This is a genomic window from Brachybacterium sp. ACRRE, from assembly GCF_022346485.1.
GTDB lineage: Bacteria > Actinomycetota > Actinomycetes > Actinomycetales > Dermabacteraceae > Brachybacterium > Brachybacterium halotolerans.
This window is the reverse complement of sequence record NZ_JAKRMO010000006.1, coordinates 1-57,671: the sequence shown is the minus strand read 5'-3', so window position 1 is coordinate 57,671 and position 57,671 is coordinate 1. Positions and strand designations below refer to the sequence as shown.

Annotated in this window: 41 protein-coding genes and 1 pseudogene (1 of these 42 running past the window's edge); 19 read left to right on the top strand and 23 right to left on the bottom strand. The window is 72.8% G+C overall.

Going from position 1 to position 57,671, the window contains the following annotated elements; all coding sequences use genetic code 11:
- The 4 genes from MHY49_RS02970 to MHY49_RS02955 form a co-directional block, all read right to left on the bottom strand.
- Positions 1-402 carry the beginning of an NAD(P)-dependent oxidoreductase gene (locus MHY49_RS02970; protein ID WP_239202474.1) on the bottom strand. 588 nt of this gene lie to the left of the window's left edge, so the window shows 402 of its 990 coding nt (coding positions 1-402); its start codon is at positions 400-402; the stop codon falls past the left edge of the window.
- A gap of 10 nt (positions 403-412) precedes the next feature.
- Complete coding sequence (locus MHY49_RS02965; protein ID WP_239202472.1) at positions 413-2,311, bottom strand: DEAD/DEAH box helicase; 1,899 nt, start codon at positions 2,309-2,311, stop codon at positions 413-415.
- A 210-nt stretch (positions 2,312-2,521) separates the two neighbouring features.
- Positions 2,522-2,743, bottom strand: a complete 222-nt coding sequence (locus MHY49_RS02960) for a DUF3107 domain-containing protein (protein ID WP_152353481.1) — start codon at positions 2,741-2,743, stop codon at positions 2,522-2,524.
- 153 nt (positions 2,744-2,896) lie between these two features.
- Entirely contained in the window at positions 2,897-3,616 is a 720-nt protein-coding gene (locus MHY49_RS02955; protein ID WP_239202470.1) for a TetR/AcrR family transcriptional regulator, read from the bottom strand.
- Between the two features lie 196 nt (positions 3,617-3,812).
- Between MHY49_RS02955 and MHY49_RS02950 the strand changes: the two genes are divergently transcribed.
- Both MHY49_RS02950 and MHY49_RS02945 read left to right on the top strand, forming a co-directional pair.
- Positions 3,813-7,415 (top strand): PD-(D/E)XK nuclease family protein, encoded by a 3,603-nt coding sequence (locus tag MHY49_RS02950; RefSeq protein ID WP_239202469.1) that lies wholly within the window; start codon positions 3,813-3,815, stop codon positions 7,413-7,415.
- On the top strand, positions 7,412-10,831 hold the full coding sequence (locus tag MHY49_RS02945) for an ATP-dependent DNA helicase (RefSeq protein ID WP_239202467.1): 3,420 nt from the start codon (positions 7,412-7,414) through the stop codon (positions 10,829-10,831). The genes MHY49_RS02950 and MHY49_RS02945 overlap by 4 nt, the downstream gene beginning before the upstream one ends.
- 9 nt (positions 10,832-10,840) lie before the next feature.
- On the opposite strand, the gene MHY49_RS02940 is transcribed toward MHY49_RS02945, so the two are convergent.
- Together MHY49_RS02940 and MHY49_RS02935 are read right to left on the bottom strand one after the other, a co-directional pair.
- Positions 10,841-12,298 (bottom strand): FAD-binding oxidoreductase, encoded by a 1,458-nt coding sequence (locus MHY49_RS02940; protein ID WP_239202465.1) that lies wholly within the window; start codon positions 12,296-12,298, stop codon positions 10,841-10,843.
- A gap of 343 nt (positions 12,299-12,641) precedes the next feature.
- Complete coding sequence (locus MHY49_RS02935; RefSeq protein ID WP_239202463.1) at positions 12,642-13,853, bottom strand: phosphotransferase; 1,212 nt, start codon at positions 13,851-13,853, stop codon at positions 12,642-12,644.
- A 122-nt stretch (positions 13,854-13,975) separates the two neighbouring features.
- On the opposite strand from MHY49_RS02935, the gene nudC reads away from it, so the two are divergent.
- The 3 genes from nudC to MHY49_RS02920 all read left to right on the top strand — a co-directional run bounded on the left by nudC (position 13,976) and on the right by MHY49_RS02920 (position 17,808).
- Positions 13,976-14,896 (top strand): NAD(+) diphosphatase, encoded by a 921-nt coding sequence (nudC, locus tag MHY49_RS02930; protein ID WP_239202461.1) that lies wholly within the window; start codon positions 13,976-13,978, stop codon positions 14,894-14,896.
- 131 nt (positions 14,897-15,027) lie between these two features.
- The gene (locus tag MHY49_RS02925; protein WP_239202451.1) at positions 15,028-17,157 is read left to right on the top strand and encodes an ATP-dependent DNA helicase UvrD2; all 2,130 of its coding nucleotides are present in this window, start codon (positions 15,028-15,030) and stop codon (positions 17,155-17,157) included.
- A gap of 348 nt (positions 17,158-17,505) precedes the next feature.
- Complete coding sequence (locus MHY49_RS02920) at positions 17,506-17,808, top strand: WhiB family transcriptional regulator (RefSeq protein WP_255719208.1); 303 nt, start codon at positions 17,506-17,508, stop codon at positions 17,806-17,808.
- A 171-nt stretch (positions 17,809-17,979) separates the two neighbouring features.
- Here the strand turns inward: MHY49_RS02920 and MHY49_RS02915 are convergent, their stop codons facing one another.
- Complete coding sequence (locus tag MHY49_RS02915) at positions 17,980-18,138, bottom strand: DUF5679 domain-containing protein (protein WP_193636287.1); 159 nt, start codon at positions 18,136-18,138, stop codon at positions 17,980-17,982.
- 542 nt (positions 18,139-18,680) lie between these two features.
- Here MHY49_RS02915 and MHY49_RS02910 point away from each other — a divergent pair.
- Positions 18,681-19,331: a M48 family metallopeptidase gene (locus MHY49_RS02910; protein WP_239202449.1), complete on the top strand. Its 651-nt coding sequence runs from the start codon at positions 18,681-18,683 to the stop codon at positions 19,329-19,331.
- Between the two features lie 42 nt (positions 19,332-19,373).
- On the opposite strand, the gene MHY49_RS02905 is transcribed toward MHY49_RS02910, so the two are convergent.
- Both MHY49_RS02905 and MHY49_RS02900 read right to left on the bottom strand, forming a co-directional pair.
- Positions 19,374-20,087 (bottom strand): NUDIX domain-containing protein, encoded by a 714-nt coding sequence (locus MHY49_RS02905; protein WP_239202447.1) that lies wholly within the window; start codon positions 20,085-20,087, stop codon positions 19,374-19,376.
- The gene (locus MHY49_RS02900) at positions 20,071-21,630 is read right to left on the bottom strand and encodes a zinc-dependent metalloprotease (RefSeq protein ID WP_239202445.1); all 1,560 of its coding nucleotides are present in this window, start codon (positions 21,628-21,630) and stop codon (positions 20,071-20,073) included. Before MHY49_RS02900 ends, MHY49_RS02905 begins: the two co-directional genes overlap by 17 nt.
- A 194-nt stretch (positions 21,631-21,824) precedes the next feature.
- On the opposite strand from MHY49_RS02900, the gene MHY49_RS19170 reads away from it, so the two are divergent.
- A complete protein-coding gene (locus tag MHY49_RS19170) occupies positions 21,825-23,045 on the top strand; it encodes a PDZ domain-containing protein (protein ID WP_370645957.1) in 1,221 nt (406 codons plus the stop codon).
- 50 nt (positions 23,046-23,095) lie between these two features.
- A complete protein-coding gene (locus MHY49_RS02880; RefSeq protein ID WP_239202443.1) occupies positions 23,096-23,791 on the top strand; it encodes an HAD family phosphatase in 696 nt (231 codons plus the stop codon).
- A 122-nt stretch (positions 23,792-23,913) separates the two neighbouring features.
- Here MHY49_RS02880 and MHY49_RS02875 read toward each other — a convergent pair whose 3' ends face one another.
- A complete protein-coding gene (locus tag MHY49_RS02875) occupies positions 23,914-24,102 on the bottom strand; it encodes a hypothetical protein (RefSeq protein ID WP_239202441.1) in 189 nt (62 codons plus the stop codon).
- Between the two features lie 379 nt (positions 24,103-24,481).
- Here MHY49_RS02875 and ettA point away from each other — a divergent pair, with 379 nt between their 5' ends.
- Complete coding sequence (gene ettA / locus MHY49_RS02870; protein ID WP_239202439.1) at positions 24,482-26,161, top strand: energy-dependent translational throttle protein EttA; 1,680 nt, start codon at positions 24,482-24,484, stop codon at positions 26,159-26,161.
- 119 nt (positions 26,162-26,280) lie between these two features.
- On the opposite strand, the gene MHY49_RS02865 is transcribed toward ettA, so the two are convergent.
- Positions 26,281-26,886, bottom strand: a complete 606-nt coding sequence (locus MHY49_RS02865; RefSeq protein WP_239202437.1) for a GNAT family N-acetyltransferase — start codon at positions 26,884-26,886, stop codon at positions 26,281-26,283.
- A gap of 184 nt (positions 26,887-27,070) precedes the next feature.
- On the opposite strand from MHY49_RS02865, the gene glgP reads away from it, so the two are divergent.
- The 4 genes from glgP to MHY49_RS02845 all read left to right on the top strand — a co-directional run bounded on the left by glgP (position 27,071) and on the right by MHY49_RS02845 (position 33,301).
- Positions 27,071-29,713: an alpha-glucan family phosphorylase gene (gene glgP / locus MHY49_RS02860; protein ID WP_239202435.1), complete on the top strand. Its 2,643-nt coding sequence runs from the start codon at positions 27,071-27,073 to the stop codon at positions 29,711-29,713.
- Positions 29,714-30,086: 373 nt separating this feature from the next.
- Entirely contained in the window at positions 30,087-30,950 is an 864-nt protein-coding gene (locus tag MHY49_RS02855) for a carbohydrate ABC transporter permease (protein ID WP_228358779.1), read from the top strand.
- 12 nt (positions 30,951-30,962) lie between these two features.
- Positions 30,963-31,796, top strand: a complete 834-nt coding sequence (locus tag MHY49_RS02850; RefSeq protein ID WP_239202429.1) for a carbohydrate ABC transporter permease — start codon at positions 30,963-30,965, stop codon at positions 31,794-31,796.
- Positions 31,797-31,957: 161 nt separating this feature from the next.
- Complete coding sequence (locus MHY49_RS02845; RefSeq protein WP_239202427.1) at positions 31,958-33,301, top strand: sugar ABC transporter substrate-binding protein; 1,344 nt, start codon at positions 31,958-31,960, stop codon at positions 33,299-33,301.
- A 24-nt stretch (positions 33,302-33,325) separates the two neighbouring features.
- On the opposite strand, the gene MHY49_RS02840 is transcribed toward MHY49_RS02845, so the two are convergent.
- Complete coding sequence (locus MHY49_RS02840; protein WP_239202425.1) at positions 33,326-34,282, bottom strand: acyl-CoA thioesterase II; 957 nt, start codon at positions 34,280-34,282, stop codon at positions 33,326-33,328.
- A 45-nt stretch (positions 34,283-34,327) separates the two neighbouring features.
- Between MHY49_RS02840 and MHY49_RS02835 the strand changes: the two genes are divergently transcribed.
- Entirely contained in the window at positions 34,328-34,810 is a 483-nt protein-coding gene (locus MHY49_RS02835) for a thioesterase family protein (RefSeq protein WP_200501054.1), read from the top strand.
- Here MHY49_RS02835 and MHY49_RS02830 read toward each other — a convergent pair whose 3' ends face one another.
- On the bottom strand, positions 34,811-36,202 hold the full coding sequence (locus MHY49_RS02830) for an MFS transporter (protein WP_239202539.1): 1,392 nt from the start codon (positions 36,200-36,202) through the stop codon (positions 34,811-34,813).
- A 447-nt stretch (positions 36,203-36,649) separates the two neighbouring features.
- Between MHY49_RS02830 and MHY49_RS02825 the strand changes: the two genes are divergently transcribed.
- Positions 36,650-37,303, top strand: coding sequence for a TetR/AcrR family transcriptional regulator (locus MHY49_RS02825; RefSeq protein WP_239202423.1), 654 nt, complete (start codon positions 36,650-36,652; stop codon positions 37,301-37,303).
- Positions 37,304-37,357: 54 nt separating this feature from the next.
- Here MHY49_RS02825 and MHY49_RS02820 read toward each other — a convergent pair.
- The 4 genes and pseudogenes from MHY49_RS02820 to MHY49_RS02805 all read right to left on the bottom strand — a co-directional run.
- Positions 37,358-37,774: pseudogene (locus tag MHY49_RS02820) on the bottom strand (globin); the annotation flags it as partial.
- 200 nt (positions 37,775-37,974) lie between these two features.
- The gene (locus tag MHY49_RS02815) at positions 37,975-38,919 is read right to left on the bottom strand and encodes a mechanosensitive ion channel family protein (protein ID WP_239202420.1); all 945 of its coding nucleotides are present in this window, start codon (positions 38,917-38,919) and stop codon (positions 37,975-37,977) included.
- 58 nt (positions 38,920-38,977) lie between these two features.
- Positions 38,978-40,114 carry an iron chelate uptake ABC transporter family permease subunit gene (locus MHY49_RS02810; protein ID WP_239202418.1) on the bottom strand — a complete coding sequence of 379 codons (1,137 nt, stop codon included), beginning with the start codon at positions 40,112-40,114 and terminating at the stop codon, positions 38,978-38,980.
- Positions 40,111-41,322 carry an iron ABC transporter permease gene (locus tag MHY49_RS02805; RefSeq protein WP_239202416.1) on the bottom strand — a complete coding sequence of 404 codons (1,212 nt, stop codon included), beginning with the start codon at positions 41,320-41,322 and terminating at the stop codon, positions 40,111-40,113. The genes MHY49_RS02810 and MHY49_RS02805 overlap by 4 nt, the downstream gene beginning before the upstream one ends.
- Positions 41,323-41,564: 242 nt before the next feature.
- On the opposite strand from MHY49_RS02805, the gene MHY49_RS02800 reads away from it, so the two are divergent.
- On the top strand, positions 41,565-42,569 hold the full coding sequence (locus MHY49_RS02800; RefSeq protein ID WP_239202414.1) for an iron-siderophore ABC transporter substrate-binding protein: 1,005 nt from the start codon (positions 41,565-41,567) through the stop codon (positions 42,567-42,569).
- A 189-nt stretch (positions 42,570-42,758) separates the two neighbouring features.
- Here MHY49_RS02800 and pepN read toward each other — a convergent pair whose 3' ends face one another.
- Together pepN and MHY49_RS02790 are read right to left on the bottom strand one after the other, a co-directional pair.
- Complete coding sequence (gene pepN / locus MHY49_RS02795; RefSeq protein ID WP_239202412.1) at positions 42,759-45,320, bottom strand: aminopeptidase N; 2,562 nt, start codon at positions 45,318-45,320, stop codon at positions 42,759-42,761.
- A 103-nt stretch (positions 45,321-45,423) separates the two neighbouring features.
- On the bottom strand, positions 45,424-46,083 hold the full coding sequence (locus MHY49_RS02790; RefSeq protein WP_200503934.1) for a DUF402 domain-containing protein: 660 nt from the start codon (positions 46,081-46,083) through the stop codon (positions 45,424-45,426).
- Between the two features lie 413 nt (positions 46,084-46,496).
- Between MHY49_RS02790 and MHY49_RS02785 the strand changes: the two genes are divergently transcribed.
- Positions 46,497-48,602, top strand: coding sequence for a VWA domain-containing protein (locus tag MHY49_RS02785; RefSeq protein WP_239202410.1), 2,106 nt, complete (start codon positions 46,497-46,499; stop codon positions 48,600-48,602).
- 114 nt (positions 48,603-48,716) lie between these two features.
- Here the strand turns inward: MHY49_RS02785 and MHY49_RS02780 are convergent, their stop codons facing one another.
- Positions 48,717-49,220, bottom strand: a complete 504-nt coding sequence (locus MHY49_RS02780) for a DNA-binding protein (protein ID WP_239202408.1) — start codon at positions 49,218-49,220, stop codon at positions 48,717-48,719.
- Positions 49,217-50,797 (bottom strand): serine/threonine-protein kinase, encoded by a 1,581-nt coding sequence (locus MHY49_RS02775; RefSeq protein WP_239202406.1) that lies wholly within the window; start codon positions 50,795-50,797, stop codon positions 49,217-49,219. Before MHY49_RS02775 ends, MHY49_RS02780 begins: the two co-directional genes overlap by 4 nt.
- A gap of 136 nt (positions 50,798-50,933) precedes the next feature.
- Here MHY49_RS02775 and MHY49_RS02770 point away from each other — a divergent pair, with 136 nt between their 5' ends.
- Positions 50,934-52,991: a VWA domain-containing protein gene (locus MHY49_RS02770; RefSeq protein ID WP_239202405.1), complete on the top strand. Its 2,058-nt coding sequence runs from the start codon at positions 50,934-50,936 to the stop codon at positions 52,989-52,991.
- Between the two features lie 13 nt (positions 52,992-53,004).
- Here the strand turns inward: MHY49_RS02770 and MHY49_RS02765 are convergent, their stop codons facing one another.
- Positions 53,005-54,843 carry an ABC transporter ATP-binding protein gene (locus MHY49_RS02765; RefSeq protein WP_239202404.1) on the bottom strand — a complete coding sequence of 613 codons (1,839 nt, stop codon included), beginning with the start codon at positions 54,841-54,843 and terminating at the stop codon, positions 53,005-53,007.
- 8 nt (positions 54,844-54,851) lie between these two features.
- Positions 54,852-56,675: an ABC transporter ATP-binding protein gene (locus MHY49_RS02760; RefSeq protein ID WP_239202403.1), complete on the bottom strand. Its 1,824-nt coding sequence runs from the start codon at positions 56,673-56,675 to the stop codon at positions 54,852-54,854.
- 263 nt (positions 56,676-56,938) lie between these two features.
- Here MHY49_RS02760 and MHY49_RS02755 point away from each other — a divergent pair, with 263 nt between their 5' ends.
- A complete protein-coding gene (locus MHY49_RS02755) occupies positions 56,939-57,547 on the top strand; it encodes a DsbA family protein (protein ID WP_228358766.1) in 609 nt (202 codons plus the stop codon).
- The last annotated feature ends 124 nt before the right edge of the window (positions 57,548-57,671 follow it).

The following is a 57,671-nucleotide window of genomic DNA, read 5'->3' as shown; positions in this document are numbered from 1 at the left end:
GTGCTCCATCGTCGCGGTGGTCTCCGGCGTGGGTCCGGGCCACTGAGGCGCCTCCTCGGAGTTCGCGTGGCGGCCGGCGGCATCGACGTAGACGGCGCGGGCGGACAGCATGATCGTGCTTCCGCTCGCACGCGACCAGCGGGCGAGGTCGGCCGCATGGCCCGGGGTATAGCACTGGCCGTCGACGATCCCGTCGACGCCGTCCCCGACGAGCGCGTCGATCCCGGGTGCGTCGTCCCGGTCGAGGGCGAGCACGCGGATGCCGAGCGCGGACCAGTGCCGCGGGGCGAGCTCGGGACGACGGCAGGTGACGGTGACATCGACCCCTGAACGTGCGAGATCCTCGGCGGCAGCGGCGAGAGTGCCGGTGCCGCCGAGGATCAGGCAGGCGGGGGAGGTCATCGGAGCCGGGTCAGGACTCCGGGCCGCCCTGGGAGGCCTGGCCGGACTCGGAGCGCCCGCCCGTGCTGCTCTGCTCGCCCTGGTCGCCCTGGCGACGACCGCGGCCTCCGCGGGAGCGCCGACGACGCGGGCGCGAGGACTCCTCGCCGTCGCGACCGCCCTTGTCCGGACCGCTGGTCGCGGAGCCGCCGGAGGCGCCGCCGTTCTCGGAGCCGGAGACGACCTCGCCGTTCACACGACGGGTGCGGGTGCGGCTGCGCGAGCGGCGCGGCCGGTCCTGCGCCGGCTTCTCGGCGTCCGAGCCCTCGCCGGAGCCCTCGGCACGGGCCGGACGCTCGGAGTCGCCGCGGGAGCGACCGCCGCGTCCACCGCGACCGCCCTCTCCGCGACCGCCCTCGCCACGACCACCGCGTCGGCCCTCATCGCGACCGCCGCGACCGCCGCCCTCGCGCCCCCGGCCGCCGCGCGAAGAGTCCTCGCGACGCGACTCGGGACCGCCCAGGTCCTCGATCTCCTCGGCATCCAGGCCCTCGCGGGTGCGCCGCTCCTTGGGGAGGGTGCCCTTCGCGTCGGTCGGGATGTCGAGGTCGGTGAACAGGTGCTCGGAGGTCGAGTAGGTCTCGACGGCCTCGGTGGACTCCAGGCCCAGCTGCCGGGCGATGAGCGCCCAGCGTGCGAGGTCCTCCCAGTCCACGAAGGTCACGGCGGTGCCCTTCTTGCCCGCGCGCCCGGTGCGGCCGGTGCGGTGCAGGTAGGTCTTGTCGTCGTCCGGGGAGTTCCAGTTGATGACGTGCGTGACGTCCTCGACGTCGATGCCGCGGGCGGCGACGTCGGTCGCCACGAGCACGTCGATCTTGCCGGTGCGGAAGGCGCGCAGGGCCTGCTCGCGGGCGCCCTGGCCCAGGTCGCCGTGCAGCGGGGCGGCCGCGAAGCCGCGGTCCATGAGGTCGTGGGCGACCTTGTCCGCCTGGCGCTTGGTGCGCATGAACACGATCGTCAGGCCGCGTCCGCGGGCCTGCAGGATGCGCGCGAGCACCTCGATCTTGTCGAGCTGGTGGGCGCGGTAGATGACCTGCTTGATGTCGGCCTTGGTGCGCGAGGCGTCACCCGGGTCGTGGGCGCGGATGTGCGTGGGCCGGCTCATGAAGCGGCGGGCCAGGGCCATGATCGGGCCGGGCATCGTCGCGGAGAACAGCATCGTCTGGCGCGTCGTGGGGACGGCCTTGAGGATCTTCTCGATGTCCTCGAGGAAGCCCAGGTCCAGCATCTCGTCGGCCTCGTCGAGGACCGCGGTGCGGACCTGCGAGAGGTCCAGGTGGCCCTGTCGCATGAGGTCGATGAGGCGACCGGGGGTGCCGACGACGATCTCGATGCCCTTGTCCAGAGCCTCGATCTGCGGCTCGTACGCGCGGCCGCCGTAGATGGTGAGCACGCGCACGGGGCGCTTGGCGGAGGCCGCCTGCAGGTCGGAGGCGACCTGCACGGCGAGCTCGCGCGTGGGCAGCACGACGAGGCCCTGCGGCTTGCCGACCGGCCTGCTCTGCGGGTTGTCCTCGCCGGGGGCGACGACGCTCTGGAGCATCGGGATGCCGAAGCCCAGGGTCTTGCCGGTGCCGGTCTTCGCCTGGCCGATGATGTCGCGCCCCTTGAGGGCGATCGGCAGGGTCATGGCCTGGATCGGGAACGGGTGGGTGATCCCCTTCGCGGCCAGCGCCTCGACGATGTCCTCGCGGACGTCGAAATCGGCGAAGGTCTGCGTGGGAGCGGTGTCCTCTGCGGGCGCGGCCGCAGCGGCCGTCGCCTCGGGATCGGGGGTGCCGGAGCTCTGCTCGACGGCGATGGAGGAGGCCGGGGTGTCGGGCGCGATCGCGCCGGTGGCCTCAGGGGTGTGCGGGGTGGATTCGGGCACAGTTCATCTCTCTGATCAAAGTGGTGCACTGCCATCGTAGCGTTGTGCGCCCCGTCACCCGATGGAGGGGGGCGACGTTGGGGTGGGCCGACGGCGGGGTCGGACGACGGCGGAGACGGGCTGGGCGGGCCAGGACGCACGACGGCCGACGACAGGGGCTCTCCGCCCTGCTGCCGTCGGCCGTGCTGCTCGACGCGGTCGCTGCGGGACTCAGCCCAGGAAGCCGACCCGCTTCTGCGTGGGGCTGGAGATCTCGGCGTAGGCGATCTTCGCGCCCGGCACCAGGACGGTGCCGCCCTTGGAGTCCTTGAGGGTCGCGATCGAGCCGTCGCCCAGGGCGGTCTCGAGAGCGGCCTGCACCGACTCGGCGCTCTCCTCGGTCTCGATCACGAGCTCGCGAGGCGCGTGCTGGATGCCGATGCGGATGTCCATGTGAGGTCCTTCCCTCGTGCGTGCGGTCGATCCGGGAGTCTATCGCCGGATACCCCGCCACGGGCGGGTCCCGGGGCCCTGTGCGGTGCGCTCTGGGGTGAATCCGCCGTCGGCGGAATCACGGACAGAGCGGGCGGCGTCCGCCACGTGGTCTCAGACCAGTTCGTGCGCCCCGTCGGCCGCCGGAGAGTCCTCCTCGAGACCGGCGATGCCCGAGGCCACGAACCGCGAGAGCAGGTCGAGCTCCGCGGACGACGGGCCCGCCGGACCGGGCGGTCCGGCTCCTGCCGCGGCAGTCCCGTCCGCGGCAGTCGCCTCCGGGCCGGTCCCCTCCGGGTCGGTCCACTCCGGGCCGTCGGTCCCCGTCCCTTCGGGGCGCAGCACGTCGCCCGCCGCGAGGGCGATCAGGCAGCGGCCCAGCAGGACGGCCGTGCGGTCGGGCAGGACGGGGCGGTGCACGAGGGCCTGGGCGAGGGTGCGCGCGAGCTGGGTGCGGAAGACCGAGACCAGGGCGCTCACCGGCCGGGACACGGACTCCTCGCTCAGCAGCAGGCGCACGCCCAGATGGTCGTCGGCCAGACGCTGCACGCGACGGATCGCTCCTCGCGCGCGCTCCTGGGTGTCCCCGGTCAGCGGCGGCAGCGAGCGGGCGGCGGCGAGCACGCGGGCGCCCACGCCCTCGACGACCATGAGATACAGCGCTTCCTTCGAGTCGAAGTGCTGGTACAGGACGGGCTTGGTGACGCCCACGGCGCGCGCGATGTCCTCCATGGAGGTGCTGCGGAAGCCGTGCGCGACGAAGGCGTCGGTGGCTGTGGCGAGGACCAGCGCACGGCGCTCCGACTTCGGCATCCGCTGCGTGGACCGTGCCATCTGTGGCTCCTCCCGGCAGAGGGCGACCCTCGGCCCTCATGTCGATGCGCGGTCGCGACCCCTCGCGCACGACCTGCACGGGCCATTCTAGGGCATTTGTCCGGTAAGCCGGGGTTGCCGGGATCGCGCGTCGTCCCGCGCCCGCGGGCCTCGTCCGTGGTCTCGGATGTCCGCCCGCTGTGGTCCACTGGACGACGTGCAGAAGACGGAGGCGGGACCAGGGATCGGCGAGCTGCGGGTGCTGCCGCCGGACCCCCGGCGCCTGCCCGCCCTGCTGCGTCCCCAGGACCTGGATCCCACGCAGCGCGAGGCGCTGGACGCGTTCCTCGGCGGGAGCGATGTGATCGTCCACGGCGCACCGGGCACGGGACGCACGGCCCTCGCGCTCGCCGCCGCCCTCGCGCGCACGGGCGCCGAGGCGCACGGGGGAGCGCGCGAGGAGGATCGCGAGAAGGACGAGGAAGAACGGGACGCGCCGGGCCACGAGGACGCCCGCGGCACGGCCGACGGGCGCGACCGGGACCAGCACCGGGAGATCCTCCTGCTCTCACCCCGTCGTGCGGCGGCCGATCCGCTGCGCGACGCGGTCGCCCTGGCGGGCGGCGCCTCGGATGCGCGCGGCCCCGCGGTGCGCGTCGCGACCCCTCCCGCCTTCGGGTTCGCCCTGGTGCGCGCCGCAGCTCTCGAGGACGGCCGGGGGGAGCCGACGCTGGTCACCGGCGCGGAGCAGGACGCGCTGCTGGGCGACCTCGTCCTCGACCGCGCCGACTGGTCGCTCGACGTGGACGCCGCCACCCGCACCCTCGCGGGCTTCCGCACGGAGCTGCGCGACCTCATCACCCGCGCCCAGGAGCTCGGCATCGGCCCCGCGGCGCTGCGCCGGCTGGGCCACCGTCGGGGCCGCGCCGCCTGGCTCGACGCCGCCGACATCCTCCGCGAGTACCTCGACGTGCTCGACCTGCAGTCCCAGGCCGCGCTCGACGCCGGGCCCCGCCTGGACTCCGGGGCGCTCGTGCGCCGCGCCGCCGGTCTCGTCGAGCGGCTCGACCCGCGCCTGCTGCCCTCCGCCGTGATCGTCGACGACGCCCAGGACCTCACCGTCGCCGGCGTCTCCCTCGTGCTCGCGCTGGCCCGGGCCGGCTCCCGGGTGCTCGTGACCACTTGCCCCGACGTGATGGTCGACTCCTTCCGCGGAGCGGTGGCCGACGCCGCGGCGCGCATCGAGGCAGGCCTCCCGCGTGCCGCCCGCACCGTCCTGCTCACCTCCGCCCACCGCTCGGCGGCTCCCCGCGCCGCCCTCGACGCCCTGCGCGGACGGCTCCCGCTGGCCGGCGCACCCGCCGAGGTGCGACGGCCCGCTGGGGAGCCGCCCTCGGGCCCGGCGGAGCACGTCGTCCCCGCAGGGCTGTCCGTGCTCACCGCCTCGGACCCCGAGGAGGAGGGACGCGCGATCGCGGGCGCCCTGCGCGATCTGCACCATCGCGGGGACGTCCCCTACGACGAGATGGCCGTGATCTGCCGCTCAGGCGGGATCGTGCGCGAGGTCGCCGACATGCTCGCCCGCCACGGGCTCGCCGTCACCACCCCGCAGCGCCTGCCCGCCCTGCGGGAGGAGCCCGTGGTCACCGACCTGCTGCGCATCGTCGAGCTCGCGGTGAGCGGCCCGGCGCTCGGTCCTGCGACCGCATCCGGTGCCCGTCCCGCGACGGACCCCGCAGGGGAGAGCCTCGCTCCCGCGCTGACGGCGGCCGAGGCCGCGCAGCTGCTGCGCGGACCCTACGGAGACGCCGATGACCTGCGCCTGCGCAGGATCCGCCGCGCGCTGCTCGACGCCCGCCGCACCGCGCCGACCGAGACCGCCGCGCCGACCGAAACTGCCGCGCCGACCGAGTCCGCCGTGTCGGCCGAGTCCTCAGCACCTGCCCCCGAAGCGCGTGAGGACCCCACGGCGCCCGTCGGCTCGAGCGACCTGCTCGCCCGAGCGCTCGTGGCGGAGCAGGCCCCCGCGGGCCTCGAGGACGGCGGCCGCACCGCGACCCCCGTGCTGCGCATGCGCCGCATGATCCGCGCCGTGCGCGAGCTCGGACCCGCTCCCGCCGCGGCCGACGCCCTCTGGGCCGCCTGGGATGCCGCGCACCTGGCCGAGGGCTGGCAGCGCGCGGCGCTCGGCGAGGACGCGGAGGACGTCGACGGCGCCCGCGCCCGTCTCACCTCCCACCGTCTCGACGCGGTCGGGGCCCTGTTCGCCGCCGTCGACCGCTTCACCGAGCGTCGCGGCCAGGCCGACGCGCTCGTCTTCATCGACCAGATCCGCACCCAGGCCGTCGCCGAGGACACCCTCGCGCCGCGCGCCGAGGCCGCCGGGCGCGTCGCCGTGCTCACCCCCGCGCAGCTCGCGGGCGCCGAGCGCGACACGGTCGTGCTCGCGCGCGTCCAGGAGGGCACCTGGCCCAACGTCCGCCTGCGCTCGACCTTGTTCGGCGCCGCTGAGCTGAGCCTGCTCGGCTCGCGGCCCGACGGCGAGGAGCTGCCGCTCGAACCTGCGGCCCTGCGCGCCGTCCAGCGCGAGAGCGTCGTGGCCGACGAGGTCCGCCTCGCCCTCAGCGCCCTCACCCGGGGGAGAGAGCGCGTCCTGGTCACCGCGGTGGACGGCGGGGAGCTCGCGCCGTCGGCCCTGGTCCCGCTGCTGCAGTCCCGCGCCGGCGAGGGCTGGCTCGACCCCGCCGTCCTCACCGAGGACCCGGGACCGGCGCCCGACGCGCGCCGCCTGGTCGCCGCCCTGCGCCGTCGCCTGCTGGACGCGGAGGAGATCCAGGGGAACGGGACGAGCGCGCAGGCCGCTGTGCTCCTGGAGAGCCTGCGGGCGGAGGGCGTGCCGGGCACCGACCCGACGACCTGGTACCACCAGGATCCCAGCGTCGACGAGCCCGTGCGGCAGAGCGGCGCGCAGGTGCGGCTCAGCCCGTCGGCCCTCGAGCGCGCCCACGCGTGCCCGCTGGCCTGGCTCCTCGAGCGCTCGGGCGGATCCAAGCCCTCCGGGCCCGCACAGCTCGTGGGCACCGCCGTGCATCGCCTCGCCCAGGAGAGCCCCGCCGGCGTGGCCCCCGACCGCGTCGAGGACGTGGTGGTGCGCCTGCACACGCTGCTGCGACCCCTGCAGCTCGAGGACACGTGGTCCGGCAGGCGCACCCTGCGCCGCGCCGAGGACTCCGTGCGCCTGCTCGAGGACTACCTGCGCACCGCGCCGCCCGCGGCCGCGATCGAGGCGCCCTTCGAGGTCACCCTCGGCGACGTCGTGCTGCGCGGCGCGATCGACCGCATCGAGGGCGAGACGCGGGCGAGCGCTGAGGCGGGCGCCCAGGAGAGCGCCGAGGAGGGGACCGAACCGGCCGGCGCCGGGCAGGGCCCCGCCCGGAAGGACATCGGCTCGCTGAGGATCGTCGACCTCAAGACAGGCCGCGCGGCGAAGAAGGCGGCCGACGTCGAGGAGGACCTGCAGCTGGGCGCCTACCAGAGCGCCGTCGCCTCCGGCGCCCTCGCCGAGGCCCTCGGGTCGGACGCCCCGGAGCGCCTGGCCGGGGCCCAGCTCGTCTACGTCGGCACCGGGACCGCGAAACCCGTGCTGCGCACCCAGAGCGCGCTCGGCGCGAGCGAGGACCCGCACTGGTTCGAGGCCGTCGTCGAGGACACCGCCCGCGAGGTCTCGGGCGCGCGCGTCACCGCCCGCCGCAACGCCCACTGCGACACCTGCGCGGTGCGCCGCATCTGCCCGCTGTGGGCCGAGGGGGCCGAGCTGTGAACACCACCCGCCTGAGCGCGGCCCGCCTCGCCGCGCTCATGGACCGCCCCGCGCCCACCGACGAGCAGATCGCCGTCATCGAAGCGCCCCTCGCGCCGATGCTCGTCGTCGCCGGGGCGGGGAGCGGCAAGACCGAGACGATGGCCTCGCGGGTGGTCTGGCTGATCGCGAACGGCCTGGTCGAACCCCGGCAGGTGCTGGGGCTGACCTTCACGCGCAAGGCCGCCCACGAGCTAGCCGAGCGCATCACCGGGCGCCTCGGCACCCTCGCGACCGCGCTGCGCGCCGAAGGACTGCCCGTCCCGCGCGGCCTCGAGCGGGCGGGGGACGACCTGCTGGGCCAGGAGGTCCAGGTCCACACCTACAACGGCTTCGCCCTCGACCTCGTGAGCGAGCACGCGCTGCGCGTGGGGCTGGACCCCGAGTTCTCCATGATGTCGCCCTCGGCCGCCTGGCAGCTCGCCCACGAGCTCGTCGAGGCGGCGGACGACTCCCTGGACCTCGATGCCTCGCCCGCCTCGCTCACCGCGGCCCTCGTCTCGCTCACGTCCTCGCTCGCGGACCACCTCGTCGGACCCGAGGAGCTCGCCGCCGAGCTGCGCGCGATCCGCGACCACCTCGGCCAGATCCCCCTCCAGGTCAGCGGGCGCCGACGCACGACCCCCAAGGACGTCGCCGCCGTCATCTCCGCGTGCGAGCAGCGTCTCGAGCTCATCCCGCTGCTCGAGCGCTTCGCCGCGATCCGCACCGAGCGCAGCGCCCTGGAGTTCTCCGACCAGGTGCACCTGGCCGCACGCATCGCCCGCGAGGTGCCCGAGGCCGGTCGCCTGGCCCGCGAGCTGCACCCCGTGGTGCTGCTCGACGAGTTCCAGGACACCTCGGTCGCCCAGCTGCGAATGCTCGCGGACCTCTTCGGCCCCGGCCACGCCGCGTGCGCCGTCGGCGACCCCCAGCAGGCGATCTACGGATGGCGCGGCGCGTCGGCCGCCTCCCTCGACGGCTTCGCGAGGGCCTTCGCGACCCCTGACTCACCGGACGCCCCCGCCGCACCGGTGCTGCAGCGCACCCTGTCGACCTCCTGGCGGAACGACCGCGCCGTCCTCGACGTCGCCAACCGCATCGCCGCCCCGCTGCGCGGCGCCTCGACGGCCATCACCATCCCCGAGCTGCAGGTGCGCCCGGGCGCCGGCGAGGGGACGGTGCACGTCCACGAGGCCGCCGACGAGCGCTCGGAGGCGCGCGCGATCGCCCGCTGGATCCTCGAGCGGCGCGGACGGGCCGGCGGCGCCGCGGATGCGACGTCTCACCCGTCCGGGACGGCGGGCGAGGCAGGATCGGAGCCGCTGCCGAGCGCCGCCGTGCTCGTGCGCGCGCGCAAGCAGATCGCTCCGATCGTCGAGGCGCTCGAGGAAGCCGGACTCCCCGTGCAGGTCATGGGCCTGGGCGGACTCCTGGATCGGCCCGAGGTGGCCGACGTGCGCGCCCTCCTCGAATGCGTCCACGACCCCGGCCGCGGCGACTGGCTCATGCGTCTGCTCGCGGGGCCCCGTTTCCGCCTCGGCGCGCGCGACATGTCGGTGCTCGGCCGCTGGCGCGAGCAGCTCGCGGCACGGCGTCGTCGCGCCGCGGCGGGCGCCGGCGGGACGGGCATCGGCGCGGCCGACGGAGCCGACGAGATGACCCTCATCGACGCGGTCGACGATCTCCCCGCCCCGGACTGGACCGACCCCGACGGACGCTCCCTCAGCCTCACCGCCCGCGAGCGCCTGCGCGACCTGCAGGGGATCCTGCGCGCCCTGCGGCGGCGTCTGGCGCTGCCTCTGCCCGACCTCATCCAGGAGGCCGTGCGCGCGCTGGACCTCGACCTCACCCTGCTCTCCCAGTCGCCCGCCGACCCGCCCCTCGGCGGGCTCCCGGCGCTGCGCGAGCACGCGGCGGCCTTCGAGCGCACCGCCCAGCGTCCGGGCCTGGGCCCTTTCCTCGCCCTGCTCGAGATCAGCGAGGATCAGGAGGCGGGGCTCGCCATGGGAGCGGGCCAGGCGGACCCCGACCCCGATGCGGTCACGGTGGTCACCATGCACTCCGCCAAGGGCCTCGAATGGGACCTGGTCGCGGTCGCCGGGCTCAGCGAGGGCTCCGTCCCGTCCTACGACCTGCGCCGCGCGAAGACCACGGAGGACGGCACCGTGCGCGTGGCGGACTCCGGATGGATCGGGAAGCTCGCCGATGCGTCGATCCCCAGCTCCCTGCGCGGGGACGCCGACATTCTGCCGCAGCTCGACTGGGCGAGCGCCGACACCCAGGTCGACGCCGAGTCCCTGGTCCAGGAGTTCCGCTTCGCCCAGGGCGAGGAGTCCCTGCGCGAGGACCGGCGGCTGATGTACGTCGCGGTCACCCGGGCGCGGGAGGACCTGCTGCTCAGTTCGTGCGCGTGGCGCACCGGCGCGGCCAGGCCCCGGCCGCGCTCGCGCTACCTGCGCGAGGCGCTGCCCCTGGTGCCCGAGCGCTTCCAGGAGATCGAGGAGGTCCCCGAGACGAACCCGCTGGACGCGCGGCTGTTCGAGGCCTCCTGGCCGCCGGTGCCGGGGGAGGCGGAGCACCGGCGCGCCGATGCCGAGGCGCTCGTGCGCGCCGCGGCCGAGGGTCGACTGCCGGATCTCCCCGAGGACGCCGCGCTGGCCGAGCAGACCCGCCGGGTCCTCGCGGATCTCGCGGAGCGCCGCGCCCAGCTCACGGTGCGCTCGCCCGCACGGCTCTCGGCCTCCCAGATCGTCGCCCGCGCCCAGGACCCGCAGGCGGCGGCCCGGGCGATGCTGCGGCCGCTGCCGCGTCGGCCCTCGCGCTCGGCCCGCCGCGGCACCGCCTTCCATGCATGGCTCGAGCAGCGCCTCGAGGGCGGTGCGCTCCTGGACCTCGAGGACCTCACCGAGCTCGCCGACCTCGAGGACGGTCCGCTCACGGATGTGTCCGACGGCGACCTCGCGGACACGGCCGACGGGGACCTCTCGGACGCCGAGGCGCTGGCCCGCATGCGCGAGGCCTTCGAGCGCTCGCCCTACGCCCAGCAGGTGCCGATCGCCGTGGAGGAGCCCGTGACCACGCGCATCGGCCCGCTCGCGATCCGCGGCGTCATCGACGCCGTGTTCCCCGATCCGGAGTCCGAGGACGGCGTGGTCATCCTGGACTGGAAGACAGGTGCGCCGCCCACCGGCGCCCGTCGGCGGGCCCGCGCCCTGCAGCTGTCGGTGTACCGCCTGGCCTGGCACGAGCGCACGGGTCTCCCTCTGTCGCGGATCCGCACCGTGTTCTTCTACGTCTCCGCAGGCAGGACCGACGAGGTGCGCCGTCACCCCTCGCGCCGGGCCCTCGAGCACATGCTCCTCGCCGAGGGCGAGCCGTCGGCGGGGCGGCCGTAGCCCCCGAGCTCACACCTCGAGCCCGCAGGTGATCCGGTGGCCGGGGTCGTAGTGCTCGCGGATCTGCGCGAGCTTCGCGGCGTTGTCGGCGAAGCAGCGCTCCGCGGTGTCGCCGGGTTCGAGGTAGTTGACGTATCCGCCGCTGCTGGCGGAGGCGACGCCCTTGTGCGAGGCCTCGACCCACGACCTCGCGGACTTCAGGCCCGAGGTGGAGGTCAGGCTCGCGTACCACTGCAGCGAAGCGGTCTGCGAGCGCCACGGGAACGCGGTGCCGGAGCGCTTCACGTCGTGGACGGCGCCGTCGAGGGGATCGAGGATCGCCGCGGTCTTCTGCCCGGACGTCGAGCGCTTCTTCACGGCCGCGACGATCGCCTCGGCCGTGCTCGATCCGACGCTGCGCAGCACGTCGGTGCCGGCAGCGAAGATCTCACGGTCCGAGGTGCTCCCGCCGCCCAGGTAGTCGACGAGGTCCATGTGGGAGCGGGACTTGTACGTCGCGCTGTCGGGACGCGTGCCGGTGGCCTTCGCGAGCGAGTTCACGGCGTCGCGGGCGTCATCGGCATCGGCGACGCCGATGACGTTCACCTTCATCGTGCCGTGCCCGTCGGTGCTGATCTTCACGCTCGCCCAGCGGCTGCCGCCGGAGGCCTTCAGCCACGACGCCCATCCGGTGATGACCTTCGTCGCGGCCGAGGCGGGGAAGGCCAGGGCGAAGCTGGCCTGTGCATGGATGGGATGCGTCGCGAAGGTGAGGTCGGCGACCACGCCGTTCAGTCCGCCTCCGCCGCCGCGCAGCGCCCAGAACAGGTCCGGACGGGAGTCAGCGGAGGCGACGACCGTCCTCCCGTCGGGCAGCACCACGTGGGCGGACACCAGCGAGTCGCTCGTCGTCCCGTACCGGCGGGTGTCGACCCCGATGCCGCCGCCGAGCGCGAGCCCCACGACGCCCACCGTCGGGCAGGTGCCCGTGGGGATCATGCGGTCGTGCGCGGAGAGCGCCTCGTGCACCGAGTACAGGTCCGCGCCCGCCTGGACGGTCACGTGCTTCGTGCTCGCCGAGTAGGAGAGGCCGTGGTAGTCGCGCATGTCGAGGGTCACGGTGCTGTCGGTCGCGGAAGCGCCGACGTACGAGTGCCCGCCGCCGCGCGCGGAGACCTTCAGGCCGTGGACCCGGGCGAACTCCATGACGCGCTCGACGTCGGCGCGGGAGCGCGGCCGGATCACCGCGGTCGGGCTGCGGGAGTCGAAGGCGGGGTTGAACAGCTTCTTGTCCGCGGCGTAGTCGTGGTCGTCGGGCAGCAGCACGCTGCCGCGCAGCTCCTCGTCCAGCGCCTTCCAGTTCTTCGGGCCCAGGCCCTTCGCGGAGCCCTCCGCGAGCACCGGAGCGGTGCTCCCGAACGTGGCGGCGGTCGCGGCGGCGAGTCCGATGCCGCCTCCCAGCAGTTCTCGACGGTTCAGGGATCGCATGATCGTTGTCTGCCTCTCGCGTTCTCGAGGAGTGCGCGGCGCGCACCGGACCCGCCCGATGGGCAGGGACAGTCGCCGGCGCCGGATCCCGGAGAAGGACGATCCCGATGACGGAGCATCCCGGGGCAGGAGCGGGCGGCATCGACTGCACGAGTACGAGCACACCACCACTCCGCGCCCGGGGGATCAGACCTTGGTCGCGAATACGTCCGCCGGCGAGCGGAGGCCACGGGGCCGACGGGTCATGCGCGGGGCGCGTCGGCCGATCCTGAAGGGTGCCCGACGAGAGTGACCGGGTGGGGGCGGCGGGCGGCGCGGGCCCGGAGGACGGTCCCGGCCGGGCTCAGAAGGTCCGAGGATCCTCGGGTGCGTCGTCAGACGGGTTCCCGCGGCGGACCGGGCCCCCGGAGGCGTCCCCCTGGCCATCCGGGTCCTCGGGGGCCGATCCCTCGGAGTCTGGTCCCTGGAGATCCGAAGCCCCGTGGTCCGACTCTTCGTGGTCCGAGTCCTCGGGCGCCGACTCCTCCGTGGCCGAGACCGCGGAGCCCGACCCGGCGGGCGAGGCGGCCGAGGACGGCAGGGGAGAGGGCGCGGAGGCGAGGCCGTCGTGCACGTCCAGGGAGTGGTAGGCCGATTCGGCCTGGTCCTTCGCGATCTGCGAGAGGTCCGACTCGAGGTCGCGGAGCATTCCGCGGGCGTCCTCGATGATGACGTCGTCCTCGGCCTCGATGCCGTGCAGCAGCCAGTCGATCACCGCGAACTCGCCCACGGCATGGGCGCGCTCGAGCAGCCGCGGGTGCACGGGCGTGCCCAGGGCGTTGCGGTAGGCGGAGAACAGGTCGTCGAAGGCCTCGGCCTCGAGCGCGGAGGCGAGCCAGGCGAGATCGTCGGCCGGGTCGCCGATGCGCGCCGCGTCCCAGCCGCGCACGCCGGTGATCCTCGAGCCGTGGAAGAACAGGCTCTCCTCGGAGAGGTCTCCGTGGACGACCACGGGCCGGAGGTCCCAGAGGCCGTCGTCGGCCAGCAGGGTCTCCCAGCGCTGGAGGACGGCGGTGGGGATCGTCTCGAGCTCGCGGGCGCGGGCGAGCTGCGCGCGGTGGGCCTCGCGCAGCGCCTGCGCGGTGTACGCCTCGGCGCCGACGGTCTCGACCACGTGCGCGGGGACGCGGTGGATCCGGGCGATCACCTCTCCGAGCGAGGTGACCAGGGCGCGGTCGCGGTCCAGGAGGTCCAGCAGCAGCGGGGCGCCCTCGTGGACCTCCGTCACGGCGGCACGCCCGCCCTCGGGCAGCTTCACGGATCCGAGCACGGCGGGCACCAGGTCGCTCAGCGCGTGCTGGGCGAGGGAGCCGGAGATGCTGAGCTCCTTCTCGAGGCGCACGCCGCCGGCGGTGGTGCGCGGGCAGGTCACCAGGACCTTGCGCCCTTCCTGGCTGATGACCCCGGCGACGTCGACGTCGTCCTGAGGGGTCGGGATCGCCACGGTCCGCGCGGGCTCGAAGCCGGGGACCGAGGCGGCGGCGAAGGCTGCCAGGGAGTAGGAGTTGTGGCGCACGGATCCACCGTACCCGGCCGTCGGCTGGGAGCAGCGGCGGACACACGGTGCGTCCGCGATGCGCGCGCACGAGCTCCCGGACGCGTCGACGCTCGGGTGTGAGATGGCTCTACGCTGATCGCATGGTGCGAGTGCGCGGACCCCAGCTGCAGACCCCTCTGACCCGGCATGATCTGGATCGTGGCGCCCTGCGCCGCTCCGACCCCCACGTGCTCGACGCGGGGGAGGACGCCGTCTTCCTGGTGACCCGCTCGGGCGCGGCGAGCATGCTCGAGGACGGCGAGGGCCGTCTGTTCCCCGTCTTCGAGGAGGCCGATCCACGCGGCCACCAGAGCGCCTCCGCCGTCTACCTCGGGCAGCGCGAGGGCAGGCGCGTCATCGCCGTGGAGCTCCCCGAGCCCAGCGCCGAGCTCGACGATCCGGGCCGCGACATGCGCGACCTGCGGCGCGTGGTCGGCGACCTCGGACCCGAGGACGCCGCGCTCGCCGTCGCCGCCGTCGCGATGGGCTCCTGGCACCGCTCGATGCGCCACTGCCCCCTGTGCGGGGCGCTGCTCGAGGCGCGGCTGGGCGGATGGGTGCTGGTCTGCACCGAGGACGGCACGGAGCACTTCCCGCGCACCGATCCGGCCGTGATCATGGCGGTGCGGGACGAGCAGGACCGCCTGCTGCTGGCCCGCAACGCGAGCTTCCGCAGCGGGTTCCACTCCGTGCTCGCCGGCTTCGTCGAACCGGGGGAGACGATCGAGGCGGCCGTCGCCCGCGAGGTCGCCGAGGAGGTCTCCCTCGTCGTCGAGGAGGTCGAGTACGTCGGCTCCCAGCCCTGGCCCTTCCCGCGCTCCCTGATGCTCGCCTTCCGCGCCTGGGCGGCCGACGGCCAGGAGATCGTGCTGGCCGACGGCGAGCTCGCCTCCGCCCGCTGGTTCACGCGCGAGGAGCTCACCGCCGCGGTCGCCGCGGGCGAGATCCAGGTGCCGAACGTCGCGTCCGTCGGCCGGGCGCTCGTCGAGGACTGGTACGGCGGTCCCATCGACGAGGGCTGATCCGCGGCCGATCCGTCGACGGCGGCCGGTCGCGGCCGCTCCCGACGACGGGGCCCCGCGGTCCCTCCCCAGCGAGTCGCGGTCCACAGCGCGTGCTCGCGCGTCGGTGCGCGCTGGCAGACTGGGAGACGATGACCGCGCACCAGTCCGACACCGACACCACGGGCCCCGTGGACGAGTCCGCCCCGCCGCTCACCGCCGAGGCGGTGCTCGAGGCGCTCGACCCCGAGCAGCGGGAGGTCGCCCGCAGCTTCGACGCGCCCGTGTGCGTGCTCGCCGGCGCCGGCACCGGCAAGACGCGCGCGATCACCCACCGCATCGCCTACGGGGTGATGACGGGCCGGCTCAACCCCCGGCACGTGCTCGCGGTGACCTTCACCGCGAAGGCCGCCGCGGAGATGCGCTCGCGCCTGCGCGACCTGGGGGTGCCCGCCGTGCAGGCCCGCACGTTCCACGCCGCGGCCCTGCGCCAGCTCCGCCATTTCTGGCCGCGCGTGGTGGGCGGTCCCGTGCCCGAGATCATGGCCAACAAGTACGCGGGCGTCGCGGAGGCCTGCCAGCGCCTGCACATGAGCGTGGACCGTGCCGCCCTGCGCGACATCGTCTCCGAGGTCGAATGGTCGCGGGTCTCGATGCTCACGCCCGAGAGCTATCCCGAGGCGGCCGCGGCGACCCGTCGGCCCGGCGTCGCGGGCTTCGACTCGCGATCGATCTCCCGCATCCTCACCCAGTACGAGGAGGTGAAGAAGGAGAAGGGCGTCATCGACTTCGAGGACGTGCTGCTCCATATGGTCGGCTTCCTCACCGAGCGGCCGGACGTCGCCCGCGAGGTCCACGGCCAGTACAAGCACTTCGTGGTGGACGAGTACCAGGACGTCTCCGCCCTCCAGCACTCCCTGCTGCGCCTGTGGCTGGGGACCAGCGGCGACCTGTGCGTGGTGGGTGACGCCGCCCAGACCATCTACACGTTCGCCGGTGCGCGCGCCTCGTACCTGCTGGACTTCCCCAAGGAGTTCCGCGGGGCGCAGGTGATCCGCCTGGAGCGCAATTACCGCTCCACGCCGCAGATCGTGCGGCTGGCCAACACCGTGCTCGACGGCGCGCGCGGGCGCACGCGCGATCACCGCCTGACCCTCGCCTCCCAGCGCGCCGAGGGCCCGCCGCCGGTCATCGAGTCCTATCCCGACGACGTCGCCGAGGCCGAGGGCGTCGCCGAGCGCATCGCCGACCTCGTCTCCCAGGGGCGCAGCGCCGCGGAGACGGCCGTCCTCTTCCGCACCAACAGCCAGTCCGAGGCGGTCGAGCAGGCCCTCACCGCCCGCGGCATCGGGTACCTCGTGCGCGGGGGCGACAAGTACTTCGAGCGCCAGGAGATCCGCCGCGCCATGGTCGCGCTGCGCGCCGCCGCGCGCGTCCAGCCGGAGGACCCGGCGCGGGCCGTCCGCGACGTGGTGGGCGGGCTCGGCTGGAGCGCGCAGGCGCCGGAGACCACCGGTGCCGTGCGCGAGCGCTGGGACTCGTTGAACGCCCTGGTCGGTCTCACGGACACGATCCTCGCCCGCCCGGGCGCGACCCTCGCGGACGTGGTGCGGGAGCTCGAGGAGCGTGCCGAGGCGCAGAGCGCACCCACCGTCGACGGCGTCACCCTCGCCTCCGTCCACGCCGCCAAGGGCCTCGAATGGCCGGTCGTGTTCCTCATCGGCGCGAGCGACGGGCTGCTGCCCATCTCCATGGCGCAGACCGCCGCCGAGGTCGAGGAGGAGCGCCGCCTCTTCTACGTCGCGCTCACCCGCGCGAAGGACCTGCTGACGATCTCCTGGGCCGCCGCCCGCAGCGCGGGCTCCCGCGGCTCGCGCAAGCCCTCGCGCTTCCTCGACGGCCTGCTCCAGCCTGCCGAGAGGACTCCGGCGAAAGGGCCGCAGGCCCGCCGCACCGGCCGCCGCGGCGCGACTACCTTCAGCAGCTGCCGTGCGTGCGGCAAGAACCTGAACACCCCCGGCGAGCAGCGGCTCGGACGTCACGTCGCCTGCCCGCCGAGCCACGACGAGAGCGTGCTGGACGAGCTGCGGCTCTGGCGCCGCCAGCGCAGCGCGCAGCTCGGCGTCCCCGCCTACTCGGTGCTCACCGACGCCGCGCTCGCCGCGATCGCCGAGCGCGCACCGTCGGACCTCGATGCACTCGCGCATGTCCCCGGCGTCGGCCCGCTGAAGGGTCAGCGCTTCGGCGAGGAGCTCCTCGAGCTCCTCGCGAGCCACCGCTGACCAGTACGAAACCGCAGGTCAAAAAATAGGTGTCGCGGATCTCGAGGGCGTGTAGTCTGTTCTCGTTCATCGTCCACGACGTGGTCCGGGAGACCGGAGCGCGCGCACAGGAAGGGGGTGTCGTCAATGACCACATGGAAGACGCAGATCGAGCCGATCGGCTTCACCGGGTCCGACGCCGCCCTTCTCGCGGCGCCCGCTCTCCTGAACGAGCGGGTCTATCGACCCAAGGGGCTGACGGCTTGATCTGATCGGGACCCATCCGTCTCGATCTGCCGCCCCCTCCGGCGAGAGCGCACTGCTGCGCCCGCCCTTCCTCGACCACGACGATTTCGAAGCAGCGAGACGATGACAGACGTCCTCACCCGCAGTGACCTCACGACCATCACCGACACCCGGCACGATGCCGCGTCCTCGGCGATCCTGCCCTGCCAGGACATCGAGGCGGCAGACCTGTTCTTCTCCGAGCGCCCCGCGGACCTCGAGTCCGCGAAGGTGCTCTGCGCCGACTGCCCCCTGCGGGCGGTCTGCCTCGAGGGCGCCCTCGACCGGGGCGAGCCCTGGGGCGTCTGGGGAGGGCAGATCCTCGAGAACGGAGCCGTCATCGCGTTCAAGCGCGGACGCGGACGGCCCCGCAAGAACGCCGCCTGACAGGCGACGCGCGTGCCCGCCCGGGGACCGCGCACGGCTGCGCGCCGGCGCGCGGACGCCCCCCTCACAGCGTCAGGGGCGGCCCACCAGATGGTGGGCCGCCCCTGAGACGCGAGCGCTGGGCGCTCGCCGCAGGATCCGCGCGGAGCGGATCCCTTCGATCCTGGCTGATCAGGCCTTGCCGAGGATCCGGTTCAGCTTGGTGCCGCAGACCGGGCACACGGCCTTGGCCATGCGACGCTCGTTCGAGACGACGACGTCGCCCGTGGCCTCGCGCTTCTCGCGGCACTTCACGCAGTAGAACTCGCCGCTGTACTTCTCGTCAGCCATGTTCACTCCTTCTCTTGCCCCCGCGGCCCCGGCATCGCACATCACGGCCGGGCCCTGCGAGGTCGTCCCCGACACTGTATAGGTCCGGGAGGGCAGGGACGGAATCGACACCAGGGGGTGTCGCGAGGTGGTGTCGCAGGCCTCGGACTGCCGGACGGGTGCGCGCCGCGCGCCGTCGTCGGCGCAAAGACGCACCCCCGCGACGACGGGGGATCGCGGGGGTGCGGGAGATGCTCTGCGTCTCTCGTGGAGCCCCGGGGGCGCTCAGCATCGTGTGCACCTTCCCCGTACGCACCATGCCCGTTATCCCGGGGCTCCACTGACGTACGAAACTAGCCGCTGGCCGGGTGCGGGTCAAAGGCAGTCCAGTGGATCCGCTGTGGAAAAGCCGCCACATTGTGTGGACGGACGGTGCATGATCCGCGCCCTTCTGTGGACGACGAGAGGACGCGCGAGCACTGGGGAGGACTGACGTGCACGCTCGTCATGCACAGCTGGGGACGACACGCCGATCCCAGAATTTTTTCTGAGATCCTGTCTCCATGCCAGAGCTCACCGAGCACGAGGGGGTCCGCGGCCCACAGGGGGAGCGAGTCCTCGTGCGCCGTTCCGCCCGTCGCCGCCGCACCGTCTCCATCACCCGCCGCGAGGGCGATCTCGTGATCTCGATGCCGGCATCCTTCGGCTCCCGCCAGGAACGGCACTGGGTGCGCAGCATGATCGATCAGCTCCAGCGCAAGGAGCTCGCCCGCGGTCCCGCCCGCAGCAGCGACGAGGACCTCATGCGCCTGGCGCGCCGGCTCTCCGACGCGCACCTGGGCGGTCGCGCGCGTCCCGCCTCGGTCGCCTGGTCCACCCGCCAGCAGCACCGCTGGGGATCCTGCACCTCCTCGACGGGGGAGATCCGACTGTCCGCGCGCCTGCGCCCGATGCCCCAGCACGTGCTCGAGTACGTGCTGGTCCATGAGCTCACGCACCTGCTGGTCGACGACCATTCGGCGGAGTTCTGGGCCCTCGTGGACAACTATCCCCGCACCGCCCACGCGCGCGGATTCCTCGAGGGCGTCTCCTTCGCCCAGCAGTACGGCACCGGCGGCGGGACATGGGAGGGCCAGGGCGAGGACTCCCCGGAGCAGGGAGCGGGCAGCGCCCGCTCGTCCGGTCGGGAGACTGCGGCCGACGGCGTCGATTGATCGGCGGCGCCGGCGGACGGGACGCGATCGGGCCGACGGATCTCAGACCGAGGCGGGCCCGGTGCCCTCCGACCGCTCGGCGGCGAACTCGTCCAGGTAGGGCGCGAGTCGCGCGAGGATCTCGGGCATGTCGGAGGCGGCGTCGGCCGGCAGCGGGACGCGTCGGGAGAAGCCCCCTCGAGGGCCGTCGATCCGCGGCCAGGGGACCCACACAGGCGTGGGCGCGCCGGGCTTCTCCGCCCTCAGCGGCATCTCTGCGGCCGCGGCATCTGCGCGCAGCACGAGCACGACGTCCCAGTGACCGCCGCACGCACCGAACGTGGAGGCGAGGTCATGGGCCTCGAGGAGCGCGGGGCCCGGCCCCACCAGCTCGAGGCGCGCGTCGGCCCCCGGCCCGGTCTCTGCGCCCAGGCCGGTCTCCTCCGCGATCTCGCGACGCACCGCCGCCTCGAGCGACGCATCGGAGGCCTCGAGGTGCCCACCGGGCTGCACCCAGCAGCGGCCGCGCGCATGCCAGACGAGCGCGAGGTTCTCGGCCGGCCCGTCGAGCACGACGGCGCTCGCCGTCAGGTGCAGCGACCCGCCCTCCGCGGCCAGCGCCGGGCCGTCGCGCAGCACGGCATCGGGGATCGCCTCGAGCAGATGCACGTAGTCCGCGCGCACGGCCGGATCGATCGCGACCTCCGATGCGGCGTGCAGCTCCTCGAGAGCGCGCGCCGTGAGCGCGGGGGCCGTGGGGTCAGGAGCGCGGGTCATCGTCCGAGGGGGAGTCGTCGGGGGAGGAGCCGTCCGACACGGGGCCGTCCGACGAGGTCCCATCCGACGAGGTCCCGTCCGAGCCGTCCGCGGACCCTTCCGACCCGTCCGCGGACCCGGAATCGGCTGAGCCGGCCTCGTCGAGGAGCTTGGCGAGCTCGGCGTCGATGTCGTCGGGCAGGGCCATGGCCTCCTCGGCCTCCTCGCTCTGGCCGTCGGCCGCGAGGGCGGGCGCGTCCGTCGCGGGAGCCTGGGGACGGCCGCTGAGCACGGCCACGTCGGGCAGCAGATCGGGGTGGGCCCACTTGCCGTCGCGGGCCTGCTCGCCCTCGGTGTCCAGCACGCTCTCCCACCAGGCGAGCGCCTCGCGCACGCGGCGCGGGCGTAGCTCGATGCCCACCGTCTTGGAGAGCATCTCCTCGGCCGGCGAGCCGCTCGCGCGGCGTCGGCGCAGCACCTCGCGCAGGGCGTCGAGCTGCGGGAGCTTCCCGGCCAGGGCCTGCGAGGTCACGTGGTCGACCCAGGCCTCGACGAGCGCGAGCGTCGTCGCGAGCTCCTCGAGGGCGCGCTCCTGGGAGGCGCGGCGGGTGAAGACGAACATCTCCTCGGGCCGACGGGCCTGCAGCGCCGAGGGATCGGAGAGGTCCAGGTCGCGCACCATCTCGTCGAGCGCATCGAGGTCCAGGGTGATGCCGCGCGCGTAGTCCTCGACCGCGGAGAACAGGGCGCGCGGCAGCCAGGACGCGGAGGAGAACAGCGCGGTGTGGGCGAGCTCCCGCGCGGCCAGGAAGATCCTCGCGGCCGGCGCGTCCAGGCCGTGGGATTCCACGAGGTCGGCGACGTTCGCGGCGACCAGCGCGGGACGGCCCTCGGGGCCCAGTGGGAGGGAGAGGTCCGTGGTGCCGAAGACCTCGCGGGCGAGCGAGCCGATCGCATGGCCGAACTGCACGCCGAACAGGGTGCCGCCCATGCGCTCCATCATCTGGCCAGGGTCCCCGGGCAGCTGCAGCTCGGCCTGCTGCATCTGCGCGGTCATGGCCTCGCCGATCGCTCCGGCCATGTACTTCGCGACGGGTTCGACGATCGACTGCCAGCGCTCCTGGGTGCGGTGCAGCCAGGTGCCGCGGGTCCACACCTCGAGCGGGCGGGAGGGCAGGTCGAAGGAGATCGCATCCGCCAGCCAGAGCGAGGCGATGTTCGCCGCTTCCTCGAGCTCCTTGATCTGCTGGTCGCTCGGCGAGGGATCGCCGGGCGTGCCGCCGGGCGCCGGGGCGCCCGGCACCTGGACCGTGCCCTGCGCGGTGCGACGCGAGAGGTCCTGGGCGAGCGTCCAGTTCACGGGGCCCTCGCCCTGGGCGTTCAGCACGTGCTGCATCTGGGCGGCCGCGGCCTTGAGCATCGCCGGGTCGCTGGGGAGGTTCGCCTGCTTGGCGAGCTCGCTGAGGTCCACGCCGTCCAGGGCGCCCTCGGGGATCGCGCCGCCCAGGGCTTCCTCCAGGAAGCGGCGCAGGGCGTCGTCGTCGGGTGTCGGGTTCTCGGTCATGGGGCACCTCCGGGTGCGGCCGCCCGCGCTCTCGCGGCCGATGCGGCCTGGATCAACGTCGTGATCAGCGTACCGAGCCGGATCCAGGACGCATCGGGCGGGCATTCAGTTTCGCTCAGGGCGTCGAAGCCGCCTCCCGCTGCGCAGCGGTCCTGGCCACGGAGCGGTCAGGGCATGTGCGGCACAATGGTCCGGTGACCTCCCGCCACCCTGGACCGACGCCCGACGGCGCGCAGCCCTCGCACCCCGCCGCACCCGACGCCGGGACGGAGGCGTCCGCTGGTGAGCAGCCGGTCGGCGGGCCGTCGGCCGATGGGACGCCCGGCGGCGAACCGCGCATGGGACGCGTGACCCGGTTCCTCGGCGGCGAGGCCTTCGCCCACCCGCGGCTCGCGGCCGGCAGCCTCCTCGTGGTCTGCGCGATGCTGCTGGGCGCCATGTTCGTGCCCGTGCCCTACGTGGTCGAGCAGCCCGGACCCGCGATCGACGTCCTCGGGAAGTACGACGACAAGCAGGTGCTCTCCATCGATGGCCACAAGACCTACCCCACCGACGGGTCGCTGATGATGACCACCGTCTCGGTCGACGGCGGACCCGGCTACCCGGTGACGCCGGTCGAGGTGGTGCGCGCCTGGTTCGACCCCACCCGCTCGGTGCTGCCGCGCGAGCTCGTCTTCCCCGAGGACCAGACCGCGCAGGAGACCACGCTGGAGAACTCCGTCCAGATGAGCAGCTCCCAGCAGGAGGCCGTCGTCGTCGCGCTCGACGAGCTCGGCATCGACCACGAGGACTCCGTACAGGTCTCCGGCGTCGAGCAGGGCTCCCCGGCCGACGGTGTGCTGAAGCCCGGCGACCGCGTCCTGGCCATCGGCGGCGCGAGCGCCGACAGCGCGGAGGCCTACCGCGCGCTCGCCGCGAAGACCACGCCGGGGGGCAAGGTCTCCATGCGCGTCGAGCGCGACGGCAAGAAGCTCGACCTGCAGGTCCCCACCCGCGACGTCGACGGCAAGGCCCGCATGGGCATCGTCCTGGCCGACGGCTTCGAGTTCCCCTTCGACGTGGACCTGGGCGTGGGCGACGTGGGCGGTCCCAGCGCCGGCACCATGTTCGCCCTGTCCATCTACGACGAGCTCACCCCCGGCGCCCTCACCGGCGGTCAGGACATCGCCGGCACCGGCACCATCGACGAGAAGGGGAAGGTCGGCGCCATCGGCGGGATCCGCCAGAAGATGGTCGGCGCGCGGGACTCCGGCGCCGACTACTTCCTCGCCCCGGCCTCCAACTGCGACGAGGTCGTCGGGCACGTCCCCGACGGGCTGCAGGTGGTGAAGGTCGAGGACTTCGACGGGGCCCTGCACGCCGTGCAGACCATCGCGAAGGACCACAGCACCAAGGGCCTGCCCACCTGCGGGTGAGTGTCCGTGCACCAGCATCCGAGCACGAGCGCAGCACAGGAGAGTCGATCATGAGCAGGAAGAGGCGCGGCACCTCCGCCGCGGACCCGAAGCGGATCACCGTCGTCTTCGACTTCGGCGGCGTGCTCAGCGCCGGGCATGATCCGGTGCCCTCCGTCCACGAGCTGCTGGGCGGGGACGCCGAGGCGGTCGGGGAGGCGCTCTGGGAGCATCGCGGCGACTACGACGCGGGTCGCATCGACGCCGCCGAGTACTGGGGCCGGGTGGCCGCCGCCGCGGGCATCGAGAACCTCACCGAGACCGAGGTGCGCGAGCTGCAGAGCGCGGACAACCGCTACTTCCTGCAGCTCGACCAGCGCTCGCGCGAGCTGCTCCACGACCTCGCTCGCAACGGGATGCGGATGGCGGTGCTGTCCAACGCCTCGGCCGCCTTCGGCGAGGACGTGCGCCGCGCCGACTGGTTCGAGGCCTTCACCCTGGCCGTGATCTCCGCGGAGGAGGAGGTCGTCAAGCCGGACGCGGAGATCTACCGGATCCTGCTGGACGTCCTCGCCCACGAGACCGGGGGAGTGGCCCGCCCCGGCGACGTCGTGTTCTTCGACGACCGCGCCGAGAACGTGGAGGCGGCGCGCGCACTCGGGATCGACGCGCACCTGTGGCCTCGCAACGGCGAGGACAGCGCCGCCGAGCACGGCGCGGAGATGGCTCGGCGCGTGCTCGAGGGGCGCGGAGTCCCGCTGTCCTGACGAGCGGGCCGAGATCCGGGTCCGCGGTCCGGGGCCGCGGTCCGTCCAGCCGCGTTGCTATGTTCGAGGCATGGGCAGACGGGATGCGGCGGTGGAGCTGGCGGCGAACGTCGTGGTGCCGATCAGCGATCGCGATGACGGTGCTTGATCCAACGCACGTAGGCCAGGCGCTCGGCGAGGGCGAAGACGATCACGATGACGACCGCCGGGACACCGGTGACACCGATCGCCGTGAGGATCGCGATCACGACGATCTCGAGGCCGACGAGCGCCGCGATCGCGGCGACGGTCCCTGCGGTGGTGCTTCGCATGCGTGCTTCCCTCGTCTCCGACCCGTGCTGATGCCAGCAGAACGCTAGCCGCCCGGGAGACGGCGCGGCAGACCGCCGATGGTGGGAGGCGGGCCATCCCCCGTTCGGGGGAGGGTCGGAGCACGGCGGTGGCGAGGCAGGCCGATGGGGCCGGTTCCCTCCATCGCCGACGCTGGCCCGCCGTGAACCCGCGACCCCCCCGACGCGCGGCTGCTGGGCAGGGCGGGTACCCTGGTGAGGGCATCCAGGGGCTCGACCGCGCACATCCGCGCGCCCGTCGGGCCCGGGAATTCCAGGGACCACCTCACCACCGCACGCGCACGCCGGTGCACACCGGCCCGCACCGTGGCGATATCGACCGTCTACCAGGGAGAACAGCTTGGCAGAGTTCATCTACACCATGTACAAGGCCCGCAAGGCCGTGGGCGACAAGGTCATCCTCGACGACGTCACCATGAGCTTCTACCCGGGCGCGAAGATCGGCATGGTCGGCCCCAACGGCGCCGGCAAGTCCACGATCCTCAAGATCATGGCCGGCCTCGACCAGCCCTCCAACGGCGAGGCGCGTCTGAGCCCTGGCTACAGCGTCGGCATCCTGCTGCAGGAGCCGCCGCTGGACGAGTCCAAGACCGTCCTGGAGAACGTCCAGGAGGGCCTGGGCGACCTGTTCCGCAAGGTCCAGCGCTTCAACGCGATCGGCGAGGAGATGGGCCAGCCCGACGCGGACTTCGACGCCCTCATGGAGGAGATGGGCAAGCTCCAGACCGAGATCGACAACGCCAACGGCTGGGATCTCGACTCGCAGCTCGAGCAGGCGATGGACGCCCTGCGCTGCCCTCCCGGCGACGAGAAGGTCACCCACCTCTCCGGGGGTGAGAAGCGCCGCGTCGCGCTGTGCAAGCTGCTCCTGGAGAAGCCCGACCTGCTGCTGCTGGACGAGCCCACCAACCACCTCGACGCCGAGAGCGTGCTCTGGCTCGAGAACCACCTCCAGCAGTACGAGGGCGCCGTCATCGCCGTCACCCACGACCGTTACTTCCTGGACCACGTCGCCCAGTGGATCGCCGAGGTCGACCGCGGCCACCTCTACCCCTACGAGGGCAACTACTCCACCTACCTGGAGAAGAAGGAGGAGCGCCTGGCCGTCCAGGGCAAGAAGGACGCGAAGCTCGCCAAGCGCCTCAAGGACGAGCTCGAGTGGGTGCGGTCCTCCGCCAAGGGCCGGCAGACGAAGTCCAAGGCGCGTCTGGCCCGCTACGAGGAGATGGCCGCCGAGGCCGAGCGCACGCGCAAGCTCGACTTCGAGGAGATCACCATCCCGCCGGGCCCGCGTCTGGGCACCAAGGTCATCGAGGCCGAGGACCTCAAGAAGGGCTTCGGCGAGCGCCTGCTCATCGACGGGCTCAGCTTCTCGCTGCCCCCGAACGGCATCGTCGGCGTCATCGGCCCGAACGGCGTCGGCAAGACGACCCTGTTCAAGACGATCGTGGGCCTGGAGCCGCTGGACGGCGGCGACCTCGAGGTCGGACAGAGCGTCAAGATCAGCTACGTCGACCAGAACCGCGAGAACATCGACCCGGAGAAGAACCTCTGGGAGGTCGTCTCCGACGGCCTCGACTTCATCCAGGTCGGCAAGGTCGAGATCCCCTCGCGCGCCTACGTCAGCCAGTTCGGCTTCAAGGGCCCCGACCAGCAGAAGAAGGCCGGTGTGCTCTCCGGTGGCGAGCGCAACCGCCTGAACCTCGCGCTCACCCTCAAGCAGGGCGGCAACGTGCTCCTGCTCGACGAGCCGACGAACGACCTGGACGTTCAGACCCTCGGCTCGCTCGAGAACGCCCTGCTGGAGTTCCCGGGCTGCGCCGTCGTGGTCTCGCACGACCGCTGGTTCCTCGACCGCGTCGCCACGCACATCCTGGCCTACGAGGGCACCGAGGAGGACCCCGCGAACTGGTACTGGTTCGAGGGCAACTTCGAGGCCTACGAGAAGAACAAGGTCGAGCGCCTGGGCGAGGAGGCCGCACGGCCTCACCGCGTGACCCACCGCCGCCTGACCCGCTGAGTCCGGTCGGGTCGGCAGGATCCGAGCCGACGACCCGACCGCCCCAGCATGCACGACGCCCCCTGCAGATCGCTCTGCAGGGGGCGTCGTGCATGCGTCGCGAGTGCGCCGGGCACGCGTCAGCCCAGGTGTCGACCCACCCGGTGCTCGAGGGTCGCGCGGACCATCGGCCAGTCGCGGGCGAGCACGCTGAACTGGGCGGTGTCGCGCACGATCCCGAAGCGGTCACGGGAATCCGCGCGGAGGATGCCCTCGAGCTCCGCCCCCAGGCGCTCGATCGCCGCGCGGGACTGCTGGTTCGCCCGGTGGGTGCGGAAGCGCACCGCCTCCACCTCCCACTGCTCGAAGGCGTGGGCGAACAGCAGCAGCTTCGAATCGGGGTTCGTGCCGGTGCCGTGGACGGAGGCGCGGTTCCAGGTCGAGCCGATCTCCACGCGCGGCACCGAAGGGTCGATGTTCATGAACGTGGTCATCCCCAGCACCAGGCCGTCGGCCCGCCGGATCGTCGTGAACGGCAGCATCGTGCCCTCCTCGCGCAGCGCGAGACGCCTGTCGATCTCCTCGGCCATGTCCTCGGGGCGGGGGACCGTGGTGTACCAGGTGGACCACAGCTCGCCGTCGGCCACCGCGTCCTGCAGTCCCGCGAGGTGATCGTGGCTCAGCGGCACGAGATCCACGAGCCGCCCGTGCAGGGTGAGGGTCGGAAGCGGAAGCGGGATCGACATGAAAGGGGCTCCTTCGGGGACGGGCGGCCGGGGGTCGGGAAGCAGACGGGCGGGCACGAGGGCCCTCCTGGCGCTCGCGCGGGTGCACGCTCGGCGTCCAGTCTCGGTCATGCAGGTGACACGGGGTCGCCGACGCGCTGACGCGTGGTGATCGGTGTCCGATTCCGCCTGTACTCTCGGCCCCATGAAGCCTGCCGCCACCTTCACGGTCGCCTCCGATCTGCCCGCCGCGCTCGAGCCGCTGCGCACCCTCGCGATGAACCTGCGCTGGTCCTGGCGCAGGCAGACCCTCGCCCTCTTCCAGGACCTCGACCCGGAGGCCTTCGCCGCGAGCGGAGGCAGCCCGATCGCGATGCTCCCCCTCGTGCCCGCGAGCCGTCTCGCGCAGATGGCCGGCGACGAGGACTACCTCGCCAGGATGCGCGCCGAGATCGGCGACCTGCGCACCTACCTCGACTCCGGCCGCTGGTTCCAGCGCACCGTGCCCACCCAGGGGGCCGACGGGGAGCGCACCCCGGCCGTCGCCTACTTCTCCATGGAGTTCGGCATCACCCCCACGCTGCCGATCTACTCGGGAGGCCTCGGGATCCTCGCCGGCGATCACCTGAAGTCGGCCTCGGACCTGGGCGTCCCGCTGGTCGCCGTCGGGCTGCTCTACCAGTGGGGCTACTTCTCGCAGAGCCTCGACCGCGACGGCTGGCAGCGCGAGAGCTACCGCCTGAACGATCCCTCGGACCTTCCGGTCGAGCCCGTCGTCGACGCCGCGGGCGAGCCGCTGACCGTCTCGGTGGCCCTCCCCGGCGGCCGCGAGGTGCGGATCGCCGTGTGGAAGGTGCAGGTGGGGCGCGTGCCCCTGCTCCTCCTGGACACGGACGTCGAGGAGAACGACGAGGAGTCGCGGGCGATCACCGACCGTCTCTACGGCGGCGACCACGACCACCGGATCCTCCAGGAGATCGTGCTGGGCGTGGGCGGCGTGCGCGCCGTCGCCGCGTTCAGCGAGACCGGCGCCTTCCCCGCCCCCGAGGTCTTCCACCTCAACGAGGGCCACGCGGGATTCTCCGGGCTCGAGCGCGTCGGCCGGATCATGCAGCGCGGCCGCAGCTTCGACGAGGCCCTGACCGAGGTCCGCGCCGGCACCGTCTTCACCACGCACACCCCCGTGCCCGCCGGCATCGACCGCTTCGACGTCGGGGAGCTGCGGCGCGTGCTGGACGCCGACGAGTCCGGCATCTCCCGGCTCGTCGACGGCCTGCCCGTCGAGGCCGCCCTCGCGCTCGGCCTCGAGGACGGCGGCGAGGTCTTCAACATGGCCCACATGGGCCTGCGCCTCGCCCAGCGCTCCAACGGCGTCGCCAAGCTCCACGGCGCCGTCTCGCGCAGCATGTTCCGCTCCCTCTACCCGGGCTTCGACGTCGCCGAGGTGCCGATCACCTCGATCACCAACGGCGTGCACCGCCGCACCTGGACCTCGCGCGCGATGGACGACCTGTACAAGAAGGTCCTCGGGGACGTCGACATCTCGGCGCTCTCGGACTGGAGCCCGCTCGCGACCCTCGGGGACCACGAGCTCACGGCCGTGCGCGACCAGCTGCGCGGCGAGCTCGTGACGATGGTGCGCGAGCGCCTGCGCGCCTCGTGGCTCCAGCGCGGGGCCGACGACGCCGAGCTCGGCTGGCCCCAGGAGGTCCTCGATCCCGACGCGCTGACCATCGGCTTCGCCCGCCGCGTCTCCACCTACAAGCGCCTGACCCTCATGCTCCGCGACCCCGAGCGCCTGCGGCGGATCCTCCTCGACCCCGAGCGCCCCGTGCAGTTCGTCATCGCCGGCAAGTCCCATCCGGCCGACGTGCCCGGCAAGGAGTTCCTCCAGCAGATGGTGCGCTTCGCCGACGAGGCCGGCGTGCGCCACCGCATCGTCTTCCTGCCCGACTACGACATCACCATGGCCTCCGTGCTCGTGGCCGGCTGCGACGTGTGGCTGAACAACCCCATCCGCCCGGAGGAGGCCTCCGGCACCTCCGGCATGAAGGCGGTGCTCAACGGCGGCCTCACCTTCTCGATCTCCGACGGCTGGTGGGACGAGATGAAGGACGACGAGGCCGGCTGGACGATCCCCACCGCCCACGTCGCGGACCAGGGCGAGCGGGACCGCCTCGAGTCCGATGCCCTCTACGAGATCCTCGAGCACGAGATCGCGCCCCTCTTCCACGACGTCGACGCCGAGGGCATGCGCCACGGCTGGTGCGACCGCGTGCGCACCTCCCTGGTGCGGATCGCCCCGCAGATCACCGCCGCCCGCATGGTCCGCGACTACGTCACCGAGCTCTACCTGCCCGCGGCCGGAGCGGCCGAGGCCTTCGCCGACGACCCCGCGCTCGCCGACGAGTTCACGGCCTGGAAGGGTCGCGTCGCCGATGCCTTCGGCCGCATCAGCGTGCGCGACGTGCGCATCGAGGGCGGGCGCGGTGAGGGCCTCGTGCCCACAGGCGCAGAGATCACGCTCTCGGCCGCCGTCGACCTCGCCGGGCTCGGCGACCACGATGTCGAGGTCGAGGCGCTCGTGGGCCCCGTCGGCCCCGACGGCGAGATCGAGTCCCCGCAGCTCATCCCGCTGCGCCCGGGAACCGGCGTGGAGGGGGCAGCCGGCGCGGAGTCGGGTATCGGCGCGAGCACAGGAATCGGCGCGGAGGACGGGGGAGCGGCCCGCTGGTCCGCGTCCTTCACCCTCGCCCGCCCGGGCGAGCTGGGCGTGAACGTGCGCGTGGTGCCCCGCCACCGGGTGCTCGCCTCGCCCGCCGAGCTCGGGCTCTTCGTCACCGCCTGATCCCTGAGCCGACGCCGGCGCCAGCGCCGTACTTCGCCCGAGGGTGCGGCCGGCCGAGCTCTGCTCTCGTCAGGGCGGTCAGCGAGCGGGACCGTGTCATGGAGGGGCATATAGCGGCTCTCTCTGCCACATGTGGCAGAGAGAGCCGCTATATGCCGGTCGACGACAACCAAGACACCGGGAACGGCGGGCGCGGCCCGTCGACGACAGCCGTGACACCGGGTACGGCGGGCGCGGCCGGTCGACGACAGCCGTGACACCGGGAACGGCGGGCGCGGCCGGTCGACGACAGCCATGACAGCGGGAACGGCGGGTGCGGCCCGTCGGCGATGCGCATGATGGGAGCACCCGCCCCGGGCGTCATACTGGTCCGATGCGTCCCCGTTCGCCCGTGGTCGGCTATCTCCTGCTCGCCCCCAGCCTCATCGGCGTGACCGCCTTCCTGCTGCTGCCGGTGCTGCTTGCCTTCGTCGTCTCCCTGTTCCGCTGGGACCTCATCGGCACCCGCGAGTTCGTGGGGCTGGCGAACTACGCGGATCTGCTCAGCGGCGGAGCGCTGCTGAACTCGCTGGTCGTCACGGTGCTCTTCACGGTCATCGCGGTGCCCGTCACGCTCGCCCTGGGCCTCGTGCTCGCCACGCAGCTCGTGCGCGCCGTGCCCGGATCCTCGCTCGTGCGGGTGATCGTGGTGATCCCGTGGGTGTGCGCGCCGCTGGCCCTGGGCGTGGTGTGGAAGTGGATCTTCCAGCCCTCGACGGGCGCGCTGAACGCCCTGCTCGGCGTGCGCGTGGAATGGCTGACCTCTCCGATGCTCGCGCTGCCCGCCGTCGCCTTCGTCGCGATCTGGCAGCAGGTGGGATACGTGTCCCTGTTCTTCCAGGCCGGCCTGGCCCGGATCCCCGACAGCATCTACGAGGCGGCGCGCATCGACGGGGCGAGCCCCCTCCAGCAGCTGCGCTTCATGACGATCCCGCTGCTGCGGCCCACGACCTTCTTCCTGGGAGTCACCCAGGTGGTCGCGAGCTTCCAGGTGTTCGACATGGTCTACGCGCTCACCGGCGGCGGACCCGAGCACCGCACCGAGGTGATCGCCTCGCTCATCTACAACCAGGCCTTCGACTCCTTCGCCGTGGGGAAGGCGAGCGCCGTCGCGGTGGTGCTGTTCCTCCTGCTGGTCGTGATCACCGTCGCCCAGCAGCGGTACTTCGGCCGCCGCATCACCTACGACCTGAGCTGAAGGAGGACCCCGATGCACGCACGCCGAGCCCTGTCCCTGGCCGCGACCTACGCGGTCCTGCTGGTCGCGGTCCTGCTCACCCTCGCGCCCTTCGCGCTGTCGGTGATCACGGCCCTGAAGACGCCCCGCCAGTTCGTCCAGGACGGGCCGCTGGCCCTGCCCTCACCGCTCACCCTCGAGAACTTCACGTCCCTGTTCACCACCTCCGAGGGCGGCTTCGTCACCCCGCTCGTGGTCACCGTGCAGATGGTGGCCGTGATCCTCGTGGGGCAGATGGTGTTCTCCGTGCTCGCCGCCTACGCCTTCGCGCTGCTGCGGTTCCCCGGCCGCGACCTGCTGTTCTGGGTGTACGTCGCGACGCTCATGGTGCCGCAGGTCGTGGTGGTGGTGCCGCTGTACCTGATGATGAGCGAGGCGGGGATGCGCAACACGTTCTGGGCGCTCGTGCTGCCCTTCGTGCTGGGCTCCCCGTACGCGATCTTCCTGCTGCGCGAGAACTTCCGGGGCATGTCCACCGAGCTCATGGACGCCATGCGCCTGGACGGCGCGGGCACCCTGCGCCTGCTGTGGAACCTCGTGATCCCGCTGAACCGGCCCATCATCGTCACCCTCGTGCTGATCACGGTGGTCACCCATTGGAACAGCTTCATGTGGCCGCTGATCATCACCTCGGGGCCGACATGGCAGACGGTCACAGTGGCCACCTCGGCCCTGCAGTCGCAGTACGCGAGCAACTGGACCCTCGTGATGTCCGCGACGACCCTCGCGATGCTCCCGCTCATCGCGCTGTTCGTGATCTTCCAGCGCCAGATCACCCGGTCGATCGGCGCGAGCACCCTGCGCTGAGCGTGACGCCGGGTGTCCTCGGACGTCGGAATGGTCCCGGCTCGTCGGCCGGATCGGGGCACAATGGGCGGATCGGCGGGAGACCACCGCGCCCGCCCCTCCGGGCGTCGGCCGCATCGGCCCGCCGACCCGCTCGCGCCCGCCCTCCGGAAGGACCCGCCATGATCAATCGACGCCGCATGATCTCCGCCCTCGCCGCGACAGGTGCCGTGGGGGCCGCCGCGGCCTGCTCGCCCTCGGGCTCGGGCGACTCCGGTTCGGGCTCCGGCTCCGGCAAGGGCGGCAAGTCCCTCACGTTCCGCCTCTGGGACGACACCGCCAAGGCCGCCTACGAGAAGTCCTTCGAGGCCTTCGAGAAGGACTCCGGGTGGAAGGTGAGCATCGACGTCGTCGCCTGGGACGACTACTGGACGAAGCTGCCCCTGGACGTCGCGAGCGGCGACGCCCCGGACGTCTACCTCATGAACTCCGCGAACTACGTGCAGTTCCAGGAGGCCGGGAACCTGGTCGCGATCGACGACGTGGTCGATGGCGCCGACAAGGACCAGTGGCAGAAGGCCGTCGTGGACCTCTACACCCGCGACGGGAAGCTCTGGGGGGTCCCGCAGCTGTGGGACTCGATCGCGCTGTTCTACAACAAGGAGCTGCTGGACGCCGAGAAGATCGATCCTGCCGACCTCTCCTTCGACCCCTCCAAGGACTCCGACCCGCTGCGTGAGGCGGGCAAGGCCCTCACGGTCGACAAGGAGGACCGCCACCCCGGCGACAAGGGCTTCGACGCGGACTCCCGCAGCCGGTTCGGCTTCAACTCCTCGTGCGACCGCCAGGCGATCATCGGCCCGTTCCTCGCCTCGAACGGAGCGGACTGGGAGAACGACAAGGACCAGTACGCCTTCGCCTCGAAGGAGGGCATCGCGACCTTCCAGTACCTCGCGGACCTCGTGAACAAGGACCAGATCGCGCCCGACGCGGCCGACACCAACGAGAACGGCGATCTCTGCCGCGACATGTTCGCCCAGGGCAAGCTCGCGCTCTTCCAGTCCGGCCCCTACAGCCTGAGCGCGATCGACGAGGCCGTGGGCGACAGCTTCGAGTGGGGCATCGCCCCGATGGTCGCCGGCCCGGCGGGCGCGAAGTCCCTGGTCCACGGCGTGGTCGCCGTGGGGAACGCGAAGGCCGACGACGACCAGCAGGAGGGCATCGCGAAGCTCCTGACCTGGCTGGGCAGCGCCGACGGGCAGCGGCCCTTCGGCGAGATGGGCGTGTCCTTCCCGGGCAACAGCGACGTCCAGGACACCTTCGTGGACTACTGGAAGGACAAGGGGCAGGACGTCAGCGTCTTCATCGACGCCGCGAAGGACCCGGCCCCCGCCGACACCGGTGCCAAGGCGAACGCCGGGCTCACCGCGGCGATGCCCGTGTTCCAGGAGATCTTCATCGGCCGCAAGAGCGCGAAGGACGGCCTCCCGGAGGCGCAGAAGGCCGGCAACGAGGCGATGAAGTGACGCGCTGAAGGGCGGCGCCGCGCGTCAGCGGCGGTCGGCCCCGGTGCGGATCATGCCCTCCTGGGTGATGGTCGCGACCAGGGAGCCGTCGCGCGCGAACATCTCGCCCTGGGTGAGGCCGCGCCCGCCCGACGCCGAGGGGGAGCGCTGCACGTACAGCAGCCATTCGCCGGCGTCCACGTGCTGGTGCCACCAGATCGCATGGTCGATCGTCGCCATCCGCAGGCCCGGCGTCACCCAGCTCAGGCCCTGGCGGCGCAGGATGGGCTCGAAGGGCGTGTAGTCGCTCGCGAACGCGAGGATCGCGTCGTGCACGAGCGGGTCCGCCTCGATCGGCGTGAGCACCCGCATCCACAGCATCTGGGACTCGGCGCCCGAGCCGTCGGGCCGCAGGTAGATCGGGTCGGTGACGTGGCGGATGTCGATCGGACGCTGCGTCGCCCAGTAGCGGGCCACGGGATGGTCGATCCCGGCGAGGACCTCGGCCGTGGTGGGCAGGCCCTCGGGGTCCGGCGCCTCGGGAGCGCGGTCCTGGTGCTGAAGGCCGTCCTGCACCTCCTGGAACGACGCCGTCATCGCGAGGATCGTGCGCTCGCCCTGGGTCGCGAGCACGCGGCGCACCGAGAAGGAGCCGCCGTCGCGCAGCGCGTCGACGCTGAAGCGGATCGGCTGATGCGGATCGCCCGGGGCCAGGAAGTAGGAGTACATCGAGTGGATGTGCCGGGTCTCGGGGACGGTGCGGCCGACGGCGACGACGGCCTGGCCCATCACCTGCCCGCCGAAGACGTGCCCGCCGGGCTGGGGGCGCGTATCGCCCTCGAAGACGGCTGCGCTCGCTCCTCCGGCGGACCCGCCGATCCCGTCGGCCTCGAGGGTGCGCAGGTCCAGCAGGTCGAGCAGCGCGGCGGAGACCGCGGCGGGATCGGGCGCGTCGGCGCCGGTCGCGGGGCCGGAGAGCGGATCGGGATGCGCGTTCGACATGCGCCGATGGTACGTCGGGCCCCCGCGGATCCCTACGATGGCCCCATGGCTCATCTCGACATCACAGTCCCTGTCCGCTGGACCGATCTGGACGCCTACGGCCACGTGAACAACGCCGCCGTGGTGCGCCTCCTCGAGGAGGCGCGGATCGCCGCGTTCTGGTCGCCCAGCGAGGAGCAGATCGAGCGCGGGGCCGTGCGTCGGCCCTCGCAGCTCGACCTGTTCGACGCGACCTCGCCGCTGCTCACCCTCATCGCCTCCCAGCGCCTGGAGTACCACCGGCCCATCGAGTACCTGCGCGAGGGCGCGCTGGTGCGGATGTGGGTGCCGCGCGTGGGCGGGGCGAGCTTCGACGTGGACTACCGGCTGCTGCGGGCCGACGATCAGGACGGCGCCTACCCCTACGTCAGCGCGCGCACCACGATCGTGGTGGTCGAGCGCGAGCAGGGGCGGGCCACGCGTCTGAGCGACGAGGTGCGCGTGCTGCTGGACCAGTACACCGACGAGCCGCTCGAGTTCCGCGGCTGATCAGGCCGGGTGCTCGTCGGTCTCGTGGGAGTCGGTGAGCGTGAGCGCACCGACGGTCGCGATGATCCCGACGGCGACCGCGAGGATCGCGAAGGTGATCCTCTCGCCGTGGAAGAACGACGCGACCAGGCCGTCGGACCAGGTGCCGGCGGGCAGCGTCGTCGTCACGAGCGCGGCGATGAGCGTGCCCACCACGGCGGTGCCGACGCTGGTGCCGACCTCCTGCGCGGTGTCGTTCAGGGCCGCGCCGATGGAGGTGCGGTCCTCGGGCATGCCGCCGATGAGGGCGACCGCGCAGGTGGTCATGACGATCCGCAGGCCGAAGGACATGATGACCATGGAGATCGCGATCGGCAGGTAGCCGTGGTCCACGCTCCAGGCCATCCCCGCGAGGGAGACGAACATGCTCGCCGCGCCCACGAGGCAGGCGATGCGGTGGCCGAAGCGAGCCACCAGGCGCTCCACGAGCGGTGAGGCGACCAGCATCGTGAGGATCATCGGCAGGTTCGCGAGCCCGGCGAGCACCGGGGACCAGCCGTAGGCGAACTGGAAGTGCATGACCAGGGCGAACATGACGCCGGCCATGGCGATCGAGGTTCCGATCTGGGCGAGCGCCGCGCCGCGGACGGTGCCGGTCGCGAGCAGGCGCAGATCCAGCATGGGGGAGGCGGCGGTGCGCTCGCGCACGACGAACAGCACGATCGCGAGCACGCAGCCCACGAGGCAGCCGAGCGTGGCCGGCGAGGTCCAGCCGTTCTCGACGCCGCTGGTGAGCATAAAGCAGCCCAGGCCGATGGCGGCGATCGAGAGGACCGAGCCGGGCAGGTCGAGCTTCTCGGTGGTGAGGTCCTCGGGGCGGTCCGGGGCGACGCCGCGGCGCACGCCGATGAAGGCGATGAGGGCGATCGGGGCGTTGACCATGAGCAGCCACTCCCAGCGCACGTGGGCCAGGGCGGTGCCGCCGAGCAGCGGGCCGAGGATGAAGCCGCTCATGCCCACGATCATCATCACGGTGATGGCGCGCATGCGCACGGTGTCGTCGTCGAACAGGCGGAAGACCAGCGAGTTCGTGATCGGTGCCATGGCCGCGGCGGCGATGCCGAGGGCGGCGCGCAGCGCGATCAGCTCGCCGGTGGTCTCGACGAAGGCGACCAGCAGGCTGAGCAGGCCGAAGACGGCGAGGCCCACGAGCAGCACGCGGCGGCGGCCGAGGCGATCGGCCGCGGAGCCGGCGGTCAGCAGCAGCCCGCCGAAGGTCAGCGAGTAGGCGCCGGTGATCCACTGCATGGCGGTGGTGCCGCTGCCCAGGTCGCGGCTGATGGTGGGCAGCGCGATGCTCAGCAGCGTGTTGTCGACCATCTCGACGAAGAAGGCGAGGCACAGGGCGAGCATCGGCAGCCAGGCGGCGCGGAGGCTCGGATAGATGCGGGCCGACGGGGTGGGCGCGGCGGTCGGGGAGGACGGAGCCGACGCGTCGGGGGCGTCGGGTGGGACGGACGGTCGGGTGGTGGTCATGGGAACCTCCTGGGGAGTCGTATCGAACGACGTTCGAGAATGGAACAACGTTCGATAAGGTAGACCTGGAACGTCACGAGCACAAGGCGGAGGGAGGCGATGGGCATGGCTGGTGCGTCACAGGGCCGCCGTGGTCCGGGCGGCGCGGGAGGCCCCGGCGGTCACCAGGGTCCCGGTGATCCGCGCGGCCGGCGCGGTCACGGAGGAGTGCCGGGTCAGGGTCCCTCCGGCGGACGTGGCCCCGGGCGCGGTCCCGGGCGTGCACCGGCGACCGGGCGAGGGCCCCAGCGCGGTCGACAGCGGACGACGCATTCGCTCGAGGCCGTGCTCACCGAGGCGATCGCCCTGCTCGACGCCGACGGCGAAGGGGCGCTGACCTTCCGCGCGCTCGCCGCGCGACTCGGCGGCGGCGTCGCGAGCATCTACTGGTACGTCTCGAGCAAGGACGAGCTGCTGGATCGCGCGACCGACCAGGTCGTCTCGGAGTACGTCGAGCGCACAGCCCACCTGCCCGGGTCGGAGGATCCGCTCGCGGACCTGCGTGCGCTCGCCGTCGACCTGTTCGACACGATCCGCGAGCACCCGTGGACGGGCCGCTACATGATGCGCGACAGCTCGACCCAGCCGCACGTGGTGCGTGCCTACGAGGCGCTCGGCGAGCAGGTGATGCGACTGGGGATGGCGCCGCGGGAGACGTTCCACGCGGTCTCCACGGTGCTCGGCTTCGTCATCGGCACCGCGATCGATCTGGGCCAGGAGCCGCCCGCCGAGCTGGCGGCGACCCTCGCGGACCGCGACAGCGGTCTCGAGCAGTACGCGCAGGTCTGGCGGGACCTGGACCCCGAGGAGTTCCCGTACATCCACGCGATCATCGAGGAGTTCGTCGGCCACGACGACGCCGACCAGTTCCGCGCCGGGCTCGACCTCATCCTCGAGGGAATGCGCCAGCAGGCGCGCGGCGCGGTGGACCCGGACTGAGCCGGGGCGCCGGAGGATCCGGAGCGCCGGCCGATCCGGACCGAGCCGGGGTGCTCAGTCCATGTGGCCGGGGAGCGCGGCTCCCGGCATCGGCGCCTCGCCGCCGTCCACGGTGTTGACCATCGAGTGGGCGGCGCGCTCGAGGTAGTCCCACAGCGGCTCCTCGAGCATCGGCGCGAGCTCGAGGGAGTCGACCGCGGCCCGCATGTGCCGCAGCCAGGCGTCGCGCTGCGAGGGCGAGACGGCGAAGGGCGCGTGGCGCCTGCGCAGCCGGGGATGGCCGCGCCGCTCGCCATAGGTCTTCGGGCCGCCCCAGTACTGCTCGAGGAACATCCGCAGGCGCTCCTCCGCCGGCCCCAGATCCTCCTCGGGATACATCGCGCGCAGCTCCGGGTCCTCGGCGACGCCCTCGTAGAAGCGGTGGACGAGCCGCGCGAAGGCCTCGTGACCGCCGACGGCCTCGTAGAACGTCTGCCGCTGGGCGGGCGCCGGAGCCGGTGCGGGAGCCGGGCCGCCGCCGGCCGCGGGGGCGGCCGTCGGACCGGCCGTCGGGCGGGCCGTCGGACCGACCGACGACCCGCCCCGGGACGGATCGGAGGAGGGGCCCTGCAGGGGGATCGTCATGGGATGCTCCAGGTTCTCGGGCGGCCGCGTGCGCGCCGCCCATGTTCTCAGGAGGCCGCGGAGACGGCCCCGAAGCGGGGGAGCGCGAAGTCGATGTCGGCCTCGCGGAAGGCCAGACGGATGCGCCGACGCAGCTCCATCTCGATGGTCCACTGCTGGCCGGGCTCGACGCGCACCACGACGCGGCGCTGGTAGCTCGCGCCGTCGACCTCGAGCATGCCCGAGACGGTGACGGGGCCCAGCAGCAGCTCCTTCCACTGCTCGTCCTCGCCGAACTCCGCGCCGACCTCGTCGAGGATCTCGGTGACCTTCGTGTAGTCGGCCGCGTGGTCGATGTCCAGGACGACCACGGCGTTGGAGAACCCGCGGGACATGTTGCCCACGCGGATGACCTCGCCGTTGCGCACGGTCCACAGGGAGCCGTCGAGGGCGCGCACCTGCGTGGTGCGCAGGTTGATGTTCTCCACGGTGCCGCTGGCGTACTCGAGGTCCACCACGTCGCCCACGGCCACGAGGTCCTCGAAGAGCATGAGCACGCCGGAGACGACGTCCTTGATGATGTTCTGCGCGCCGATGCCGGCGGCCAGCCCCAGCACGCCGAGCGAGGCGATGACGGGGGCGACGTTCAGGCCCAGCTGATCCAGGATCATCACCAGGGCGATCGCCCAGACCACCATCGTGAACACGTTGCGCGCGACGTTCGAGAGCGTCTTCGCGCGCTGCGCACGGCGGGACTGGGCGAGCTTCGTCGAGCGGTCGTCGCGCTTGACGACGGATCCGGCGACCGTCGAGATCTTCGTCGACGAGTCGATCATCGTGTTCACGAAGCGCTTGATCAGCCAGGTGCCGATGGTCGAGATCAAGGTGGCGACCACGATGATCACCAGGATGCGCACGCCATGGCTCAGGAGCCATTCCACGAGGCTCCCCATGAGGGTGGTCGCTTCGTCGGCCGGGGCGGACAGCTGCGGCAGGAGGTCGTCGATGGGCATGGATCCGACCCTAACGATCAGTCCTCCACGTGGGCAGTGAGCGAGCGGGACGGGTGCCTCACACCCGTCGGCGCAGGGAGCGCGCGGACTGCGCGATCAGGAGCGCGACGAGATACACCCCGCCCAGGACCACGGTGACCATGCCCACGGGGACGGTCTGCGGGAGCAGCTGCTGGGAGGCGACGTCGGCCGAGGTGAGCAGGAGCGCGCCGACGAGGGCGGCCGGCAGGATCGGGATGCCCGGGCGGCGCACCAGCAGCCGGCCGACCTGCGGCGCGGAGAGCGCGATGAAGGCGATCGGGCCGGCGACGGCCGTGCACACCGCCACCAGGGCGACGGCGATCAGCAGCACGATGCGGCGCGCCCGCTCCACCCGCACGCCGTGCATGGCCGCGGTGTCGTCGCCCAGCTCGAGCTGGTGGATCACCGGGACGGACGCGATCACCGCCGGCGTGAGCAGCACGAGGACCGCGAGGGCGGGCAGCAGCGCGGGCCAGGACATGAGGTCGAAGGAGCCGGCTCCCCAGATGCTCGCCGCCATCGCCACCTCCTCCTTCGCGCGCAGCAGCAGGAACGTGTTGACGCTCGAGAGGGTCGCCGCGACCGCGATGCCCACGATGATCAGACGGAACCCCTGGATCCCGTCCCGGTAGGCGAGGACGTACACGAGGATCGCTGCGCCGATCCCGCCCAGCAGGGCGCCGCCGGTCTCGCCCAGGGAGGCCGCCGCCTGCGCGAGCGCGCTGTCGCTCGAGGCGAGCCCGCCTGCGCCCAGGAGCACGGTCGCGACCAGCACGCCCGTGTAGGAGCCGGTGGAGAAGCCGAGGACGTCGGGCGAGCCCAGGGCGTTGCGCGTGAGGGTCTGGAAGATCGCGCCCGAGGCGCCGAGCGCCGCCCCGAAGGCGAGGCCCGCGACCACCCGCGGCAGACGCCACTCGCGCACGATCATCGCGCGCGGACCGTCGCCGCGCAGCGCCTCGAGGAGTCCGCCGAGCGTGCCGTGCGGGGTGTCGGAGAAGATCACGGAGGAGCTGCCCAGGTACAGCGCGAGCAGGCCGATCGCCAGCGTCGCGAGGACCAGGGCGGCCAGGACGATGCGGTCGCGGCGGCGCTCGCCGCGCCGGCGCCGTGCGATCAGGTCGTGCGAGGGATCGGCGGTCACGGCCGGGCCGCCGGGGGAGGACGTGGTGCTCACAGGCCGCTCGCTCGAGTCCGGCGCACGAGCACGATGAGAACGGGGGCGCCGACGACGGCCGCGACGATCCCGGCGGGCGCCTCGCTCGGCCAGATGATCACGCGCGCCAGCACGTCGGCCACGAGCATCACGCCCGCGGAGATCGCCATCGCGAGCGGCAGCAGCCTGCGCTGATCGGGACCGACGATCCATCGGGCCACGTGCGGGGCCATCAGGCCGACGAAGGAGATCGGGCCGGCCATCACCGTCGCCGCACCCGCGAGCAGCGTGATCGCGAGGACCATGAGCACCCGGATCCGCAGCAGATGGGCGCCCGCCGCGACCGCGAGGTCGTCGCCCAGCGCGAGCAGGTTCATGCCCGGTGCGAGCAGCAGGGCCAGGACCACGCCGACCGCGAGGAACGGCAGGGCGGGCACCACGAGCGACCATCCGCGCTGGGACAGGTCGCCGCTCTCCCAGACCAGCAGCGCCGAGAACCGCTGCGGGTTCGTCAGCCGCATCGCCGAGGTGATGCCGGCGAGGACGGCGCCCAGAGCGACGCCCGCGAGGGTGAGCCGCTCGGGGGAGACGGCCCCGCCCGCCGTGCCGATCAGCCACACCGCGACCGTCCCCACGAAGGCGCCGAGCAGCGCGAACCAGACGAAGCCCGCCGGCGACGTGATCCCCAGGACCGTGATCGCCAGGGCGACCGCGAAGGCCGCGCCGGCGTTCAGCCCGAGGATCCCCGACTCCGCCATCGGATTGCGGGTGAGGGATTGGATGAGCGCCCCGGCGAGGCCCAGCGCGGCCCCCGCGAGCAGGGCGATCGTCGTGCGCGGCAGGCGCAGGTCGCTCACGGCCGCGTAGTCCTGGACGCTCAGGCCGAGGGATCCCGCCCGGACGCCCGATCCGCCGCCCCGGAGGTGGGTGAGCGCATCGAGCAGCACACGTAGCACGGTGCTCGGCGGGACCGGACGTGAGCCGATCGCGAGGGAGGCGATGCACAGCGCCAGCAGGATCACGAGCACCGCGGCGATCAGGAGGGCGGGGCGCGCGCCATGGGTCGCGGGAGCGCGACGCTCCGCGCCGCGGGACGGGTGCCGCCCCGTCCCGTCGGCGGCGCGCTCCGTGGTCCCGCCGCCCGAGCGAGGGGTGTGGCCGCCCGCGCGCGGGGCGCGGTCACCGGAGCGCGGGGCACGCGCGGAGGGCGCCGCGGCGGGACTGCTCATGGTGCCTCCGGATCGGCGGCGCTCACGCCGGCGGCACCGTCGCCTCGCGGGAGGCGATCGGGGCGATGCGGTCCCACGGGATGCGGGACGCGCGGCGGATGCGCGGGTCGGACGGGATGTGACGTGCGGTAAGTGCGCCGTCGGGGACTGGGCGCACAGCTGAGGTGAGTCTAACCTTTGTCATGACGCACGCCCGACTGCGCGAGCGTCCCCTGTGTCCACTTCCACCCGGAGGCCTCTCGATGCTCACACGCCGTTCCCTCTTCGCGACCGGACTCGCCCTCGGGTCCGTCGGCCTGCTCGCCGCCTGCGGCGGGTCCGACGACTCGAGCTCCTCGGGCTCGGGCTCGGACGCCGGCGGGGCCGACGGCGCGTTCCCCGTCACCATCTCCACTCTGTTCGGCGACGTCGAGGTCTCCGAGAAGCCCACCCGCGTGGTCGCGCTGGGCTGGGGCGACGCGGAGACGGCGCTCTCGCTCGGCGTGCAGCCGGTGGGAGCCTCGGACTGGATCGCCTTCGGCGGCGAGGGCGTCGGCCCCTGGGCCAAGGGCATGTACGACAAGGCCCCCACGATCATCGAGACCCTCGAGCCCGACTTCGAGGCCATCGCCGCGCTCGAGCCGGATCTGATCCTCGACGTCAAGAGCTCGGGCGACAAGGACCGCTACAAGCGCCTCTCCCAGATCACGACCACCGTGGGCGTCCCGAAGGACGGCGAGAACTACCTGGTCTCCCCGAAGGACCAGCTCGCGATCATCGGCAAGGCGCTCGGCGCCACGGCGAAGGCCGACGAGCTCCAGAAGGGCCTCGACGAGCAGTTCTCGAAGGTCGCCGACGCGCACTCCGACTGGAAGGGCAAGTCGGTGACGGTCGCGACGAAGACCTCCGAGGGCTGGGGCGCGTACGTCGAGGGCGAGACCCGCCTGGGCTTCCTCGAGAACCTCGGCTTCACCCAGTCGAAGAAGGTCGCGGCGCTGCCCACCGGCGACTCCGGCTTCTCCGTCTCGATCTCCGCCGAGCAGCTCGACGAGCTGGACGCCGACCTCATCGTCGCCTTCCCGATCTACATCAAGACCACCGAGATCACCGACGACAAGCAGTGGAAGCAGATCCCCGCGGTGGCCGACGGCCACGCCGTGGTCGTGGACGGCGATCTCTCCAGCGCCTTCTCCCTGGGCACCGTGCTCGCCCAGGAGTACGCGCTCAAGCAGCTCCCCGACAAGATCGAGAAGGCCCTGGGCAGCTGACCCGCCGCCGCGCCCGGCCCGCCGCAGCTCACCGTCGCACTGGGCCCGCTGCGCCCGGCCCGCCGCACCCGACCGTCGATCCGTGCGGGTCTGCGGACCTTTCGCGCCGCGGAAAGGTCCGCAGACCCGCACAGGCGGATCGGCTGACGGATCGGCTGACGCCGCCGGGCAGCGCCCCCGCCGGATGGGTCAGGCCGGGACGTCGGCCTCGCGGACGCGCAGCTGGCGGGCGACGGTGTCGCGGCCCTCGATGACCGGGCGGCGCAGGCCCAGCGGTGCGGAGGTGTGCGAGGCGAGCCACGCGTCGGCCGCCTCGACCACCGACTCCCCGCCGAAGTCGGCGGGGAAGTACCCCTGGATGAGGCGGTTGGCGATCTCGCTCGAGCGGTTCTCCCACACGCCGTCGAGCATCGCGAAGTAGCGGCTCTCGAAGGGCGCGATGAGCGCCGGATCGCTGACGCGCCGGAATCCCATGACCACCGAGCTCAGGGACTCGTTGGGCAGAGCGTCCTCCTCGACCGTGGCGCGCCAGGCCTCGGCCTTGGTCTCCGGCGTCGGCCGCGCGGCCTTCGCGGTGAGGGCCTTCTTGCGTCCGGACTGGGTGTCGTCCGTGGCGAGCACGGTGTCGATCGCCGTGTCGTCCATCCTTCCCAGCGCGGACAGCGCGATCACGAGCGACCAGCGCAGGTCGGTGTCGATCTCACGTCCGGGCAGTGTCACGGTGCCGTCGAGCAGCGACTCGAGGATGCCCGCGTGCTCATCGTTCGAGGAGAGCAGGGCGAACTCGGTGACGAACTGGAACTGGGCGTCGCTGCCGGCCTCGGCGGCCTGGGCGAGCTCCCAGAGGGCGTCGGCCGCGGAGGTGGTCCGCGCGGCGCGCTCGGCCGGCGCTGCGTACGGGCCGGCGACCGAGGCCAGCTGTCCGAGCAGCGTGCGCAGCACGCTCGAGGAGTCCTCGCCCGTGATGTTCGCGAGCACGAGCTCCTGGAAACGGCGGCTGGGCAGCTCGGCGTCGCGCACCATGTCCCACGCCGCCGACCAGATCAGCGTGCGGGCCAGCGGATCCTCGATGTCGCGCAGGTGCTCCATGGCGACGGCCAGGGAGTTCTCGTCCAGGCGGATCTTCGCGTAGGCGAGGTCCCCGTCGTTCAGCAGCCAGAGGTCCGCGCGCGTGCCGACGAGCGCATCGACCTCGGTGAGCTCGCCGTCGACATCGATCTCCACGCTCTCGGCGCGGCGCAGCACGCCTCCCTCGAGGGTGAAGCCCGCGATGCCCAGGCGGTGGGGCCGCAGGGTCGCGTGCTCGGGCGCGGCGGTCTGCTCGATCGCGAAGGACACGACGGTTCCGTCGGCCCCCCGCTCGATGCGCGGACGCAGGGTGTTCACGCCCGCGGTCTCCAGCCACAGCTGCGACCAGGAGGCGAGGTCGCGCCCGCTGGTCTCGGTGAGCTCTGCCAGCAGGTCCTCGAGCTCGGTGTTGGACCAGGCGTGCTTGCGGAAGTACGCGCGCAGGCCCTCGAAGAACGCGTCCTTGCCCACGTAGGCGACGAGCTGGCGCAGCACCGAGGCGCCCTTGGCGTAGGTGATGCCGTCGAAGTTCGTCTCCACCGCGTCGAAGTCGACCATGTCGGCGACGATCGGGTGGGTCGAGGGCAGCTGGTCCTGGCGGTAGGCCCAGGCCTTCTCGGAGCTCGCGAAGGTGGTCCAGGCATCGGTCCACTTCGTGGCCTCGGCGCTCGAGAGCGTCGAGGCGTACTCGGCGAAGGACTCGTTCAGCCAGAGGTCGTCCCACCAGCGCATCGTGACCAGGTCGCCGAACCACATGTGCGCGAGCTCGTGGAGGATCGTGAGATCGCGGCGCTCGCGGATCGCGTCGGAGACGTCGGAGCGGAACACGTAGGACTCCACGAACGTGATCGCGCCGGGGTTCTCCATCGCGCCCATGTTGCACTCCGGCACGAAGACCTGGTCGTACTTGGGGAACGGGAAGTCGCAGTCGAAGGCCTCCTCGTAGAAGTCGATGCCGGCCTTCGTGATGTCGATGATGTTCTGCGGGTCCAGGTGCTCGGCGAGCGAGGCCCTCGCGTACACGCCCATCGCGATGGTGCGGCCGTCGCGCGTGGTCACGGAGCCCTCGCCGCCCTGGTAGGTGCCCGCGATGAGCGCCGTGAGGTAGGTGGAGATCTTCGTGGTGGGCTCGAAGGACCAGGTCGCGGTGCCCTCGCCGGCCGGGACCGGCTGCGGGGTGGGGGAGTTGGAGATGACGCGCCAGTGGTCGGGCGCGGTGATCGTGAAGCGGAAGGTCGCCTTGAGGTCCGGCTGCTCGAAGTTGGCGAACATGCGCCGGGCGTCGGAGACCTCGAACTGCGTGTACAGGTAGACCTCGTCGTCGACCGGGTCGACGAAGCGGTGCAGGCCCTCTCCGGTGTTCATGTATGCGCCGTCGGCCAGGATCCGCACGGTGTTCTCGCCGACGGCGAGCTCGGGCAGCTGCACGCGGGCGCCGTCGAAGCGGGAGGCGGGGTCCTCGAGCAGCTCGCCGTTGAGCTCGATCTCGCGCACCGAGGGCGCGATGAGGTCCACGAAGGTGGGGCGGGCCTCGGTCGAGGAGAAGCGGATCGTCGACTCGGTGACGAACGTGGTCGGTCCCGTCGTCAGGTCCAGGCGCACGTCGTAGGTGTCGGTGGTGAGGAACGAGGCGCGCTCGCGCGCCTCGTCGCGGGTGAGGTTCTCAGAGGGGTTCACAGGCATGATTCCCATCCTGCCACCGGGGCGCGGGCCGACGGACCGGAACGAGGGACCGGTCTGCGCTGTGCTCGCCTGGTCCGGGATGGGCGACGGAGCCGCCCAGCCCTCAGCGCTTCTGCGTCAGGTCCAGGTCCCAGGAGTAGTGCGCGGGCAGCGGCGGGATCGACCAGCTGGGATCGGGGAAGAAGTGCTCGAAGCCCGCGGAGAACGGGTAGATCCACTCCTTGATGTCGTGCTCGGCGGTGCGGCCCGCCGCACGGATCTCGCCGGCCTCGCCGGGGGAGAAGTAGCCGACGCTCTCGGCGCCCTCGAGCTCGTCCTCGTCCTTGTAGTGCCAGTCGCGGCGCGGCAGCACCACCAGATCGAGGACCAGGTCGCGCGTGCGCACGCCCTCCTCGGTGCGCTCGAAGGGGGTCTCGAGGTTCACGTAATAGCAGCCCAGTGAGCCGTCGTCCTTGTAGAACAACCACACCGAATAGGGGCGGCCGGGCAGGCCGATCATGAGGATGCCGTTCCCCGTCCACAGCTGCTTGGACTGGACGCGCGGGCGGGTGAACATGCCTTCGTCGCCCGCGCGGCGCAGCGGCGCGCCGTTCTCGAGAACGGGCAGCAGCACCTCGGTGCCGGGCGCGATCCAGACCACGAGGCCGCGCTCGTCGTCGTCGAGGACCACGGTGCCGGGACGGACGGTGCGGGTGGGGTGCTGGAGGGTGTAGTAGGTCCAGGTCACCTGATCGCCGGGTGACCAGTGTGCAGTGGAGGACATGACGTCTCCTGGCCGGGTAGGCCCCACGGGGACCCGGGACGACCGGCCCGCCGGCCCAGGATCTTCACCCCGCGAGGGGAAGGAGTATGAGGCGACCATACCGCGCAGTGCGCGCGCTGCAGGGGAGGAACCGGGGCCGAATGCGGGATCGGCGGACGACGGGTGTGCTGGTCGTGCGCGGGGCGAGGGGGAGGGCGCCGCCCCGCGCCGCGGGGGCTCGGCGTGTCGTGGAGGGGCGGCCGTGCCCGTGGCGCCGGGGCGGGGAGTGCTGGATCGGGAGACGCTGGGAGGTGATCCTGCTTGACACCGGTGTTCGCATTTGCAAACATCTTCGGGTGGCCGGGCAGCACCCGGCGGCACGGATCACTCGATCATCGGGCCCCGCACAGCAGCGGGCCGAGGGGAGAACGGCGATGAGCACGAGAACCTGGAGCATGGCGAACCGGGCCCTCCGGCTGCTGGCGGCGCTGCTGCTGGTGCAGGGCCTGTGGGTCCTGGGAGCGACCGGCGCCGGCGCTGAGGGCGATGGCGGGTCCGGCGGGAAGGGCGACGACGCCGACGCGACCGTCCCCACCATGCTCATCCTGGACGCCTCCGGATCGATGGCCGCGAAGGACGGGGATTCCTCGGGCGCGACGCGGATGAGCGTCGCGAAGAAGGCGGCGGATTCCCTCGTCGACGATCTGCCCGATGGTGCGGAGCTCGGGCTCGAGGTCTACGGCGCCCACACCGGGAACACCGCCGCCGACAAGGAGAAGGGGTGCAAGGACGTCGAGGTCGTCGCGGATGTCGGCACCGACAACCAGAAGGCTCTCCACACGGGGATCGACGGCGTCGACGCCTCCGGCTACACGCCCATCGGCACGGCCCTGAAGACGGCGGCGAAGAAGCTCCCATCGACGGGGCAGCGCTCGATCGTGCTGGTGAGCGACGGCATCGACTCGTGCGCCCCGCCGGACCCCTGCGCGGTCGCCAAGGACCTCAAGAAGCAGGGCGTCGACCTCGCCGTCCATGCGATCGGCTTCAAGGTCGACGACGACGCCCGCAAGAGCCTGCAGTGCGTGGCCGACGCGACCGGCGGCTCCTACACCGACGTGTCCGACGGCGACCAGCTCTCCACCCAGCTCACGGCCCGCACCACGCGCGCCCTGCAGGGGTACCAGGTCGAGGGAGCGGCGGTGAGCGGCGGCACGAGCACCGGAGAGGCCCCCGCCATCGATGCCGGCGCATACCTCGACACCTTCGCGCACGGCTCGAAGGAGGACCTCGGCGACGACGGTCTCACGAAGTACTACCGGATCCCGGTGTCCAAGGGGGAGCGCGTGCACGCCTCCGCGGCCATCGTCCCGCCGCCCGGCGACCGGGGGTGGGAGACCGACGACGATGAATCCCACGTCATGTTCATCGATGCGCACCTGGTGACGGCCGACGGCGAGGACTGCGACGCCGCCTCCGCCGACAACGTCGGCAACCTCACCGACTCCGAGTCTCCGGTGCGGGCATCGGTCGATTCGCAGGTCGCAGGCGGGGACGGGTGCGACGGAGCGGACGGCGCCGTGTACCTCGCCGTCGAGCGCTCGGGTGCGAAGCTCGCCGATCAGCCGCTGCCCGTCGAGATTCGCGTGGGCGTCCAGAAGACGAGCGACGCCTCCCTGCCGAAGGCCGAGAAGCCGTCCGACGCCCCGAGCGTGAAGGAGAGGACGCCCGCGAAGGGGACGGTCGAGCTGGGGCGCTCCGCCGCCCAGGCGCCTGCGCTCGCCCCCGGCACCTACCGGGTGAAGATGGTCCCCGGCGACGTCGGTCTCGTGAAGGTACGCGCCGAGGAGGGCCAGCGCCTGAGCTGGCACCTGAGCACCGAGCACGCGGTCGACAAGGTCGGCGGCGACGGCGCGACGCCCGATGTGGAGACCGCGAGCATGGTCATGCTCAACCCGCTGCTGCAGCCGGTCCCCGCCGCCGGCGTCGGCGATGTCGATGAGATGGTCGTGAGCGAGGACCCGCAGTACGCGGAGACCGGCAGCATGTCCGCCCCCGTCCATCTCTCCGTCCTCGACGGCGGCTTCTTCACCGGCGACGAGCCCTGGATGGGCGGCGATCAGTACCTCCAGCTCGGCCTGGGCTCCGGGGGCGGCTCAGCGGACGACCGGAAGGCATCCGAGCCCAGCACCTTCCTGCTCACGGTGCAGGTCGACGGCACGGCGCAGAAGACACCGGAGCTGGTGCGCACCGATGCACCGCATAAGGATGGCGCGGCCGTCACGGACCAGGACGTCTCCGCGGCCGGCTCGACGGGCGACAAGGGCGAGGGGTCTGCGTCCGACGGCGGCGCGAGCAGCGGGCAGGACGGCACGTCGTCCGACGGCGCCGGGGCCTCCGGTGCGACGGACTCGCCGCGCGCGTCGGAGCCGCACGACGGAGGCCCCCGCACGGCGCTCGTCATCGGCGCGGTCGGCGCCGGGATCGTCGCGCTCGTGGCGATCGCGGTCGGCGTGGTCCTGCTGCGCAGGCGTCGCGGCTGACGCGGTCGGGATCGGCAGACACGGCCCGGCGTCGGGCTGCGTTGGTCCGGTGTCCGGTGTCCGGTGTCCGGTGCCCGGTGCCCGGTGCCCGGTCCCCGGCGGGCCCGGCCCTGCTCAGCGCCCCGTCGACTCCTTGAGCGCGGTCTCGAGCAGTTCCCTCACTCGCGGCGCCGTGCCGTCGGCGAGAGCGTCCAGGGCCGCGCGCAGCTCGTCCTCGCCCACGGCGTCGCGCAGCATCGCGGCGAGCGGCTCGACGCGGCGATCACCGTCCGGGGCCTCGCCGCGTCGTGCGTCGGTGCGCATCTGCGTGGTGGTCGCGACGTCGGAGGCGCCCACCGCCTCGAGGATCTCCTCGGCGCGCGCGGGTGTGTCTGCCTCGTCGGCGCGCTGCTCGAGGACCGCCATGCGCTCGTGCGCGAGGGGGTTGCCCATCTTCACGCGCTTGGCCGAGATCAGCTGCGAGAGCATCGGTGCGCTGATCCCGAGAGCGCGGGCCAGGCGGCGCTGCGAGATCCCGTAGGCACGGGTGATCGCCCCGAGGCGGGTCTCGAGGGTCTCGCCGTACAGGGCGCGCTGGGCGTCGCGGTTCGCGTCGAGCTCGTCGGCGGCGGGGGTCATCGTTCCTCCCAGGTGAAGGTGTCGTCGCCGCTGCGGCTGCAGGTCACGGCGGTGCCATCGGATGTCGTGGCCTTCTCGCCCTCCAGGTTCCAGGCGCAGGCCCGGCCTGCGACGGGTGCGGCGGAGGATTCCGGGGCCGACGACGGGCTGGAGTCGGCGGATGCAGATCCGTCGGTGCTGTCGGTGCTGTCAGTGGCGTCGTCGGTCGCCGTCGGGGCGTCGGTGGCCGGGGCCGACGGAGAGGCGCTCTGTCCTCCTGCGCCGCCCTGGTCACCGAATCCCTCGGACCCGGCGCGCATCGCGAGCACGCCGAGCACCACGGCGACCACCAGGGCGAGCGCCGCGATCGCGGCCAGCAGGATCACCGGTCGCAGGCCTGTGCGGGACGGGGTTCCGGGGGAGCCGGCGGGCGCCGCGCTCCGTTCCCGAGGGACGACGCGGGTCGGCGCCTCGTCGATCAGGACGGCGTCCTGGCCGTCGTCGTGGACGTCGCCTCCGTTCGGCGACGGGCTGTCGTCCCGATGATCGCGCCCAGGCGTCTCGTCGCGCCCAGGCGTCTCGTCGTGATCGGTCCGCTCGACACGATCCGTGGACGGGGTTCCGCGCTGGGCACGCTCGCTGATCCGCTCGTGCAGGCTCGTGCTCCGCGGTGAGAGGACGCTCGGGCCGTCCGCGGGGATCTCGGGCAGGTCGCGTGCGGGGGAGTCCTGCGGGAGCGGGTCGAGCAGGTCGAACACCTCGAACGGGTCGCCGTCGGCCGTGAGGACCCAGGTGGAGGAGTCGTGCGGCGAATCGGGGAGGGCGTCGCGCGCCGCGCTCGCCGTCGGACGCCGCGAGGGGTCGTCCTCGAGCATCGCGTGCAGCGTCTCCTGCAGGCGTGGATGGGTCCCGTGGAGAGCCCCGGTGAGCAGCGCCTGCGGGTCCTCGCCCGCCTCGAGGTCGGCGCGCACGCCGAGGCTGCGCAGCGCCACGGCCCCGGCGGCCCAGACGTCCTGGGCGGCGCTCGCGCCCTCGCCGCGCAGCCGCTCGGGCGACATGAAGCCGGGGGTGCCGTGGACGAACCCGGTCTCCGTCAGCCGGGCGTCGTCCTCGTGCAGGGCGATGCCGAAGTCGGCGAGTCGCAGGTGCGGCGGCTCGGTGCCCGTGACCTGCAGCAGGAGGTTCGCGGGCTTCACGTCCCGGTGCAGCCAGCGCTTCTCGTGCATCGCCGCGAGGGCGTCGAGCAGCTGGCGGGTGAGCTCGGCGACGAGCAGGGGGTGCAGTGCGCCATGATCGGCGAGCGACTGGCCCAGCGTGCCGCCGCGGATCAGAGGCATCGCGAGCACCACCGCATCGTCCTCGGCGACCCACGTGTAGGGCGGCAGCAGGTGGGGATGTGCGCCGAGCGCACGCGGCCCGTGCGCCCCGACGGACTGCTCGCGCACGAAGCGCAGCACGTCCGCCCCGTCCCGCTGACGCATCACCTTCGCGGCGCAGATCGCCTCGAAGCGAAGGTCCACGGCGCGCCACAGCGCCCCCGAGGCGCCGCGCGCGAGGGGATCCAGGAGGTCGATGCGACCGGCGATGACGTCGGACATGGCATGGTCATCGTACGGTTCGGCGCCCGATCCCGTCCCTCGTCGGCGCACTCCCTTGACAAGGATGTTTGCTTTTGTGAATACTCTTGATCGTTCGGCGAGCCGGCGGGACGGCTCCGATGACGAGGGGGACAGCATGCGAGAGGGAACTCGGACGGAGAACGGCCGCACGCGGCGTGTCCTCGAGTCCGTGGCGGGTCTGCCAGGCCGGGCCGTAGGGCTCGCCGCCGTGCTCGGCCTCCTCGCCGCACTGCTCCTGCCCTCGGCTCCCGCGCTCGCCGACCCCACGGACGGCTCGGACGGGTCGGGGGGAACAAGCGGCTCCGACGTCTCGGCGACCGTGCCCACCATGCTCATCCTCGATTCCTCGGGCTCGATGGCGGCCGAGGACGGGGACTCCTCCGGCAGCACCCGCATGGAAGCGGCCAGGAAGGCCGCCACGACGCTCGTCGACGACCTGCCCGAGGGGGCGCAGCTGGGGCTCACGGTCTACGGGGCGCACACCGGGAACACCGCGGCCGACAGGACCAAGGGCTGCCAGGACGTCCAGGTCGTCACTCCCGTCGGCGCGGACGACTCCGAGGCCCTGAAGAAGGGGATCGCCGGCACGGGGGCCAGCGGGTACACGCCGATCGGGACCGCGCTGAAAGAGGCTGCCGCTGCTCTCCCGACATCCGGTGACCGGGCGATCGTACTGGTCAGCGACGGCATCGACTCGTGCTCACCACCCCCGCCGTGCGAGGTCGCCAAGCAGCTGAAGAAGGAGGGCGTGGACCTCACGATCCATGCGATCGGCTTCCGCGTGGACGCGAAGGCCCGGGCCGAGCTCTCCTGCATCACCGATGCCACCGGAGGCACCTACTCCGATGCGAGCTCGGGTGACGAGCTCGAGGAGCAGCTGGTCACCCGCACCACTCGCACCCTGCAGGGGTACGAGGTGGGCGGGACACCGGTGAGCGGTGGCGGGTCCCCGCAGAAGGGGGCCGTGATCCAGCCCGGCGACTGGTTGGACACCTTCGATCGCGGCGCGAAGGAGTACACCGACGAGGGCGAGAAGAAGTACTACCGGATCGATCTCGCGAAGGGGCAGCGCCTGCATGCCTCGGCGACGATCATCCCGCCGCCCGGGGACAACGGCATCGCCCACGCGAGCTCCACGGACCAGCTCTGGCTCGACGCGGACGTCGTGGACTCGGACGGCACCTCGTGCGCGGCGGAGAGCGACGGCAGCATCGGCTCGACCATGACTGCCGATGCCCCGGTGGGAGCCCAGGTGGATTCCGCACCCGCGGGCGATGACGGCTGTGCCACGGGACCCGTCTACCTCGAGGTCGAGCGCAGCGGGACAAAGTACGCGGACCAGCCGCTCCCCGTCGAGATCACGGTCGCGATCGAGAAGACAGAATCGGACAGCGGCTCCGACGGGGACTCGGGCGGCTCCGCGAACGGTGACGGGGCGGGCACGGCCGCGAACGCCTCCGAGAACAAGGGCACGAGCCAGGGCAGCGCGCCCAAGAGCCTCACCGATCTGGGACGCTCGCCGTCCTCTGCCCCGCTGCTCGGACCGGGCGACTACGAGATCGAGATGGTGCCCGGCGATTTCCGCGCCCTCAAGGTGCAGGTGGACGAGGGTCAGAAGCTCTCCTGGACGCTCGAGCCCGAGGACGACTCCTCGAACAGCTCGAGCACTGAGCTCGACGTCACTCTGCGCAACCCTCTGCGGCAGGTCGTCTTCCCGCAGGACGTCTCCGCATTCGATGAGGTGCACACGACCGGTCCCACCGGCGGTGGCATGTCCTCACCGGTGCAGCTGGCGAACCGGTCCTCGGACGACCGTTCCGTGTCCACGAACTGGCTGGGCGGACGCCAGGAGATGGACCTCGCGCTCACGACGCTCGGCGGCACCGACGCCGACGCGACGAAGGAGACCGTCCGCTACCACCTCACGATCGGGGTGGACGGAGAGGCGGGGAAGAATCCCGGCCTCGTCACGGAGCCGACGCCCCCGAAGGCCCCCGCCGCAGGATCGGGCGACGCGCCGGGAACTTCGGACGGCGTGGGCGGCGGGTCCGCGCACGCGGGCTCTCACGGCAGCCGGACGGCACTGGTCGTCGGCGCCGCAGGAGCCGGCACGGTCGCGCTGCTCGCGGCCGGCGCGGCCCTCGCCCTGCGTGCGCGCCGCCGTCGACGGTGAATCGGACTCGGTCTCAGTCGTTCCCGCTCCAGGCGGCCCAGAGCTCGGCGTAGACGCCGCCGTGGTCCACGAGGTCCGCGTGCGGGCCCTGCTCGACGACGCGGCCGTCGGCCATCACCAGGATCCGGTCGGCCTCCTTCGCCTGGGACAGGCGGTGGGCCACGATCACCGTGGTGCGGTCGCGGGCCACCTGCGTCGCGGCGCGCTCGAGCACGCGGGCGCCGGAGGAGCCCTCGTCGGCCGTGGCCTCGTCGAGCACCAGCACCGCCGGATCGCGCAGCGCGACGCGGGCCAGCGCCAGCTGCTGGGACTGCTCGGCCGTCAGCCGCTCGCCCTTCTCCCCGACCTCGGTGTCCAGGCCGCGGGGGAGCAGCTCGGCCCAGGCGTCGGCCTCGACCTCGCGCAGCGCCGCCCAGAGCTCCTCGTCGCTCGCCTCGGGGCGGGCCAGCCGCAGGTCCTCGGCGAGAGTCCCGCGGAACACGTGGACGTCCTGCGAGACGATCACCGCGTGGTGGCGCACCGACTCGAGGTCCGCATTGGCGAGGTCGGCGCCGCCGTGGAGCACGGAGCCGTGGCGCGGGGTGAGGGTGCCGGTGATGATCGCGGCGAGCGTCGACTTGCCGGCACCGGATGCCCCCACCAGGGCGATCGACTCGCCCGGGGCGATGTCCAGGTCGATGGGCTGCAGCACGGTCCGCTCGGTGCCGTCCGAGTCCTCGCCGTAGGCGTGGGAGACGTCGCGCAGACGGATCGAGGCGTCCGCCGGCACCTCCTCGCCGGGGGAGGACGCCGGATCGATCGACTCGATGACACCCACCATGCGGGTGAGGCTGGCGACCGCCGACTGCACGTCGTCGAGGCTGAACAGCAGGTTCATCATCGGCCAGAGCAGCGAGATGAGGTAGAGGGCAGCCGCGGTCACGAGGCCCACCGGCGCCCCGCCCACGTGCACCATCGCGTAGCCGAGGATCAGAACCAGGGCGATCGACAGGTTCTCGGGCCACACGACGATCTTCACGACCCTCGTGACCAGACCCATCACGCGCATGGCCAGCACCGCGGCGGTCTCCGAGAGCACTGCGACGTGGCGGGTCTCCCGGCGCTCGATGCCGTAGGCGTGGACGGTGGGGATGCCGTGGATCGCCGAGAGCAGGCCCTGGGCGCGGGCGCCCATCGCGACGCGCTCGCGCCGGTAGATGGGGGCGGTGCGCCGCAGGTACCACACGCCCGTGGCCGCGTACATCGGCACCACCACGACCACGAGGATCAGCAGCCACGGCGAGAGCGTCGCCATGCCGATCAGCGTGACCACCACGTAGAAGCCCATCTGGATGAGGTTCGGGACCACGTTGTTGACGGCGCGCGCGGTGACGTCGACGTCGTCGGCGACCCGCGAGAGGGCGTCGCCGATGCCGGTGACCTCCATGGTCTGCGCGGGCAGGTCCAGGGCGCGGTCGATCACGTCCTCGCGCATGGCGGCGAGCACCCGCTGGCCCATCCCGCTGACCAGGGCCCAGCCGAGCGCGGAGAGCACGGCCTGGAGCACGCCGGCGAGCATGATCAGCCCGCCCTGGCGCCACACGGCGGCGGAGCCCTCGCGGTCCTGGACGATGTCGACGGCCCCGCCGATCAGGCGCGGCATCCACGCCGCGGCGACGGCTCCGCCGATCACCACCAGAAGGGTGAGCAGGGTCGAGGGCCAGTGCGCGAGCAGGCGCCGGCCCACGTGGGAGAACGACGTGCCCACCGAGGCGATCGGCAGGATCTGGGCGTGCTCGTCGAGCTGGCGGCGCGCGGTCGCGTCGGACTCGAGCACGTCCTCGGCCTCGTGGTCCCACCGGACGGCTGCCATGTCGGGGATCATCGGCGCACCATCTCCCTGTAATCGTCGCGGTCCATGAGGTCCTGGTGGTCGGCGCGGGCGGTGATCCGGCCCCCGCGCACGTAGAGCACCTCGTCGGCCTCGCGCAGGAGCGCAGGCGCCCGGGTGACCAGCAGCGTCGCCCGATCGGGGACGCGGCGGGCGGCCACGAGCGCCTCGGCGATGTGCTGCTCGGTGACGGCGTCCACCGCGGTGGTCGGATCCTGCAGCACGAGCACCGGGGCGTCGGAGGCCACGGCGCGCGCGAGCGCGATCCGCTGGCGCTGCCCGCCGGAGAGGTTCGCGCCGCGATCGAGGATGCGGGTGTCGTAGCCCTCCGGCAGGATCCGCAGCAGGTCGTCGGCGCCCGCGGCGTGCAGGGCGGCGTCGGCCCAGGAGTCGTCGCTGCCGTCCGTCGGGTCGCTCGCCGGGGCCCGCGTGGCGAGCTGCTCGCGCACGGTCCCGTCGAAGAGGTCGACGACATGAGGCTCGACGAGCAGGTCCGCACGGGTCGCGAAGCGGGTCGAGGAGGTGACCTCGGTGTCGCCGAGGTGGACGCCCGTGTGCTCGGCGCGGCCGCTGACCGCCTCCACGACCGCGTCGGCGTCGCGCGCGTCCGCGCAGGCGAGGGCGATGACGCGCCCGTCGGGCACCTCCATGTCCAGGCCCTGCAGACTGCCGGCGCCCACGCCCCGCAGGTGCAGGCCGCCGGTGCCGGCGCGGCGCTCGCCGGGGCGGGCCTCGCCGCGCTCGTCGCGCGCGGTGGCGAGGTGGCCGATGGTCAGCGCGGGATCGTCGACCGTGCGGCCGAGGTCCGCGAGCAGTCGGCGCACGCGGTCGGCGGAGGTCGACATGCTGGCCCACCAGATCGGGATCCCCGAGAGGCCCTGCAGCATGCCCATGTTCGAGCGCGCCACGCCCACGACGGCGATCAGGGTGCCGATGGTCATGTCCCCGGCGACGGTGCGCTGGGCGGCGATGATCACGACTGCCGCCATCATCGCCGCGGTCACGAGGGTGGTCAGGCCGCTCGAGACGCCCGAGTAGCGGGCGTTCACGAGCGCCGCGTCCAGGGCGATCCGGGAGCGACGGCGGTACTGGGTGCGGGCACGGGACTGCACGCCCAGGCCCTGCAGCACGCGCAGGCCGTGGACGAGGTCGGTCGCGGTCGCGGCGGCGTCGGCCGCACGGGACTGCTGGGCGTCGTAGCGGGCGGAGAGGACGGGGCTGATCACGCGGATCACGAGCACCATGACCGCGATCCCGACGAGGGTCGCCACGCCCAGCCAGGGGTCGAGCACCGCGAGCCAGACGCCGCTGCCCACCACGACCGCGGAGGCGGGGAAGGCCCAGGGCAGCATGTCCATGATGTCGGACGCCTTGTCGGCGTCCGAGGTCGCGATCGAGAGCACCTCGCCGGCGGGGCGCTCGATGGGCCGCGAGCGCGGGTCGAGCACGGCGCCGGTGACCGCGACCCGCAGTCGATGGCGCTCGAACAGGCGCGCCCGCTGCGAGGCGGTGAACATGAGCGTCCACACCCACGTGCTGATCAGGCGCATCACGAAGATGCCCGCGGCGCCCAGCAGGGTGATCGCGAGGCTGCCGCGGACGATGCCGACGTCGATGATGATGCCCACGAGGATCGGCACCAGCATGTCGACGGCCTCCACGAACGCGGAGGTCGCCATGATCCAGGGGATCGAGCGGCGGTGGTTGCGCACGATCGACCGCATGACGGAGACGCGCGGGACCTCCGTCGCGGCGGGGTCCGCGGCGGCCGGGGCGGCCTGCCGGCCGGAGGAGGGGGAGGGGGAATCGTGCACTCGTGAATCCCATCCCATCCCCGCGCCCGTGGCAATGTCTTTTCCTGCCCAGTCAGGGCCCTGCGCGCGCCCTCGTCCCGCCCTCCGGATCTGCGGGTCCGGCGCGGCGATCCTCGAGGATCGTCGATCCGCTCGGGCGTGCGGTCCGGAGTCGGCTCGGGAGGCCGGTCCGGGGTCAGCCCGGGAGGCCGGTCTGGTGACAGAATGGGGGAGGCCGACGCCCGCTCGGGCCCGGCCGATCCCCGAGGCGAGAGGAAGACTCCGTGACCGCACCGCATGTCGAACTGTTCTTCGATCCGATCTGCCCGTGGGCGTGGATGACCAGCCGGTGGCTGCTGAACGCCTCGCAGGTCCGCGACGTGGAGATCACGTTCTCGCTCATGTCCCTCGCCGCGCTCAACGAGGGCCGCGATCTCGATGCCGGCTACCGCCGCAGCATGGACGACGCCTGGGGTCCGGCCCGCGTGGCGCTCGCCGTCGAGAACGCCGGCGGCAACCAGGACCTCGCCGACTTCTACACCGCGTTCGGCCAGGCCTACCACGTGGGCGGCCAGCAGGACCGCCGCGAGGCCGCGAAGACCGCCCTCGAGCAGGCGGGCCTGGATCCCGCGCTGCTCGAGTCCTACCAGGACTCGTCCCTGGACGACACCCTGCGCACGAAGCAGAAGGCCGTGGTGGAGCTCGTCGGCGACGAGGTCGGCACCCCGGTGATCTCCTTCGGCGACGGCCGCGCCTACTTCGGCCCCGTGATCTCCCCGGCCCCCAAGGGCGAGGAGGCAGGCACCCTGTTCGACGGCCTCGAGGCGATGAGCCGCGTCGACGGCTTCTTCGAGCTCAAGCGCAGCCGCACCGTCGGCCCCATCTTCGACTGACCCCGGACCGGGCGGGCGGGAGCGCGCGGGGCCCCCCCCCCCCGGCCGGGGGGAGTCGAAGTTGGGGGCGGCGGGGGGGGGGGGCGTGTGGGCGTATTAAGCGGGGGCGCGGCGCATAGGCGCG

Coding starts and splice junctions, on each gene's coding strand:
- MHY49_RS02865 (WP_239202437.1), bottom strand. CDS start 26,886: ATGTCGATCCCGCTTCCGCTTCCGACCCTCACCCTGCACGGGCGGCTC.
- MHY49_RS02880 (WP_239202443.1), top strand. CDS start 23,096: ATGAGCAGGAAGAGGCGCGGCACCTCCGCCGCGGACCCGAAGCGGATC.
- MHY49_RS02910 (WP_239202449.1), top strand. CDS start 18,681: ATGCCAGAGCTCACCGAGCACGAGGGGGTCCGCGGCCCACAGGGGGAG.
- MHY49_RS02815 (WP_239202420.1), bottom strand. CDS start 38,919: ATGCCCATCGACGACCTCCTGCCGCAGCTGTCCGCCCCGGCCGACGAA.
- MHY49_RS02845 (WP_239202427.1), top strand. CDS start 31,958: ATGATCAATCGACGCCGCATGATCTCCGCCCTCGCCGCGACAGGTGCC.
- MHY49_RS02780 (WP_239202408.1), bottom strand. CDS start 49,220: ATGACCCCCGCCGCCGACGAGCTCGACGCGAACCGCGACGCCCAGCGC.
- MHY49_RS02790 (WP_200503934.1), bottom strand. CDS start 46,083: ATGTCCTCCACTGCACACTGGTCACCCGGCGATCAGGTGACCTGGACC.
- MHY49_RS02925 (WP_239202451.1), top strand. CDS start 15,028: ATGACCGCGCACCAGTCCGACACCGACACCACGGGCCCCGTGGACGAG.
- pepN (WP_239202412.1), bottom strand. CDS start 45,320: ATGCCTGTGAACCCCTCTGAGAACCTCACCCGCGACGAGGCGCGCGAG.
- MHY49_RS02920 (WP_255719208.1), top strand. CDS start 17,506: ATGACAGACGTCCTCACCCGCAGTGACCTCACGACCATCACCGACACC.
- MHY49_RS02905 (WP_239202447.1), bottom strand. CDS start 20,087: ATGACCCGCGCTCCTGACCCCACGGCCCCCGCGCTCACGGCGCGCGCT.
- MHY49_RS02770 (WP_239202405.1), top strand. CDS start 50,934: ATGCGAGAGGGAACTCGGACGGAGAACGGCCGCACGCGGCGTGTCCTC.
- MHY49_RS02875 (WP_239202441.1), bottom strand. CDS start 24,102: ATGCGAAGCACCACCGCAGGGACCGTCGCCGCGATCGCGGCGCTCGTC.
- MHY49_RS02775 (WP_239202406.1), bottom strand. CDS start 50,797: ATGTCCGACGTCATCGCCGGTCGCATCGACCTCCTGGATCCCCTCGCG.
- MHY49_RS02800 (WP_239202414.1), top strand. CDS start 41,565: ATGCTCACACGCCGTTCCCTCTTCGCGACCGGACTCGCCCTCGGGTCC.
- glgP (WP_239202435.1), top strand. CDS start 27,071: ATGAAGCCTGCCGCCACCTTCACGGTCGCCTCCGATCTGCCCGCCGCG.
- MHY49_RS02835 (WP_200501054.1), top strand. CDS start 34,328: ATGGCTCATCTCGACATCACAGTCCCTGTCCGCTGGACCGATCTGGAC.
- MHY49_RS02940 (WP_239202465.1), bottom strand. CDS start 12,298: ATGCGATCCCTGAACCGTCGAGAACTGCTGGGAGGCGGCATCGGACTC.
- MHY49_RS02830 (WP_239202539.1), bottom strand. CDS start 36,202: ATGCTCGCCCTGTGCCTCGCCTTCTTCGTCGAGATGGTCGACAACACG.
- MHY49_RS02960 (WP_152353481.1), bottom strand. CDS start 2,743: ATGGACATCCGCATCGGCATCCAGCACGCGCCTCGCGAGCTCGTGATC.
- MHY49_RS02855 (WP_228358779.1), top strand. CDS start 30,087: ATGCGTCCCCGTTCGCCCGTGGTCGGCTATCTCCTGCTCGCCCCCAGC.
- MHY49_RS02955 (WP_239202470.1), bottom strand. CDS start 3,616: ATGGCACGGTCCACGCAGCGGATGCCGAAGTCGGAGCGCCGTGCGCTG.
- MHY49_RS02785 (WP_239202410.1), top strand. CDS start 46,497: ATGAGCACGAGAACCTGGAGCATGGCGAACCGGGCCCTCCGGCTGCTG.
- nudC (WP_239202461.1), top strand. CDS start 13,976: ATGGTGCGAGTGCGCGGACCCCAGCTGCAGACCCCTCTGACCCGGCAT.
- MHY49_RS02850 (WP_239202429.1), top strand. CDS start 30,963: ATGCACGCACGCCGAGCCCTGTCCCTGGCCGCGACCTACGCGGTCCTG.
- MHY49_RS02900 (WP_239202445.1), bottom strand. CDS start 21,630: ATGACCGAGAACCCGACACCCGACGACGACGCCCTGCGCCGCTTCCTG.
- MHY49_RS02805 (WP_239202416.1), bottom strand. CDS start 41,322: ATGAGCAGTCCCGCCGCGGCGCCCTCCGCGCGTGCCCCGCGCTCCGGT.
- MHY49_RS02840 (WP_239202425.1), bottom strand. CDS start 34,282: ATGTCGAACGCGCATCCCGATCCGCTCTCCGGCCCCGCGACCGGCGCC.
- MHY49_RS02915 (WP_193636287.1), bottom strand. CDS start 18,138: ATGGCTGACGAGAAGTACAGCGGCGAGTTCTACTGCGTGAAGTGCCGC.
- MHY49_RS02765 (WP_239202404.1), bottom strand. CDS start 54,843: ATGGCAGCCGTCCGGTGGGACCACGAGGCCGAGGACGTGCTCGAGTCC.